Here is a 56,579-nt window from a genome sequence, read left to right as displayed (position 1 = left end):
AGAACGGCCACTACGAAAAATGAGGACCCGGTGACATCCAGCTCTGCTTTGACACTTCCCCGGATCGGATGGGCACGGAAGTACAGGTTGCGCTGGAAACGCCGGCGGCTGCTCTGGAGGTCGCTGCGCAGCCGACATCAGTTGACCCGCCAGAAGGATCAGACATCCCGAATCCAGCGGGGTGACATATTGGCCTTTGTCACCTTGCGCAATGAAATCATCCGCCTGCCCTGGTTCTTTCGTCACTATCGCGCCTTGGGCGTCGATCATTTTCTGATCGTCGACAACGGCAGCGACGATGGATCATCCGAGTATCTGCAAGATCAACCGGATGTCTCGGTGTGGAGAACCCATTCCAGCTATCGTGGATCGCGGTTTGGCCTGGACTGGCTGACCTGGTTGCAGATGCGCTATGGCCACCGCCACTGGTGCCTGATGGTGGATGCGGATGAACTGCTGGTCTATGCCCACTGCGACACCCGGTCCCTGCATGACCTGACAACCTGGCTGGACCTGCACGGGAAGATCGGGTTCGGGACGCTGATGCTGGACCTCTATCCCAAGGGCCCCTTGGGTGATGCGGCTTATGACCCGGACACCGACCCCACAAATCTGCTGTGCTGGTTCGATGCAGGACCGTATCGCGCGCAGCGGCAAAGCCCGATGGGCAATCTGTGGGTGCAGGGTGGCGCGCGGGAACGTATTTTCTTTACGCAAACCCGGCAAAGATCACCCACGCTGAACAAGATCCCGCTGATGCGCTGGTCGCGGCGCTATGCCTATGTGAACTCATGCCATTCTGCCCTGCCGCGCTGCCTGAACGAAACCTATGATGGCCCGGGCGGCGATACCCCGTCGGGCGTGTTGCTGCACACGAAGTTCCTGCCGGACGTTATCGAGAAATCCACTACCGAGAAGCAGCGACGCCAACATTTTCATGATCCGGACCAATTCGGGCCATACTACGATGGGATAATCGACCAGCCGGACATGTGGACCCCACAATCGGTGCGCTACACCGGGTGGAGCCAGCTGGAACAGTTGGGTCTGATGAACGGCGGAGGCTGGGATTGAAAACGAAAACAAGGGCATCAACCGCACGTTTACAGTTTGCGGGTTTTAAAGACGTTGCGTCAGAAGATGCAAAGATGGCATAAACCGGTAATGCCATGTCGTGCCAACTGTCACGGCTGGTTCGGGGAAAGCTCGCGTTATAAAAAGGTTGGGCAGTCACGTGAGCCTGTTTGAGTCCTACAAAATGAGATTGCGGCGCAAGCGCCGTATTCTGCGCTGCCTCAAACGACGCCGCGAGCTCAAGCCAGTCAGCAACAACACACAGGCCATACGGCGTGATGATATCCTGCTGATGAGTGTTGTGCGGAACGAGAAAATTCGCCTGCCCTTCTTTCTTGAATATTATCGCAAATTGGGCATCAACCATTTTCTGTTTGTCGACAACAACAGCGATGATGGCAGTTTTGAATTTTTAAAAGAACAGGCTGACGTTTCGGTCTGGCGGACGACGACCAGCTACAAACGGGCAAGCTATGGTCTGGACTGGTCGAACTATCTGCTGCGCAAATACGCGCACGATCACTGGGTGCTGAGCGTCGATCCGGACGAATTCTTCATCTATCCGTTCTGCGACACCCGTCCAATCCGAGCCTTGACGGACTGGCTGGATGGCAGTGCCGTGCGCAGTTTTGGCACGATGCTGATCGACATGTACCCCGAAGGTCCGGTGGACGCCGACCCCTATGCCGAAGGTCAGAACCCGTTCGAAATCGCGCGCTGGTTCGATCCCGGGAATTACATGATCACCAAGAACCCCGAGTACAAGAACCTTTGGATTCAAGGGGGTCCACGGGCGCGCGTGTTCTTTCAGGACAACCCCTCCAAAGCACCGGCGCTGAACAAGATTCCGCTGGTAAAATGGAACCGGCGCTATGTTTATGTCAGCTCGACCCATTCGCTTTTGCCGCGCGGGCTTAACCAGGTTTACGACGAATGGGGCGGCGAAAAGGCCAGCGGGTCACTGCTTCATGCCAAGTTGATCAATACTCTTGGGGAAAAAGCCCGCGAGGAATTGCTGCGTGGCCAGCATTACCGGGGCTCGGGCGAATACAAGGCATATGCAACCCGGCTTGAGGACAAGCCTGTTTTCTGGTGCGAATGGTCCGAGGCCTACATCAACTGGCGACAGCTTGAGATCCTGGGCCTCATGTCGAAAGGAAACTGGGCATGAGCGGTCTGGGTATTGTCATGTTGGTTCATACTTCGCTGGACCGCGCCGAGCAGGTCGCACGCCACTGGACAGCAGCAGGGTGCCCGGTGGTCATCCATGTGGATCGCAAGGTGCCAGACACTGTTTTTTCCCGGTTTGTTGCGTCCTGTTCGAACAATCCATCGATCGTGTTTTCTGACCGACATCGCTGCGATTGGGGTGGCTGGGGTATCGTTGCCGCCTCGCAAAGCGCGTCCGAGTTGATGCTGGAGCGTTTCCCCGAAGTTCGGCATGTATTTCTTGCCTCGGGGGCCTGCCTGCCCTTGCGACCGGTTCAGGAACTGATCGATTACCTGTCAGACCGGCCGCGTGTCGATTTCATCGAAAGCGCGACGACATCCGATGTCAGCTGGACCATCGGCGGGCTGGATCATGAACGGTTCACCCTGCGGTTTCCGTTTTCGTGGCGCAAGCATCGCAAACTATTCGACGCATATGTAAAACTTCAGCGTCTGATGGGCTTTCGCAGGAAAATCCCCGACGGACTGGTTCCGCATATGGGAAGCCAGTGGTGGTGCCTGACCCGCCAAACGCTGTCGGCAATCCTTCAAGACCCCAGGCGCAAGCTGTATGACAAGTATTTCCGTCATGTCTGGATTCCGGATGAAAGCTATTTCCAGACGCTGGCGCGCTTGTATTCCACGCATATTGAAAGCAGGTCCCTGACGCTGTCCAAATTCGATTACCAGGGCCGCCCGCACATCTTCTATGACGATCATCTGCAATTGCTGCGCCGATCGGATTGTTTTGTCGCCCGTAAAATCTGGCCCCGCGCAGAGCGATTGTACCAGGCATTCCTGACAGATCAGGCCGGGGCGATGAAACCGGCAGAGCCCAATCCGGGCAAGATCGATCGCGTATTTTCCAAAGCGGTGGAACGGCGAACCCGCGGGCGCGACGGGCTGTATATGCAAAGCCGGTTTCCCCGCCATGGCAGTGAAAACGGTCTGACATCGTCACAATATTCCGTATTCCAAGGCTTTTCGGAACTGTTCGAGGATTTCGAACCTTGGTTAGCCGCAACCACCGGGGCCAGAGTCCACGGGCATCTATTCGGGCCGGAACGCGCCGAATTTTCGCAAGGAGAAGCCATAACAAATGGCGCCCTCAGCGACAGTGCGGCGCTGCGGGACTATAACCCGACCGCCTTTTTGTCGAACCTGATCTGGAATACGCGCGGTGAACGCCAGTGTTTCCAGTTCAGCCCGCGGGACACTCAGGAAATCAACTGGTTTCTGGCGCGGGACAAAAACGCTCAGATTTCGGTCATCACCGGCGCTTGGGCGATCCCACTGTTCCGGTCCAATATGAACTTCTCGGAAATCCGAAGTGAGGCGGCGCGCCTGCAACAAATTGAAACCAAGCAGCTGGAGGTGCTGACATCGGTCTGGACCAAGGCGCGGATGCGCAGTTGGACGCTGGCCGACTTCATTGAATCTCCGATGGATGCCTTGCAGGGCATTCTAGAAGAAATCGGCATGCAGCAGACCAGCCATCTGACCGAAGTGCCAACCATGGTCGAACTGTCCGGATTCGGGAAGTTCCTGCAAAACCTCAAGAATCAGGGAATGCACCCATATCTGATGGGTGATTTCCCGGCGGACGATGTGTTCGGTCGCCAGGAAAAGCCATACCGAAAACCGTATCTGGTGCAGTGATTGCCCATGTCAGCCCATTTTGATTACTTCGTGATTCTGGCCGCCATGCGCACAGGTTCGAACCTGCTTGAGGCCAACCTGAACGCGCTGGAAGGGGTCACCTGTCACGGAGAGGCGTTCAATCCGCATTTTGCGGGCAGCCTGAAATCCGATCGTCTGCTTGGCCTTTCGCTGGAAGACCGGGATGCGGACCCCATGCGATTGCTCAAGGCGATCAAATCAGCACCGGGTGACATCAATGGCTTTCGATATTTCGAAGACCATGACCCACGTATCCTGAAACCCATGCTGAACGATCCGCGCTGTGCCAAGATCATTCTGACCCGCAACCCATTGGACAGCTACCTGTCGCTGAAAATAGCACAGAAAACGCAGCAGTGGCTGCTGAAGAATGTGAAACGCCGCGTCGACGCGCAGGTTGACTTCGACGCCGACGAATTTTCGGATTACCTGAACCAGCTGCAAGACCATCAGCTTATGGTGCAACGGCACCTGCAAAAGACAGGCCAAACCGGGTTCTTCATTCACTATGACGACCTGACCGAGCTGGAGGTCATAAACGGGCTGGCTGCATGGCTGGGGGTTGAGGGGCGGCTGACCCGACTGGATGATACCCTGAAACCGCAAAACCCGGCGCCGGCTTTGTCCAAGGTCACTAATCCTGATGAACTGAAACAAGCCCTGTGCGATCAGGATCGGTTCGGATTGCATCGGTCAACAAGCTTTGAGCCGCAGCGCGGCGCGGCTGTACCGCTTTATGTTGCCGCTGCAAGGTCTCCTTTGATGTATTTGCCCATTCGGGGCGGGATAGAGCCTCTTATCGTGCAATGGCTGGCTGATCTGGACGGATGTCAGACCGACAAGCTGATCACGGATCGAAATCGCAAACAGGTCCGGTCATGGAAGCAGGGCCATCCCGGTCATCGGCAATTTACCGTCCTGCGTCACCCTCTGGCCCGGGCACATACGGCGTTTTGCAGTCATATTCTGAACACGGGGCCGGGCAGCTATAAGATGGTGCGGAATTATCTTCGCAACCGGCTCAAGCTGCCGATCCCGGGGCAAGTGAGGGACAACAATTATTCTGTCGAACAGCACCGCGAAGCGTTTTCGGGCTTTCTGAACTTTCTGCGCCTCAACCTCAACGGGCAGACACCGGTCCGTGTGGACGGCACGTGGTGCAGCCAGACCAGGACGTTGGAAGGGATCGCATCCTTCACTCTGCCGGATCTGATTCTGAGAGAGGAGGATCTGATGACCGATCTGCCGAATCTGGCGCGCAGCATGGGGCATTCAAACCCGCCTCAGCCTGGCTCCTGCGCACCGGATGAACCCTACGCTTTGCAGCTGATCTGCGACAAAAACCTCGAAGCGCTGGCGGTTGACGCCTATCAGCGCGACTATGAAGCATTCGGGTTCAGTGACTGGGCGCCAAAAACGGCCTAAGGGCGCAGGGTTATCAGCGTACCTTTGTTAACCATCGCGTAAATCTCTTCGATTTCGTCATTCTTGACCGCGATGCATCCAGCTGTCCAATCCCGCTTCTTTTTTGCGCGTCTCCGCTCAGAACGCAGATTGGGTTCACCGTGGATGAAGATATCCCCACCCGGATCAACGCCCGCAGCCTTGGCTTTGGCGACATCCTGCGAGTTTGGATAAGAAATGCCCAGCGATAGGTGGTACCGGCTTCTGGGGTTGCGACGGTCGATCAGATAGGTGCCCTCGGGCGTTCTACCGTCACCGCGCTGGTTCTTCGTTCCATTCGGGGCAAACCCCAAATCGACGTCATATTCCTTAAGGATCTTTTCGTTGTGCAACAAGTAAAGTTTGCGCGTGCCCTTGTTGACCACCAAAGAGGTCACCTCGGGTCCGTTGTAAGTCAGAAATCTTGGGCCGCTAGAGGCACAAGCCGAAAGGCTCAGCGTTGCCAACGCGCCTAAACCGAATACTCGACGATCCATGTTTCACTGCCTGCTCTGCTTTTTTTCGATCATTATGCCAAAAATTGGAAAAACTGAAATCACATTTTAATGTTCGACTTCTCGGCCAGTCTACGTTCGATGCTTTCCAGCCGTTCCAGAACCTCGTCGCGATAGGCATCGGTTTTAACCTCATCCTCGGCATGATGGGCATCCTGCATCGAATTGACGATCAGACCCACCAACAGGTTCACCACCGCAAAGGTCGTGACCATGATGAAGGGAACAAAGAAGACCCAGGCATAGGGATAGACCTCCATCACCGGGCGCACGATGCCCATCGACCAGCTTTCCAACGTCATGATCTGGAACAGCGTATAAGCAGACAGGCCCAGATCGCCGAACCAATCCGGGAACGATTCCGAAAACAGCTTGGTCGAGATTACCGAACCGATATAGAACAGAATTGCCATCAGCAGAAACACGCTGGCCATGCCCGGAAGGGCCGAGATGAACCCTTCGACCACGCGACGCAGACGAGGCGCCACGGAAATCACGCGCAACACCCGCAGAATTCGCAGGGCGCGCAGCACCGACAGACCCCCGGCGCTGGGAACCAGGGCAATTCCAACGATCAGGAAATCGAATATGTTCCAGCCATTTGTGAAGAACCTTCGCCCGGTGGCAATCAGTTTCATGGAAATTTCAGCCACAAAGATCGCCAGGCAAAGCCTGTCCAGCGCCACGATCAAAGGACCTGCCAGTTCCATCAGGGTCGGCGATGTCTCCATCCCCAAAAGAATGGCATTGAAAATGATCACGGCCGTTATGAACCGCCCGAAAACGGGCGCTTCGATAATATTCAGCAAACGCTGTTTGGACCCCATGTGTCAGCTTCCCCAGTAAGATCAAGATGCGGCGTTCAGAACAAACCGCGCAGCGAGTTCCGTATGTGACGACCACCGAAATTGGTCAACGACCTGTACCCATTCAAGGGTGTAACCCGCATTAACCAGCGTTTTTGCATCGCGCGCAAAGGTGACGGGATTGCACGAGACATAAGCGATCACCGGGCGTTGCGCCTGTGCTATCTCGTTTACCTGCGCTTCGGCACCGGCGCGAGGCGGGTCCAGAACAATGGCGTCGAAAGATTTCAGCTCGTCCGGCATCAGCGGGCGGCGAAACAGGTCGCGGGCCTCGGTCGTGACGCGTTTCAGCCCCTGTGCCCTGCGCCAGCCCTGATCCAACGCCTCGATCATAGCGGCCTCGCCTTCAACCGCGTGAACTTCGGCGCTTTCCGCCAACGGCAAAGAGAACGTTCCGCTGCCTGCAAACAGGTCAGCGATACGTTTCGCACCCCGTGTAGCCTCGGAAACTGCCTTTGACAGAGCCTTTTCTCCGTCCTTTGTTGCTTGCAAGAAAGCTCCGGGGGGTGGCGTGACTCCGGCTGCTCCAAAGCGCTGAACCGGCGCATGCCGCATGGCAATAACCTCATCATCCCAACTGAGCCGGGCCAGCCCATGTTTCTCAGTCGCCTGCGCCAACGCCAGTTCCAAGGGGCCGTCCAGCGGCTTGCCACCTGTTACGGCCACATCCAGACCAGCTTCGGACAGTGTGAGCGTGACAGCCAGAACGCCCTTGCGGCTTGCGCCCAGGGTGGCCAGCGCCTCGGCCACGGGAATGGCCACGATCAAGGCCGGGTCAAGCAAGCGGCAATCGGGTATCTCGGTGATCGTGCCGGATGCACGACCGTGAAACCCCGCCAATGTGCCCTTTTTCGTGCGCCTTACGGCAATCGTAGCCCGCCGACGTGACCGTTCGGGCGATGTGTGTATCGGGCGCAGGGGTGCTTCGAGATCCTGCGCCGTCAGCGCCTTGCGGACGACTTGCAGTTTCCAGTCGGCCACAAATGCATCGGATGCGTGCTGCAACTGGCAGCCACCACACGCTTTGTAGTGGCGGCAAGGGGCTTTGACACGGTGTTCGGACGGTGTCTCGACCCGGATATCGGTCAATTGCTGGCCAACAAGGGTGCCGCTGACGATCTCGCCGGGAAGGGTACGAGGGGCGTAAACAGGGCCATCGGCAATACCGTCGCCCTGATGTCCAAGCCGTGTGATTATGAATTGCTGCGTCATAAGAGGCCTGATAGCCGGGCTTTCGCAGCAAAAAAACCCTTATTCCGCAGCTTCTGCCTGAATGAACCCGCCCGACTGGCGGTGCCAGAACCGCGCATACAGCCCACCCAGGTCCAGCAGCGCCTCATGCGTTCCGGTTTCGGCGATCCTGCCCTCGTCCAAAACAACAATCCGGTCCATTTCGCTGAGTGTCGACAGCCGGTGCGCAATGGCCAGCACCGTTTTACCCTGCATCACCCGATGCAGCGCGGTCTGAATCGAAGCTTCAACCTCGGAATCCAGCGCCGATGTCGCCTCGTCGAGAACCAGAATTGGAGCATCTTTCAGAATGGCGCGCGCCAGAGCGATCCGTTGTCGCTGCCCGCCGCTGAGTTTCACGCCCCGTTCACCCAGATGAGCATCATAGCCTTTTCGACCATGAGCATCTTCAAGACTCAGGATGAAATCATGCGCTTCGGCCTTTTTTGCGGCTTCAATCATCTCGGCCTCTGAGGCGTCCGGCCGGCCATACAGAATGTTCTCACGAGCAGACCGGTTGAACATCGCCGTTTCCTGCGTGACCATACCTATCTGTCGGCGCAGGCTGTCCTGCGTCACCTGTGACACGTCCTGGCCGTCGATACGAATGGCGCCACTTTCCCAGTCATAGAGCCTGAGCAACAGTGAGACGAGCGTGGATTTCCCCGCCCCGGATGCACCGACGATGCCCAGCTTTTCGCTCGGGTTGACGGTCAGGCTCAAGTCCGTGACGCCACCGATATCGCGCCCGTAAGCAAAGCTGACGCCTTCGAAGGAAATCGACCCTTCGGTCACGTCTAGGTCCTTCGCCCCGCACATATCTTCGACCCGGTCACGCTTGGCCAGCGTTTTCATCCCGTTTTCGATTTCACCGACATTGGCATACAGCCCCATCAAGGTGAAACTGACCCAACCGGTCATCTGAGCAATACGGATCGAAACCGCCCCGGCAGCCACGATATCCCCGGCGGTCGCCATACCGCCCTGCCACAGCCACAAGGTCGCGCCCAGCAGCAAGACAGGCAGGACACCGGCCAGTGTCATGAGGATGAACCGGAAACTCGCCGACAACTTGCCGAAATCCAGCGATTTTTCACGCAGATCCACCATCGATTCACGCGCCGCCTGATCTTCGAATTCCGAGTGGGCGAAAAGCTTCACGGTTTTGATGTTGGTGATCGTATCGACCACCTGCCCGGACACCATCGCCCGCGCCCCGGCCCGCGCGGCGGAACGTTTGCGGATGCGCGGCAGATACCAGCGCACCAGCATGAAATACACAGCCAGCCATGCCGCGAAGGGCAGCATCACCAAAGGATGAATAGACCCTAACAAAAGCAAAGACCCCACCAGAGACGCCAGGGCAAACACAATCGCGCTGATCGTTTCCGACACGACCGAAGCCATGGCGTTCGATGTCTGCATCTGCTTTTGCGCGATCCGACCGGCAAAATCATCGTCGAAATAGGTCACCGACTGACCCAAGGTCCAACGGTTCAACTTGGCCAGAACCAAAGGTGTGATGTTTGGCATGACAATATAATTGTTCGACAAGGATGACAGGCCAAACAGGATCGGGCGAAGCAACATGAAGAAGGCGACCGCACCGAGGATCATCCACATATTAGCAGCGGTCAGAAAATTCTCGGGTCCGCTGGCGGTCGCCACATCAATCACGCGGCCCAGTATCCATGCCGTGACCGCCTCCATCGCGCCTGCAATGGCCGAGAAGAACGCCGCAACAAACAGCATCGGCCACGCCCCGGAAAGGCTCCAGCGGATGAACGCCCCCAACGTCTGCGGTGGGGGCGTTTCGGTGTTCCTGAACGGATAAATGAGGTCGGCAATCCTCATTCAGCGGCCTCCGGGTTCATGAAGCCACCAGATTGCCGCGCCCAGAATTGGGCGTAAAGGCCACCTTGCGCCAGAAGATCAGAATGCGTGCCTTCCTCGACGATACGGCCTGCATCCATCACCAGAATGCGATCCATCTGCGCGATGGTACTAAGCCTGTGGGCAATGGCGATCACGGTTTTTCCTTGCATCATGCCGTAGAGAGTTTCCTGAATTGACGCTTCGACCTCGGAATCTAGGGCGGATGTCGCCTCATCCAACAACAAGATCGGTGCATCCTTCAGGATCACCCGCGCCAGCGTCACACGCTGCCGCTGGCCACCTGACAGCTTCACCCCCCGTTCACCGACATGCGCGTCGTACCCGGTGCGACCCTGCGGATCCTGCAAATCGAGGATGAACTCATGTGCTTCGGCCTGTTTGGCGGCGGCGATCATCTGTGCCTCGGACGCATCCGGACGGCCATAGAGGATGTTGTCGCGCACCGACCGGTGCAGCAACGCGCTATCTTGCTGAACCATGCCGATATGGCTCCGCAGACTGTCCTGCGTGACATCCGCAATGTTTTGATCGTCAATCAGAATTGCGCCACGCTCAACGTCGTAAAACCGCAAAAGCAGCTTTACTAGGGTCGATTTTCCCGCGCCAGACCGCCCGATCAAACCAATCTTTTCGCCGGGCCGGACGGTCAGGTCGATATGGTCCAAACCGCCGGCCTCGCGACCATAGTGATGCGAGAGGTCGCGGATCTGGATCTCACCCTTGCTGAGTTGCAGTGGCTTCGCAGTCGGTGCATCAAGCAAATCGATGGGCTGGGCAATGGTCTCCATCCCCTCGGACACGATACCAAGTTGGCGGAAAAAGCTGGTCAGGGCCCACATGATCCATCCGGTCATGGCATTCAGGCGCAGAGTCAGGGCCGTAGCCGCCGCAACAACACCGACCGAAGCGCTGCCTTGCATCCACAAGGCAATCGCCCAGCCCACAACACCCACGATCAGCATACCGTTCAAAGTGACCAGAACGGCATCCATAATAGTGAAAATCCGCATTTCAATCTGAAATGTCCGACGGGTTTCCTCGATCGCCTCGCGGGCATAGTCCAGCTCTTGCGGGCCATGGGCAAACATTTTGACCGAATGGATGTTGGTATAGCTGTCCACCACCCGCCCCGTGACCGTCGAACGCGCATCCGAGGCCGCTTTTGACGCCGGACCAACACGCTGAACGGTCCAGCGCACCAGCATGGCGTAGAATCCGAACCAGATCAGCAGCGGGATCAACAAACGCGGATCCGCCGCATACAGCAGGATCGCCGCACCGATCAAATAGGCCAGCGAAAAGGAAATCGCGTCAAAAACCTGAAAGACCACTTCACCCGCCGCCGGAGGTGTCTGCATGATCCGGTTTGCAATCCGCCCGGCAAAGTCGTTTTCGAACCAGCCAACCGACTGACGCAACACGTGTTTGTGCGCACGCCAACGGATCAGCGTACCGAAGTTCGGCAAAATCGTATTGTTCAGCAGAAGTACGTCGACCAAATGCAGAAGCGGACGCAACAGCAACACAAAGGCTGCCATCAGCAGCAATTCCGTTCCGTGATTTTGCCAGACCTCTGCCGGCGTGCCGCCCAACAGATCCACGACGCGACCCATGTAGTAGATCAGCCCGATTTCAACACCCGCGACGATTATGGAAACCAGCGCCGCCCAGAAAAATACCCGAATAAAGGGCCGCGAATAATCCAGCATGAAGGGCCACAACCGCGTCGGCGGAGTGTCAGCCTCACGGTAGGCAACAAAAGGGTCAACAAGGTTTTCGAAATAGCGAAACATGGATAGTGCTCCGATTGAGCAGGAAAATAGACGTGCGAAGAAAGATGGCGCCTGAACACCACCCTTTACGGGGCAGGTGTCCCGGCTTTAGCCGAACCAGATCCCGTAATACATTCGCATTCCTCCATCCATGTGACAGGCGCACCTAAGCACAAAGGATCCGAGATGTCATCCCCTTTTGAGACTTCGCGCTATTGTGCCAGCAACTCTTCGCGTGACAGCGCAAAACCGGATGCGATCCAGCGTTTTTCCAGCTCGGCCAGCTTCTTGCCCAGCGCCGGGCCGGTGAAGTTGGGGATCAGATCTCTGGCCTGAACAGGGAAACGCGCTGCTGCGCCTGCATGCAGATCGCGACGCAAATCTTCGGACCAGGGTTGTTCCAGAAAGGCGCAGCGCAAAAGCGTCTCGTGCAATCCCCCTTCATCGCCATAGCGGTATCCCAGTTCAGCAATACTGGTTGTGGACTGTGCTTCTTCACGCATCCTGATCAGGCGTTGCAACTGCGAACGGCTCAACCGCAATGTCGCGGCATCATCGGGCGAGGCAATGGCTGCCAGACGACGCACCGGATCGGGATCGGCACCAGCCGCCTGTTCCAGCGCGATCAAAGGGGCCAAAGACCGATCGTCCGCCCCCGGCAGCACACGGGCCAAAACACCGGTACTGCGCATGGTCGCAACGGCAGTGGCCGGATCAGGTGACGCCAGCAATTTCAGCAGCTCTGCCCCGATCCGCTCGCGCGACAATGACTCCAGCCCGTCAAGATTGGCGCCGATGGCGGCCAGGGCATCGGGGTCGAAACCGCCATCCGGATCCCCGTACCAGGCGTGAAAACGGAAGTAGCGAAGCGAGCGGAGATAGTCTTCTCGAATGCGGTTCTCGGCGGTTCCGATGAACCGCACCAACCGGGCCTCGAGGTCGGGAAGACCACCCAGAGGGTCCAGCACGGTGCCATCAGGTTGGGCGTAGAGCGCGTTCATAGTGAAATCCCGTCGCGCCGCGTCTTCTTCGACGTGATCGGAATATGCCACGACCGCGCGGCGGCCATCGGTTTCCACGTCACGGCGGAAGGTGGTGACCTCGTGCGGGATGCCCGCGCTGACCACTGTGATCGTTCCATGCTCGATGCCGGTCGGAATGGCCCTGAGTCCGGCGGCCTGCGCCAGCTCGACGATCTGCCCGGGCTTTGCGTCGGTGGCAATGTCGATATCCGACACTGGTGCGCCAAGCAGCGCGTTGCGCACGCATCCACCCACGAAAAGCGCCTGAGCCCCGGATGAGGTCAGGGCCGAACAGACCTTTTGGGTCGCTGGTTCACTGATCCAGGCTTCGTCAATCAGCATCATTCATTCACCCGTGCAGCAAGCCCGCGCAATATGCGGGCGGTCGCGCCCCAAATGTAATAGGGGCCGTACGGAACTGCGTAGTATCTGCGTCTCTGGCCGCGCCATCGGCGCGACTCGACCAGATAATTCTCAGGATTCAAAAGATGGGCAAGGGGGGTCGAGAAAACTTCGTCCACTTCGCCGGGTTCAGGCACGGGTTGGAACCTGTCCCGCAAAACTGCGACAACCGGTGTCACAGTGAACGAGGTCACGGTCTCATGCGTCGGCAAAAATCCCAGGATCTCGGGCATTTCCGGGGGCAGGCCGATCTCTTCCTCAGCTTCCCGCAGCGCCGCAGCCGTAACATCAGCATCGGTTTCGTCCTGTTTGCCACCGGGAAAGGCGATCTGGCCCGGGTGATGCTTCAACGCGGATGAGCGTTTGGTCAGGATGACCTGCGGTGTGTCATCAGCCAGCGAAATGGCCACCAGAACACCGGCGGGTCGCAACCGTCGTCCGGGCGGCAGAACGGTATCCGGGTTCAGGTCAAAGTCGCTGGACCCGTGACCGGGGCGGCGCAGGGTCGCCCGGATCTTTTCAACCAGGTCATGCACCTTTGGGGTCTTCGGCATCGAACCCGACAGTTGCCGGGTCCAACACATAATGAGCCCCGCAGAACTGACAATCCGCGGTGACTTCGCCCTCGGGCGTGGTCATCTTTTTGATATCCTTGGCCGAATAGATCGACAGGCTCTGTCGCACACGATCCTCGGAACAGGTACAGCCAAATTGCACAGATTGCGCATCATAGACACGCGGCTGTTCCTCGTGAAACAGGCGAACCAGAAGGTCGGTCGGCGCAACAGAGGGGCCGATCATCTCCAATTCCTCGACGGTATCCAGCAGGATATTGACGCGACCCCAGTTTTCACCTTCTTCGCCGTCGACCAGATCGGCAGCGGTCAGAATGTCACCGGTTCCTTCGCCCGACGCGGCAAAGGGCGACGCTTTGGGCATGTGTTGCAGCATGATGCCGCCTGCACGCCAATGCTCGCCCACGCCCGGCTCGGTCGATTTGCCGAAGCTCAGCGAAAACCGCGTCGGCAGCTGTTCGGATTGTGCAAAATACGCCTCGGCGCACGCACTCAGTGATCCACCGGCCAGCGGGGTAATGCCCTGATACGGCTGCGTGCCCTCACCCTGATCGATCATGATGGCAAAATACCCTTCGCCCACCTGATCGAACGGTGCGGAATTGGAAAGCCGGTCCCGGTCAAAACTGGCATAAGCCCGAATCTGGGCGGGCTGGCCCTCTTTCTGCGGCGCATAATAGTCGGTTGCGATCATGCGCACCGCCCCTTTGGACTGTACCTGCAACGACAGTTTCCAGCGCAACGCAACCGTTTGGCCGATCAACGCGGTCAGCAAGGCCATCTCGGCCACAAGCGCCTCGACCTGCTCGGGATAGTCATGCTGTTTCAGGATACCTTCCAGCACGCCATCCAGACGGGCCACGCGGCCGCGCATGTCGGATGCATCAAGTTGAAAGGGCAGGACAGTATCGTCCCACGCGATTTTTGTTCCAAGAGACATGGGGTTTCCTTACACGCCACGGGTTGGCATACCGGCACCATATAGGTCGTACAGATCGGGTTGAAAGGGGCCATACATGATCAGGCGGTTCGGTGAAACCCCCGAGACGGGGCGGAAATACACCCGAAGGGTTGGCGTATATGCCCTTTTGCCACGTGGCGGCCAATTGCTGTTGACCTGTCAGACCGAACCGGGCCCGGATCTGCAATTGCCGGGTGGAGGCATCGATCCGGGCGAATCACCGATTTCGGCCTTGCATCGCGAAGTCTATGAAGAAACCGGGTGGCACGTTGCCAACCCGCGTCGCATCGGCGCTTTTCGTCGGTTCACCTATATGCCCGAATACGATCTGTGGGCCGAAAAGGTCTGCCTGATCTACCGCGCCCGTCCCGTACGCCGCAAAGGCCCGCCGAGCGAGGCATTCCACGAAGCACTGTGGATGGAAGCCGCCGATGCCGTTGAATTGCTGGGCAATGACGGTGACCGGCACTTTGCGGAAATGCATCTCAGTTCGCTTTAAGGCCCGTTATATTCAAAGAAAACGGCGGATACGTCATCCCCAATGCCATCTTTGGGCGAAATCTCCTGGGTCAATCGCCAGAACATGTCGTCCAGAAACTCCGACCCGCCCTTTTCAGAAATGCACTGCTGGGCCATCTGTCGCAAACCGTCTTCCTCTAGCAAACCGCCTTCGGCAAGCTGACATTCGGTAAACCCGTCCGAATACACCAACAGTTTGTCGCCGGGTTTCATGTGAATCTCGATTTGCTGAAAACTCGCATCTTCGATCAGCCCGATCGGCAACCCGCCATCACCCAGAAATTCAGTGCTGCCATCCTGCCGCAGCAGAAGCGGATGCGGATGCCCGGCCTGCACCATCTTGAGATGCCCGTTTCGAAGATCCACAATGGCGTAGACCATCGTGAAATATTCCTCGATCCCCTCATCCGCCATCAATCGGGAATTGAGCATGCTTGCGACGTCTTCCGGAGGCAGCAGTGCATAGAATTTGTTGAACCTCTTTTCCATTGCGACATTTTGATCGAAATGCTTGCTGGAAAGATAACCGCCCAGACGCGCCGTCATCATGGCCGAGGTGATGCCATGCCCGGATACATCTATGCTGTAGAACCCCAGCCGATTGACCCCGGGCGAGAACATGCCAACAAGGTCTCCTCCGATATGGCCGCAGGGTTTCAACAACAGGCTGACCCGGGATTTTCCAAAGCTCCGCGTAAATTCCGGAACCAGCGATTCCTGGATTTTTCGGGCCTGCATGAGGTCCTTGTCGATCGCGTCATGCGCCAGCCTGAGTTCTTCCAGCGCGGATTCGATCAGGCGGTTTTTCTGTGAAAGCTCGCGCTGCATGTCCAGAATGCGCGCGCCTGCGGATATGCGCGCCCGCAACTCATCCGCCTCCAGGGGTTTGATCAGAAAATCGTCTGCCCCGGCATCCAGTCCGCGCGCAACCTCCTGCTTTTCACTTTTGGAAGTCAGAAGGATGAAATAACAATATTGATCGGTATCCAGGGCGCGAAACGCGTTGCAGAATTCAAGCCCGCTCATCCCCGGCATGACCCAATCGCTGAGAACAAGATCAGGCGGATCGTCCAGACAATGCGCCAGGGCCGCATCGCCCGTATCGGCCTCGACCACCTCAAAGCCCCACTTTCTGAGCGATGCGACCAGGATGCGCCGCTGCAAACGGCTGTCATCAACAACCAGCACCTTACGGATCGCGCCGAAATCCAGATCTGATCTGGTTTCCTCAAGACTCGCCCTTGGCACCATTTACCCTCTGACCTGATGCGTTCATTCACACAGGGCGATCCTAGTGGCGACGGTTTTAACATCCGGTGAAGACCGAAGGCCGCAATCCCGCTTGGCTGTTAACCCGGTTTTTACTGGTGTTGCCTATTCCTGAAACCGCATGTTCAACGGCAGGTGACGCAGTATGATCCACTGGGGCAGAGTCCGACAATTGCGGGACGAGGTTGGCCCGGATGAGTTTGATGAGGTGGTCGACATCTTTCTGGAGGAAGTGCAGGAGGTCATCGCCCGCCTGCATCAGGATACAAGCCGGTCCGAGCTGGAACAGAACCTGCATTTCCTGAAGGGCAGCGCGCTCAGTCTTGGATTCGACCAGTTCTCGAAACTCTGTCAGGACGGCGAACGGCAGGCGGCCGCGGGTCAGGGCGAGGATGTCGATCTGCCCGCTATTCTGGCCGTATTTGACAGCTCGAAACAGAAATTCGAGGCTGAGCTGCGCCAGAATCTGGATTAAATCACGAACTGCGCCAGCGTTTCGTCTTCGGTTATATCCGTGTAGGTGAACCCTGCCTCATCCAGATGCGCGAACAGACGCATGAAGTTTTCAGGCTTGCGGGTTTCAATCCCGATCAAAACCGAACCGAAATTGCGCGCCGATTTTTTCATGTATTCAAAGCGGGCGATATCGTCCTCGGGGCCGAGAATACCCAGAAACTCCTTCAACGCGCCGGGGCGCTGCGGCAGGCGCAGGATGAAATACTTCTTCACCCCGGAATAGCGTTGGGCGCGTTCTTTGACCTCGGGCAGGCGTTCGAAATCGAAATTGCCTCCGGATGTCACACAGACCACGGTCTTGCCCCGTACAAAGCTTTGAATATCGCCCACCGCTTCGATCGCCAGCGCGCCGGCGGGCTCCAGAACAATGCCTTCGACATTCAGCATCTCGATCATGGTGGTGCAGATTCGGTCCTCGGACAGAACCAGCACATCCGACAGATGGCGTGATTTCAACAATTCGAACGGTTTCTCGCCAATTCGGCCGACCGCAGCGCCATCGACGAAGGTATCCACATGATCCAGCGAAACAGGGTGCCCCGCAGCCAAAGCAGCGCGCAAACAGGCACCTCCGGCCGGTTCGACAAACAGACAATGGCTGCGATCCCCGAACCATGTGGCCACGCCAGAGGACATGCCACCGCCGCCAACCGGCAGAACGATATGATCCGGCACACTGCCCAATTGCTCTTCGATCTCGACCGCCAGTGAGGCCTGGCCTTCGATTACATCAGCGTCGTCAAAAGGAGACAGGAAATATCCGCCCTGTTGCGTGCACCAGGCTTGAGCGGCCGCCAGAGTATCATCGAAATAGTCGCCGGTCAGATGGATCTCGATATTGTCGCCGCCGAAAATGCGGGTCTTTTGAATTTTCTGCTGCGGCGTCGTTACCGGCATGAAGATCACGCCGCGCACGTCCAGATGCTTACACATGAACGCCACGCCCTGCGCGTGGTTGCCAGCACTGGCACAGACAAACAGGTCCTGCCCCTGCTGCTTGCGCATGGCATTGAACGCACCACGGATCTTGTAAGACCGCACCGGGCTGAGGTCCTCACGCTTGAGCCAGATATCGGCGCCGTAGCGGTCAGACAGATGGGCATTCCGCTGCAATGGCGTCGCCGGAAACACAGAGCGCATCGCCTGTTCGGCGGCGCGGGCGCGGGTCATGAAATCAGTCATGCGGCATTCCCTGCCCCATCATCGCGATAAGGGCAAGGAATACATATGTGTACGCCGCTCAGGACAGTTCGCGCTTTTCGATGAAGACGCCGTACATTGTGGTAAAGATACTGACGTTGATCATCGGAAGGATGAGCGTGCCGAAGAACACGGTCAGTAAAACGCCCAGCACCGGTATTATTGCCAAGGCGGCGAAAGCCAGCTGCACCAACACCTGGAACAGGAATGCAACGAGGAGCAGCAACAAGATTGCACCACTGACCCCGGATGTGTTGTTCCATGCCTCACCGAGCGATATGGGATTTCCTATCGCCGCCGCGGGCAGAATAATTGACAGGCGATAGAAGCATACGACCAGAAAAACGGAGTATGCAATCATCAGAATGATCGAAAGCCCTGCAAAACCTTCGCCTAATGCAGCAGCGACCAGACCCATGGGGATATACGCGATCACCATAAAAATCCCCAACATCAGGAAGCGACCGAAATAGGCAAGAATCCTGTCGAAACGGAATGTCGGAAGTATTCCCGTGGGGTACTCTTCCATCAGGATGAAGCGGTGCCATGACACCGCGATCCAGAACATGGTGACGAACATTACCGCCAGCAAAACGACCACAAAAACAAAGGCTGAACCTGCGGTTACACCCGGTGGCAGATCGACTGCGTTTTCATCCAGCGCCTCAAGCGGAATACCAAGCGCCATGAACACGCCCACGATGATGATTGTCGCAATTAGGGCAGGGCCAACCGTAATCTGCAGCACCTGCTTGATGTTTCCAAATACCATCCGCACCGAATGCACAAATATTTGCCATCCCAACATTTGAAACCGCCCCTTCAACCAATGCTTGTTATTCTCTGCACCCGTTTCACCTCAATTCAGGTACTGCGTCAATCCTCACAACTTGCCCCCACGTCGAAAACCCGCTAGGGGCCAATCGTCTTACGCATAAGGGGAAGTCAGATGTCCGCGCCCAAGAAAGTTGTTCTGGCCTATTCCGGTGGCCTTGATACCTCGATCATCCTGAAATGGTTGCAGACCGAATATGGCTGTGAGGTCGTCACCTTCACCGCCGATCTGGGACAGGGCGAAGAGCTGGAGCCCGCTCGCAAAAAGGCCGAGCTGCTCGGGATCAAGCCCGAGAACATCTATATCGAGGATATCCGCGAGGAATTCGTGCGCGACTTCGTCTTCCCGATGTTCCGCGCCAATGCGCAGTACGAAGGTCTGTACCTGCTGGGCACGTCCATCGCGCGCCCCCTGATTTCGAAACGTCTGGTCGAAATCGCCGAAGCCACCGGTGCCGATGCGGTCGCCCACGGTGCCACCGGCAAGGGCAATGACCAGGTACGGTTCGAACTGGCGGCCTATGCGCTGAACCCCAATATCAAAGTGATCGCACCCTGGCGCGAGTGGGACCTGACCAGCCGCACCAAGCTGCTGGAATTTGCGGAACAGAACCAGATCCCGATCGCCAAGGACAAGCGCGGCGAGGCCCCCTTCTCGGTCGATGCCAACCTGCTGCACACCTCGTCCGAAGGAAAGGTTCTGGAAGACCCAGCCGATATGGCGCCCGACTATGTCTATCAGCGCACCGTCCACCCCGAGGACGCGCCCGATCAGCCGGAATTCATCGAGATCGGCTTTGAAAAAGGCGACGCGGTCAGTATCAATGGCGAGGCGATGAGCCCCGCGACCATCCTGACCAAGCTGAACGAATATGGCGGCAAGCACGGCATTGGCCGACTGGACCTTGTTGAAGGTCGCTTTGTTGGCATGAAGTCGCGCGGCATCTATGAAACACCCGGCGGCACCATCCTGCTTGAGGCGCATCGCGGCATCGAATCCATCACCATGGACCGGGGCGCGATGCATCTGAAGGATCAGTTGATGCCGCAATATGCGGAACTGATCTACAACGGCTTCTGGTACTCGCCTGAACGTGAAATGCTGCAAGCCGCCATCGACAAGAGCCAGGAACACGTCACCGGCACCGTGCGGGTGAAGCTGTACAAAGGTCTGGCCTCGACCGTGGGCCGCTGGTCGGATCATTCGCTGTATTCCGAGGCGCATGTGACCTTCGAAGAAGACGCGGGTGCCTATGATCAGAAAGACGCCGCGGGCTTCATCCAACTGAACGCGCTGCGGTTGAAACTGCTGGCCGCGCGCGACAAGCGGTTGTCCAAGTGACCGAAGATGACGGTCTGAACGACGAACTGGAAATGTTCATCGAAGCGCAGGATACGGTCTGGGCCGATGTCCTGCGCGAACTGGAACGGGGGCAGAAGACCAGCCATTGGATGTGGTTCGTTTTTCCGCAACTGGCCGAGCTGGGCCAATCGCATATGGCGCAGCTTTACGGCATCGAAGATCTGGATGAAGCCAAGCGCTATCTGAACCACCCGGTACTGCGCCACCGTCTGACGCAAGCGGCCTCGTTGATGTTGCTGCATCAGGGGCGCGACGCCAGCGACATTCTGGGCGGGGTTGACGCGAAAAAGCTTCGCTCTTCGATGACATTGTTTTCCTCGGTGGCAGATGCTCCGGCCGAGTTCCAGGCCGTTCTTGACGCTTTCTACGATGGCGAGCCGTGCGCGCGAACCGTTCAGAGCCTTGGCGCATCGTGATCGGAAGTTCCAGTCGGGTCAGCCTTGCCTGTTCGATACCTGACGTTTTACGCATTCGGTAACTGCGAAAGGAACCCGGATGCTTCAGCATATCGCCGACGAAATTCAAAAAGGCCTGAACGGCAAAACCTTTGACGGCTCATTGAAATTCGATTGTGGCGAGGACGGCGTGATTGTTCTGGCCGACAGTCAGGCATCGACACGGGACCAGGAAACGGATTGCACGATCCGCATCTCGCAGGACAACCTGACCAAGCTTCTGACCGGAAAACTGAACCCGATGACAGGTGTCGCTTTGGGTAAGCTCAAAATCTCGGGCAATATGGGCGTTGCGATGAAACTGGGGCAGCTGCTGGGTTAAGCCGAAGGCAGGTTCACCGCGGAATTCCACCTCGCCGGGGCGCCCTGTCCCTCCGCCAAGACGGCCTGCGCAAGCTGTTCCACTGACATCCGCCGCCGATAAACTTGCCTCACCAGACCGTGACATCAGATGTCAGGCAATTGAATGTCATTCGGGTTCGGGTCACCTTGGTGCCGAAAGGAGACCCGACATGTCACGAACCGCTTTTCTGGAAGCCTTCAAACCGGCCATTCTTTTCACCCTGATCACGTTGGCTGCGATGTTGCGCGCTCTGCCCGCCCCCGCGGCAGGGGCCGAAACGCTGACAGTTGCAGGGGGCTGTTTCTGGTGTGTTGAGTCCGATTTTGAATCGGTACCGGGCGTTGTCGGGGCTGTGTCGGGCTATACCGGCGGCAATTCGGCCAACCCCACCTATGATCAGGTCTCCAAAGGTGGCACTGGCCATTATGAAGCGGTTCAGATCACTTTCGATCCGGCCCGGGTGTCACGTGAAACGCTGCTGAACATGTTCTTCCGCTCGGTTGACCCAACGGATGCCGGTGGTCAGTTCTGCGACCGGGGCGACAGCTATCGAACCGCAATTTTCGTCTCTAACCCGGGCGAAAAGGCGTTGGCGGAACAGGCGAAGAAAGACGCAGAGCAGGCATTGGGCCAAAAGGTGGTCACCCCGATCCTGAACGCGGGCACGTTTTACCCTGCCGAGGCCTATCATCAGGATTACTACAAAGGGAACAAGCTGATCTTTACCCGCTTTGGGCCGAAACGTCAGCAAAACGCCTATAAAGCATATCGCAAAGCCTGTGGCCGTGACGCGCGTGTTAAACAGCTTTGGGGTTCAGATGCGCCTTTCGCCGGCTCTTAATCGAAGGACGCGTCGCGCACTTCTCTCAGATCGGGAATGACATCCGCAGTCCCGTGCCGCGTGACCATCAGGGAAGCGGCGCGGTTCGCTTGCAGAATGGCCTGTTCCATCGGCATTCCCCGATCCATTCCAGCCAGTACGTAGCCGGTAAAAGTATCACCTGCCCCGGTGGTATCCACGGCCTGCACCTTGTGGGCCGAAAATTCCACCGGGTCATTGCCCTGCTGCAAATACCGGGCACCTTTTGAGCCCAGCGTGACAATGACATGCCGCACGGGCAGGTCAGCCGCACCCATCCCGGTTTCCTGCCGCAATTGTTCGGCCTCGATCTCGTTCAGGATCAGGAAATCCAGATAGGGCAGAACCGCCTGAACCGCCTGTGCCTGAAACGGTGCAGCGGCATAACACACGGTCAATCCAAGTTTGCGCCCGAATTGCGCAGCTTCGACCTGTGCGTTGGTTTCATTCTGCAAGATCAGCAGATCACCGGTGCTTGCCGATGACAGCGCCTGCCCCAGATGGCTGATATCCAAAGCATGGTTGGCCCCCGGATAGAGGATGATCAGGTTCTCACCCTCGGCGTCCACCGCAATGATCGCGTGCCCGGTCGGCAGATCCACCTCAGAGATATAGCGTGTGTCCACACCATATTCCGTCAGTCGATCCTTCGCCCAGCGCCCATCATGCCCGACGGCACCGATATGGCTGACGCGTGATCCGGCCCGCGCAGCCGCCACTGACATATTGGCACCTTTCCCGCCAAGAAACCGGTCCAGCCCGTGGGCGGCCAGAGTTTCCCCTGGCGCAGGCAGATGCGGCAGGTCATAAACCATATCCGCGTTGATCGAGCCGAGGTTCCAGATTGTCATGGGTTACCCGATGTCGCACGAGGCCAGAATGGCCATGTTCAGAATATCGTTCGCGGTCGAGACGGTCGAGCAAATCTGAATCGGCTTGTCGACGCCCGACAGGATCGGCCCGATCACGGTGGCACCGCCCATTTCCTGCATCAGCTTGGTCGAGATGCTGGCCGAGTGCCGTGCGGGAACGATCAGGATATTCGCCGGACCGGTCAGACGCGAGAACGGATAGGCCGCTTGCTGTTCGACGTTCAGGGCGACATCCACCGTCATTTCACCCTCGTATTCAAAGTCGACGCCGCGCTGATCCAGAACAGCCGGGGCGCGGTGCATCTTTTCAGCACGTTCTGACACCGGATAGCCAAAGGTTGAGAAGCTGACAAAAGCCACGCGCGGCTCCAGCCCCATATGCCGGGCAACTGCGGCCGAACGTTCGGCAATATTCGCCAGATCGTTTTCGTCGGGCCATTCATGTACCAAAGTGTCGCCAATCAGGACAATCCGACCTTTATGCAGCAAAGCTGTCACACCGGCGGCACCGTTGGCGGCATCGGCATCAAACACATGGTTGATCCGGTCGAGCACATGCGCGGATTTGCGGGTTGCGCCGGTGACCAGACCATCACCATGCCCATGGGCCAGCATCAGCGAGGAAAACACGTGCCGGTCCCGTGCGGCCAAACGGTGAATATCTTTACGGTCAAAGCCCTTACGCTGCAAACGCTCATAAAGGAAATTCGAATAGGTCTCGAGATGCGCGGTATTGGCCGCATTCACGACCTCGATTTCACGCACAGCGTCGCCCAGGCCCGTGGCTTCCAGTTTGGTCTTAACATCGTCTGGCCGACCAACCACAAGCGCCTTGCCGAAACCTGACCGCTGATACATGACCGCTGCACGCAGCACGCGGGGATCATCGCCCTCAGCAAAAATCATGCGGCTTTGCGCCTGTCGCGCCCGGGCGTTCAGCCCGCGCAGGATGCTGGCGGTCGGGTCCATCCGGGATTTCAGACTCAGCTCATACGCGTCCATGTCGATGATCGGACGGCGCGCGGCACCGGTGTCCATCCCCGCCCTGGCAACAGCGGGCGGGATACGGTGGATCAGGCGCGGGTCAAACGGCGTGGGGATGATATAGTCCCGCCCAAAGGTCAGCGACTTGCCATAGGCCATGGCGACCTCATCCGGCACATCCTCGCGCGCCAGATTTGCAAGTGCGTGGGCACAGGCGATCTTCATCTCATCATTGATGGCACGGGCATGAATGTCCAACGCACCGCGGAACAGGTAGGGGAAGCCTAGAACATTATTCACCTGGTTTGGATAGTCGCTGCGCCCGGTCGCTACGATGGCGTCCACACGGACCTCGTGCGCCTCTTCCGGGGTGATTTCCGGATCGGGGTTGGCCATGGCGAAGATCACCGGATTGTCAGCCATGCTTGCGACCATCTCCTGCGTCACAGCGCCCTTGACCGATACGCCCAGGAACACATCCGCGCCCTTCATCGCGTCTTCCAATGTGCGCAGGTCGGTTGTGATCGCATGCGCCGACTTCCACTGGTTCATGCCCTCAGTCCGGCCCTGATAGATCACGCCCTTGGTGTCGCAGACGATGCAGTTTTCATGGCGGGCGCCCATCGCCTTGAGCAATTCGATACAGGCGATTCCTGCCGCCCCGGCCCCGTTCAGAACGATCTTCACATCCTCGATCTTCTTGCCCGAGATATGCAGAGCGTTCAGCAGACCCGCCGCGCAGATCACCGCTGTTCCATGCTGGTCATCATGGAAGACCGGGATGTCCATCTCTTCCTTCAGGCGCTGTTCGATGATGAAACATTCGGGCGCCTTGATGTCTTCCAGGTTGATGCCGCCGAAGGTCGGCCCCATCAGTCGAACCGCGCGGCAGAACTCATCCGGGTCTTCGGTGTCCAGCTCGATATCGATCGAGTTCACGTCGGCGAACCGTTTGAACAAAACGGATTTCCCCTCCATCACCGGTTTCGAGCCCAGTGCACCAAGGTTGCCAAGACCCAGCACCGCCGTCCCGTTCGAGATCACAGCGACCAGATTGCCCTTGTTGGTATAGTCATACGCGGTTTCCGGCGCCTCGGCGATGGCTTCACATGGGACAGCCACACCGGGGCTGTAGGCCAATGACAGATCCCGCTGCGTGGTCATCGGGACGGTGGCCTGCACCTCCCACTTGCCGGGGGTCGGGTCGAGGTGAAAGGCCAGCGCCTCTTCTTTGGTGATCTTCGCTTTGGGCATCGGATATGTCGTTTCTTTACATCTGTTGGGCTTTTGCCTCATAGCGCAGGCAAAGGCGCGTCTCAACGACAATACGTTTTCACCTTTCGTCGCAGGGGCCGGGTTTGTAAGGTCGCGCCGGAATACGCCAGAGGGGAGCAGCCTTGTCCAACGTCACGCCGATGATGGCGCAATACCTGGAAATCAAAGAGGCCCACGCGGATGCCCTGCTGTTCTATCGCATGGGCGATTTCTACGAGATGTTCTTTGAGGATGCCGTGAACGCCGCCGAGGCGCTGGACATCGCCCTGACCAAACGCGGCAAACACAACGGAACTGACATTCCAATGTGTGGCGTGCCGGTTCACGCCGCCGAAGGGTATTTGCTGACACTGATCCGCAAAGGGTTCCGCGTCGCTGTCTGCGAACAGATGGAAAGCCCCGCTGAAGCGAAGAAAAGAGGCTCTAAATCAGTCGTAAAGCGCGATGTCGTGCGACTGGTGACACCCGGTACGCTGACCGAGGATGCCCTGCTGGAAGCCCGCCGTCACAATTTTCTGGCTACCTATTCCGAGGTGCGCGACGAGGCCGCGCTGGCTTGGGCAGATATCTCAACCGGGGCGTTTCACGTGATGCCATTGACCTCGGTCCGGCTGAGCCCCGAGCTGGCCCGGCTGGCCCCATCCGAGCTGATCGTGGCCGACGGGATGGAACAGCCTTTGCAGGAAACGGTACGAGATCTGGGAATTTCGCTGACACCAATTGGACGAGCCAGCTTCGACAGCACTGCGGCGGAAAAACGCATCTGCGGATTGTTTCATGTGAATGCTCTGGACGCGTTCGGGTCCTTCGGGCGCGCAGAAGTATCGGCGATGGGTGCCTTGATTGACTATTTGGAGATTACTCAAAAAGGCAAACTGCCCCTGCTGCAAACACCACTCAAGGAATCCGAGGACCGTGTTGTTCAAATCGACGCCGCCACGCGTCGCAATCTGGAACTGACTCGATCCCTGTCCGGCGGGCGCGCCGGATCGCTGTTATCCGTGGTGGATCGTACGGTCACGCCCGGCGGCGCACGGTTGCTGGAGCAGCGCCTGTCCAGCCCTTCGCGTACCCTCGATGTTATTCACGGACGGTTGGACGCGGTCAGTTTTGCCGCTGAAGACAGCCTGATCGCATCGGACCTGCGCGAGGCTCTGCGCAAAACTCCCGATCTGGACCGCGCCCTGTCGCGCCTGTCGCTGGACCGAGGCGGCCCGCGCGACTTGGCCGCCATCCGCAACGGGCTGGCGCAGGCGCAGGCAATTTCCGAAATCTGCGAAGGTCAGGACCTGCCGGTGCTGCTGGCGACTGCGGTGCAGAACCTTGTGGGCTTTGACGATCTGCTCGACCTGCTGGATCAGGCGCTGGTCGCCGACCCGCCGCTGCTGGCGCGCGATGGCGGCTTCATCGCGCCGGGTTTCGACCCCGAACTGGACGAGGCCCGCACCCTGCGGGACGAAGGCCGCTCGGTCATTGCCGGGTTTCAGCGGAAATATGCCGAACATACCGGCATCGCCTCGTTGAAGATCAAGCACAACAACGTGCTGGGCTATTTCATCGAAACTACGGCCACCCATGCCGAGAAGATGCTGAACCCACCATTTTCCGAGACCTATATCCATCGTCAGACCACCGCCAACCAGGTGCGGTTCACCACGGTTGAACTCAGCGAGATCGAAACCCGCATCCTGAACGCCGGCAATTTGGCATTGGAGATCGAGAAGCGGCTCTATCAAAGGCTTTCTGACAAGATTTTGGCGCAGGCTGCCCGCATCAATCAGGCCGCGCGCGGGCTGGCCGAGCTGGACCTAACCACCACGCTGGCCGATCTGGCGCGGGGCGAGAACTGGTGCCGCCCGCAGGTGGACGGATCGCGCGCCTTCGACATCGTCGCGGGCCGCCACCCTGTGGTCGAGCACGCGCTGCGCCAGCAATCGGGCGATGCCTTCATCGCCAATGACTGCGACCTCAGCGCCGAGGACGGCGCCGCCATCTGGTTACTTACCGGTCCGAACATGGCCGGTAAGTCGACCTTTCTGCGCCAGAATGCGCTGATCGCCCTGTTGGCCCAGATGGGCAGCTACGTCCCGGCCGAGCAGGCGCATATCGGCGTGGTCAGCCAGCTTTTCAGCCGCGTAGGCGCGTCCGACGATCTGGCGCGGGGCCGGTCGACCTTCATGGTCGAGATGGTGGAAACCGCCGCCATCCTCAACCAGGCTGATGACCGGGCGCTGGTGATCCTGGACGAAATCGGGCGTGGCACCGCCACCTATGACGGCCTGTCCATCGCCTGGGCCACGCTGGAACATCTGCACGCCGCCAACCGCTGCCGCGCGCTTTTCGCCACGCATTACCACGAGCTGACCGCGCTGGCCGGTAAACTGGAAGGCGTCGAAAACGCCACCGTCGCGGTCAAGGAATGGGACGGCGAGGTGATATTCCTGCACGAGGTCCACAAGGGCGCCGCCGACCGCTCCTATGGCGTGCAGGTCGCGCAATTGGCCGGGCTTCCCGCATCCGTGGTCGAACGCGCCCGCGTGGTTCTGGACCAGTTGGAGAAAACGGAACGCGAGGGCGGCAAGCAGAAGGCGCTGATCGACGATCTGCCGCTGTTTTCCGCCGCACCGCCCCCGCCGCAGCCGGTCCCGAAAGCGTCGCCAGTCACCGATATGCTGGACCAGATCCTGCCGGACGAACTGACCCCGCGCGAAGCCCTCGATCTGATCTACAAACTGAAAGAGGCGGCCAGATCCTGACCGCCCCTTCATCTTTTCCCAAATACTCTCGCCGAAGGCACGCGCCCTTGGGCGCGTTTCAGCTTGCCGGGGTTGACGACACGCCCACCTGTGCCGGGCGCAGCAGACGATCGTGCAACATGAACCCTTCGGCGGACACCTGAATGATGTCTCCTGCCTTGGTTCCGGGGACAGGCGCCTCGAACATGGCCTCATGCACGTTCGGATCAAACCGGTCGCCCACTTCGGGTGTGATCACTTCGATTCCGTGCTTCTGGAACACGTCCTTCAAAGCGCGCATGGTCAATTCGACGCCTTCCAGCAGACCAGCAGCCACTTCTTTCTGCTCATCCGTCGCAGCTTCCAGGGCGCGCTTCATGTTGTCATAGACGGGCAGCATATCACGGGCCAGCTTGGATCCGCCATACTGTTCCGCATCTCGGCGCGCCTTGTCGCTGCGCTTGCGCATGTTTTCGGCATCCGCCAGCGCGCGCATGAACTTGTCTTTATAGTCATCCCGTTCGGCCCGCAGTGCGTCCAGTTCCAGTTCTTCTTCGCTGATATCCATCAGCTCTTCGGCCAGCTCTTCGGCCTCGGCGGTTGCGATATCGTCCAGAAAATCTTCGTTCTTCGGCTCTGCCATCTTTTACCCTCTAGCTCCGGTCGGATATCAGCTTGCCGACCAGTTGCGCCGTATAATCCACGATCGGTACGATCCGCCCATAATTCAGACGTGTGGGTCCGATAACCCCCACCGCACCGATTATCTTTCGATCAGCGTTCATATAAGGAGACACCACCAAAGAGGAACCCGAAAGTGAGAAAAGTTTGTTCTCAGACCCGATAAAAATGCGCACACCCTCGCCTTCTTCGGTCAATTCAAGGAATTCGGCGATGTCTCGCTTGCGCTCAAGGTCATCGAACAGGGTGCGGATGCGGTCAAGTTCCTCGGCCTGACCGGGTTCGTTCAACAGATTCGCGCGCCCGCGCACGATCAAACGGGCCGAGTCGCTTCCGTCTCCGTCCCAAACGGCCATTCCGCTTTCGACCATCTCACGGGCCAGAGCGTCGATTTCCTGCTTGCGCGCATCGATCTGCGTCTGCATTTGCCGCCGCACTTCGCTGAGTGTCCGCCCCTCGATGAGTGCATTCAGGAAATTCGCGGCTTCGCGCATGGAACTGGGCGTTTGCCCAGGTGGCGGCGTGAACAGCCGGTTTTCCACATGACCGTCCGAGAAAACCAAAACCACCAAAGCCCGATCATGGCCCAGAGAAACAAATTCGATATGTTTGATTTCCGTTTCATACTTGGGCGTCAAAACCAGCGAGGCCCCTTGTGTCACGTTTGACAAGGCAGAGCCGACACGGTCCAGCATTCCACCAACATCACCCGTGTTAGAGCCTAATGTCTGCTCCAGTTTCTGCCGGTCATCGGCACCCAGGTCGCCGACCTCAAGCAATCCGTCCACAAACATTCGCAGGCCTTGCTGCGTCGGAATTCGGCCGGCGCTGACATGGGGGCTATCCAGAAGGCCCAGAAACTCCAGATCCTGCATCACATTGCGGACAGTTGCAGCACTGACTTTTTCTGACAACGTACGCGTCAAAGTACGGCTGCCGACGGGCTCTCCGCTTTCCAGATAGCTCTCGACAATCAGCCGGAACACTTCGCGTGACCGGTCGTTCATCTCGTCCAGAATCTTGCTCGCTTCGCTCATCCGTGTTCCCCTGCTCGTTCGTCATTAAATAGCAGGCAAATGAAAGGTCAATCGGGGTTGCATCGTAACGCTGCGGGGCGTTATCCCCAACCCAGCAAACAAAGGAATTCCGATGCGACCCTCTGGAAGAGATTTAAGTGAAATGCGCGCCGTTTCAATCGAGACGGGAGTCACGAAACATGCCGAAGGTTCCTGCCTGATCAAAATGGGCGACACGCATGTTCTGTGCACCGCTACGATCGAAGATCGCGTGCCGCCGTTTATCAAGGGCTCGGGCCTGGGATGGGTCACAGCCGAATACGGCATGCTGCCCCGTGCCACCAATACGCGGATGCGGCGCGAGGCGGCCGCGGGCAAACAAGGGGGCCGCACGGTCGAAATCCAGCGCCTGATCGGCCGCGCCCTGCGCGCCGGCGTCGATCGGGTTGCTCTGGGCGAGCGTCAGATCACCGTGGACTGTGATGTGATCCAGGCCGATGGCGGCACCCGCTGCGCGTCAATCACCGGCGGCTGGGTCGCGCTGCGTCTGGCGGTTAACAAGCTGATGAAGACCGGCGACGTGATCTCGGACCCGCTGGTTGATCCGGTCGCGGCCGTGTCCTGTGGCATTTATGCAGGTCAGCCGGTGCTGGACCTTGATTACCCCGAAGACAGCGAAGCGGGCGTAGATGGCAACTTCATCATGACCGGATCCGGCAAACTGATCGAAGTGCAGATGAGCGCCGAAGGCTCGGTTTTCAGCCGCGCCCAAATGGATCAACTGATGGATCTGGCGGAAAAAGGCGTGTCCGAACTTGCGGCCGCGCAAAAGGCCGCCACCGCATGACCCGCAAGTTCGACGGCGACAGGTTGTTGGTCGCCACCCACAACAAAGGCAAGCTTGAGGAGATGGCCCATCTGCTCGAGCCCTTTGGCGTGACGGTCGTGGGCGCGGCCGAGATGGACCTGCCCGAGCCGGAAGAGACCGAGGACACATTTGTCGGCAATGCCCGGATCAAGGCCCACGCCGCCGCACAGGCCACCGGACTGCCCGCCCTGTCGGACGATTCCGGGATCACCATCGATGCGCTGGACGGCGCGCCGGGCGTGTACACCGCCGACTGGGCCGAAACCGGAAATGGCCGCGATTTCCTGATGGCCATGACCCGCGCCCATGACGAGCTTGAAGCAAAAAACGCACCGCATCCCCGCACGGCCCAATTCCGCTGCACATTGGTTCTGGCCTGGCCCGACGAGCACGACGAAGTGTTCGAAGGCGTCGCGCCCGGTCATCTGGTCTGGCCGATCCGCGGCAAGGATGGGTTCGGCTATGACCCGATGTTTGTCCCCGACGGCTACGACATTACCTTTGCCGAGATGGATCGCTGGGAAAAGAACAAGATCAGCCATCGCGGTCGCGCGGTGGAAATGTTCGTGAAAGGCTGCTTTGGCGGATGATTGGCGCAACGGGGGCTTTGGCCTGTATGTGCATTGGCCCTTTTGCGAGGCCAAATGCCCCTATTGCGACTTCAATAGCCATGTTTCCAAAAACATTGACCAAAAACAATGGCTTAGCGCCTATCTGTCCGAACTCAAGCGATCTGCTGCCGAAACGCCCGACCGGGTTCTGAACACGATCTTCTTTGGCGGCGGCACCCCGTCACTGATGGCGCCCGAGACCGTGGCCGCCGTGATCGACACCGCCCGCGCCCTGTGGCGGCCCGCCAATGACATGGAAATCACGCTCGAGGCCAATCCCGGTTCGGTCGAGGCCGGGCGGTTCGCCGCCTATCGCGATGCGGGCGTGAACCGGGTTTCGATGGGCATTCAGGCAATGAATGACGAAGACCTGAGGCGGCTGGGTCGCATCCACACCGCGGCAGAGGCCCGCGCCGCCTTTGACATCGCCCGCAACTGTTTCAACCGGGTCAGCTTTGACCTGATCTATGCGCGCCAACACCAGACACTGGACGCCTGGCAAGAGGAACTGACCCAAGCGCTATCGATGGCCATCGACCACCTGTCGCTCTATCAATTGACGATCGAAGACGGGACGGCCTTTGGCGATCGATACGCCGTCGGTAAGTTACGCGGCTTGCCCGAAGATGACAGTGCCGCCGACATGTATCTGGCCACACAGGAAATCTGCGAAGCACATGGCTTGCCGGCCTATGAAGTTTCGAACCATGCCCGACCGGGCGCAGAATCGCAGCACAACCTGATTTACTGGCGGTATGGCGACTATGTGGGCATCGGCCCCGGCGCCCATGGGAGGATTACCCTGAATGGTCGGAAATACGCGACCGAAACCTATCTGAACCCCCAGCGTTGGCTTGATGCCGCGAATCAAGGCAATGGTGAAAAGAACCGCAGCGCATTGCCCCTTGAAGATCAGGCAAATGAATACCTTATGATGGGTATGAGAATTTCTGAGGGACTAGATATGGACAGGTGGCAAGCCTTGTCTGGCCGCTCTCTTCCTTCTGAAGCCATAGATCATCTGACCGACATCAACATGGTTCGGCGCAGCAACGGGCGCCTCATCGCCACATCAGACGGGCGCGCCGTATTGAACGCAGTCATCCGGGAGCTGTTGGACTGAGCATGCAGTATCTTTGGGCCGGACTGGGATTGCTTTGTGTTGCTATGGCGGCTGTTGGAGTTGTCCTGCCCCTTCTTCCAACGGTGCCTTTTCTTCTGCTTGCCGCGTTTTTCTTCGCCCGCTCATCCTCGCGGCTGCACAATTGGCTTGTGACCCATAACCTTTTTGGGCCACTGATTCTTGATTGGCAAAGTTCCGGTGCCATTCGACCAGCCGCAAAAAAGGCGGCAACCGTCTCGATCGCCGCCGTTTTTGGACTCTCTGTTTTGTTGTCAGCACCGCTTTTCGTGTTGATCATTCAGGCGGTTGTGCTGGGCGGTGTCATGATCTTTATCTGGTCACGGCCTAACGGCTGAGCTTGGCGCACAAGTCGTCCAGCTGATCCAGGTTTTCGTAGGTCAGAACAACTTGTCCCGTTTCCGTTCCGGCCTTGTGATTGATTGAAACTTTCATCGCCAGGATCGCGGACAGGTCTTTTTCCAACGCACGTGTGTCTGCATCCTTTCCAGCATCCAGATTTCTGGAGCGCGGCGCAGAACGCTCGGCAGTGCCTTGCTGCTGTTTTTTGACCAGAGCCTCGGTTGCGCGCACCGACAAGCCATCCTTGACGATCTGTTTCGCAAGTTCCGACGGATTTTCCGCCGTAATCAGCGCCCTGGCGTGGCCCGCAGATAATTTTCCTTCAATAACAAGGGTTTGAACATCCAACGGCAAGGACAGAAGCCGCAAAAGATTTGCGATGTGGCTGCGGCTTTTACCCAGGGCCTCGGCGAGCTTTTCCTGTGTGTGACCAAACCGGTCCATCAACTGCTTGTAGCCGGCGGCCTCTTCCACCGCGTTCAGATCCGCGCGTTGGATGTTTTCGATAATCGCAACTTCCAACACTTCCGTATCATCGAATTCACGCACAATCACCGGGATATCATGCAGCTGCGCCATCTGTGCCGCGCGCCAACGGCGTTCCCCCGCGACGATTTCGTATTCATCGGACCCCGTCGAGCGAACGATCAACGGCTGAATAATACCTTTTTCTTTCACCGACGCTGCCAGCTCGTCCAACTGCTCGGGCATGAATGTCCGGCGCGGCTGGTTGGGGTTGGCTTTCAGCTTTTCAATCGGGACTTTCAGATCCGGTCTGCGTGCATCCGTTGAAATCCGGCCTTCTGATTCAGGATTCACATCCGCCATAAGGGCAGACAACCCCCGCCCCAAACCTCTGGACTTTGCTTTCTTGGCGCTCATGTCGCCCTCCTCGTTCCCGCTCAGGCAGCGGTCTTATTGTTCTTGTGCAAGATCTCACGAGCAAGATGCCGATAGGCCATGGCCCCAAGCGATCCCGAGTCATATTGCAAAACAGGCAGCGCATATGACGGCGCTTCGCTGACCCGCACATTTCTGGGTATCTTCGTTTTAAAGACCATCTCACCCAGATTGTCACGCGCGTCCTTTTCAACCTGACGGGACAAGTTGTTGCGGTTGTCATACATGGTCAACACAATACCTTCGATTCTCAGATCTGGATTCGCCGTTTGGCGGACCTCTCGAATCGTCAGCATCAGCTGTGAAAGCCCTTCAAGAGCAAAGAACTCGCTCTGCAGCGGAACAAGCACCGAATGCGAAGCAACCATTGCATTCACGGTCAACAAGTTTAAGGATGGCGGGCAGTCAATAAGCACGAAATCCAGTTCAAACGCATCTATGGCTGGCTGCCTCAAAGCATCATGCAAAAGATAGCTGCGTTTTTCGTTGGAGATCAGTTCAATATCGGCGGAACTCAGATCAACGGTCGCCGGAACAACGAAAAGACCTTCGATTTCAGTCTCCTGAACGACGGCTTCCAATGGCGCGTCGTCGAGGATCAAATCATAAGTTGTCCAGTCTCGATCTTCGACACCCAAACCTGTCGAAGCGTTCCCCTGCGGGTCAAGGTCAACCACCAGCACCCGACACCCGGATTCGGCCAATCCTGCTGCAAGGTTGATCGCTGTGGTTGTTTTTCCGACCCCGCCCTTCTGATTGGCAACAGCAATTATCCGAGGCCCTGAAGGTCGAGACAAATCAACCACGTGATACTCCATTTATCTTAAGGATAACGGCTTGAGGTTCAGTTAAACTTGTAATCGCCTCAGCCTCGAAATTCCATTCCTCACGTGCGTCTTCCAGCTCTTTTTTCCAATTTGCGCCTTTGGGCAACAACGCTGTCCCGTTGGTGTGTAAATGCCTGTCACAAAAGGACAACAGGGTGCGCAAGTCAGCCAGTGCTCGGGCAGAAATTATGCTTGCAGCCAAAGGATCAACCGATTCAATCCTTTTTGAGATCACCGTGCATTTTATGCCGCATTCCCGCGCAACGCTGCGCAAGAAAGCCGATTTCCGCTGGTCGCTCTCGATCATATTGAATGCGGCGCCTAAGTTTTCTTCCGCAGCGATGATGGCGCAGACCATACCAGGGAATCCGCCTCCGCTTCCCAGGTCTGCCCAGGTGTCAAACCTGTCCGCGCACCGATAGACTTGCACCGAATCAAGAATATGCCGATCCCAGATATGCTCCAAACTGTTCTTAGACACGAGGTTGATCTTAGGATTCCAACGCTTCACCAGATCAACATAGGTCACGAGGCGATCGAATGTTTCACGTGAAACATTCAGGTCTTCAAACTTCGAATAATCAACCATCATGCCTGACGAGCTCTTTGATCCCGGCGCAGTTTTGCCAGAACGAGCGTCAGCGCTGCCGGAGTGACGCCCTCGACACGGCTTGCCTGAGCGATATTGGCGGGTTTCGCCTGCGATAGCTTCTGTTTCATCTCTGAAGACAGGCCGTCCAAGGCAAAATAGTCGAACTCATTCGGGATAACATAGGATTCATCCCGCTTCATTGCTTCGACATCCCGCTTTTGTCTGGCAATGTAGTTGGCATACAAGGCGTCCCTCTCGATTTGAAGCCTGATCTTTGGGTCAACGTCCTGCAGATCAGGAACGAGAGGCAACAAATCTTCAAATGAGGTATCGGGAAACGCCAGAATTGCCATCCCATCCCTTCGGTTTCCGTCCTGATTAACGTTTATACCGGCAGCGAGAACTTCCTTGGGCGTATAAGTGCGTTCCGTCAGCTTTGACTTCACACTCTCAAGTTGGTTCATTTTATCTTCGAACTGAACCTTGCGCCCTTCTCCGACGCACCCCAATTCCAAACCAAGCGGAGTCAGCCGTTGATCAGCATTGTCGGCACGCAGAGATAGCCGGAACTCCGCGCGTGACGTGAACATGCGGTAAGGTTCGGCAACTCCTCGAGTTGTTAAATCGTCGATCATTACGCCAATATAACTGTCGGATCGTGTAAAATGGATAGGCTCCCGCCCTTGGGTCTCTAACGCCGCGTTGAGTCCGGCCACCATGCCCTGAGCCGCAGCTTCCTCATATCCTGTGGTCCCATTTATCTGGCCCGCTAGATATAGTCCGGGAACAGCCGGCAAGGATAAAGAAGCACTCAGGACGCGCGGATCAACATAGTCGTATTCGATTGCATATCCCGGTTGCAGAATCTCTGCATTTTTCAAGCCTTTGATCGACCGCACGTAGTCCAGCTGAACATCCTGGGGCAGAGATGTCGATATGCCGTTCGGATAGATTGTGTGGTCGTTGACCCCTTCGGGTTCAAGGAAGATTTGATGCGATTCCTTGTCGGCGAAGCGTACGATCTTGTCTTCGATCGAAGGGCAGTAACGCGGGCCTACCCCATCGATGTGACCGCCATACATGGCAGATTTCGAAAGATTCGCCGCAATGATCTCATGAGTTCGCGCATTTGTATGCGTAATTCCACAAGAAATCTGGGGCGCGACAACGGATTTCGACATGAAAGAAAACAGGGTTGGTTCATCGTCGCCGTCCTGCCTTTCAAGATCGGACCAATCAATGCTCCGCCCGTCCAGACGCGGTGGTGTTCCGGTTTTCAATCGCCCCATGGGAAGATCGTATCCATCCAACCGCTCAGCCAGTTTGATGGAAGGCCGATCCCCCATTCTCCCTCCTGGGCGAGACACGTCACCGATATGGATGACGCCCCTTAGAAACGTACCGGACGTCAAAATAACGGCGCGCGCGGAAAGTTCTGATCCATCGGAAAGAACAACACCTGCAACCTTTTCGCCGTTCATCAGGAAATCGACAACCTCGCCGACAACGACGGACAGGTTATCCTGCTTCTCCGTTACCTGTTGCATGGCAAGACGATAAAGGGCGCGATCCGCCTGCGCTCTCGGCCCCTGAACGGCGGGCCCCTTTCGACGGTTCAATAATCGAAACTGAATGCCCGCCTGATCCGCCACCCGACCCATGACGCCATCCAAAGCGTCAATCTCACGCACAAGATGGCCTTTCCCCAAACCGCCAATCGCTGGATTGCAGGACATGACGCCAATGTCCGTTGCGGACAGCGTCACCAGCGCAGTTGTAGCACCCATTCTGGCTGATGCATGAGCGGCCTCGGTTCCGGCGTGACCTGCGCCGATGACGATGACATCAAACTTCGAATGTTTCACGTGAAACACTCCTTATTTTCCCAAACAGAAGCTGGAGAAGATTTCATCCAGCAGAGTTTCCACGTCAATTCTGCCCACCAAGGATTCAAGGGCGCGTATGGCGGTTCTCAGCTCCTCTGCCGCTATATCATACAGGTCTGGGCCTGATTCCAGAACCGAGATTGCAGATGTGAGTGAGTCCAATGCTCTGGTAATTGCAATGCGGTGACGTTCCCGAGTTGCAATACCATGGGTAGTGGTTCGTTGGCGCAAAACACACGATATCTGGTCTACTAACGCATCTATTCCCTGGCCAGATTTCCCTGAAACACCCTTCTCCCCGATCCCTCTAAGATCTGCTTTGGGCAAAACATGTATATCATCTTCCCGCATCTCCACCCCCAGGTCCTTCGGTGTTTCAGACAGGAAAACGCGAAGGTCGGCGGCCTCCGCTCTGCTGCGCGCAAGCTCGATACCCAAGTTTTCGACATGATCTTCGGTCTCTCGCAGGCCTGCCGTATCCAGCAAGGTCACCGGTAAACCAGCCAGATCCATTCGAACTTCGATCACATCGCGCGTGGTCCCGGCATATTCCGAAGTAATGGCCGCCTCACGGCCTGCCAAAGCATTCAAAAGAGTGGATTTTCCCGCATTTGGAAGGCCGACGATCGCAACCTCGAACCCTGTACGAATTCGCTCGGCAATCTTGACGCCATCTGCTTCGCGATGAAGGTCCGACATGACGCCTTGGATCAGCTCGCGCACTTCCGGCGTCACATCGGTTGGAACTTCTTCATCAGCAAAATCGATGACAGCCTCCAACAGGGACGCAGCCCGTATCAAATCCCGACGCCACCGTTCAGCCAACGTGCCCAGCTCGCCCGCCAGAATGGTCTGAGCCTGCTTACGTTGTGCTTCCGTTTCTGCATCGATTAGATCGGCCAGGCCTTCGACCTGAGTCAGGTCCATCTTGCCGTTTTCCAGCGCCCGTCGTGTGAACTCACCCGGTTCAGCGATGCGCAATCCTTCCGTATCCGACAGGCAACGCAGAACGGCGTTGACAGAGGCGGTGCTTCCATGAATCTGAAGCTCGGCCACGTCCTCACCGGTAAAACTGGCCGGGGCCTGGAAGGTCAAGACCAATCCGTCGTCCAAACGTGCTCCGCCATGATCGGTCAGAGTGCGCAGGACCATGCCACGCTTTGGCAGCGCACCGCCCGTCAGGCGCGCCGCAGCTGAATGAGAGTCCGGACCCGAGAGGCGGATGACCGCCACCCCGGCTTTGCCCTGCGCGCTGGCCAAGGCGAATATCGTATCCATTCGAAGGCCTCGCTAGAGTTAAAGACCAGTGTCAGGTGTTCATGGAATCGAAGAATTCGCTGTTTGTCTTTGTCTGCTTTAACTTGGACAACAAGAACTCGATTGCGTCGGTCGTGCCCATCGGGTTGAGGATACGCCGCAAAACGAAGGTCTTGGCCAGATCGCCCTTGTCGACCAAAAGATCCTCTTTCCGCGTGCCGGATTTGAGGATGTCGATGGCCGGGAACACACGCTTGTCCGCGATCTTGCGATCCAGAACGATTTCCGAGTTACCAGTACCTTTGAATTCTTCAAAGATGACCTCGTCCATCCGGCTGCCGGTATCAATCAGTGCGGTTGCGATGATCGTCAGCGAGCCACCCTCTTCAATATTCCGCGCCGCGCCAAAGAAACGCTTGGGCCGTTGCAGGGCGTTTGCGTCCACACCACCGGTCAGAACTTTACCCGAGGATGGGACCACTGTGTTAAATGCCCTACCAAGTCTTGTGATCGAATCAAGAAGAATAACAACATCTCGTTTATGTTCGACCAAACGCTTGGCTTTTTCGATGACCATTTCCGACACAGCCACGTGGCGCGTCGCGGGTTCATCAAAGGTCGAGGATACCACCTCGCCCTTCACTGAACGCTGCATGTCGGTGACTTCTTCCGGGCGTTCGTCGATCAGCAGGACGATCAGGTAGCATTCCGGGTGGTTGCGCTCGATCGAGTGCGCGATGTTTTGCAGGATCACCGTCTTACCGGTGCGCGGCGGCGCCACGATCAACGACCGCTGGCCCTTGCCGATCGGCGCGACTAGGTCGATCACCCGTGCAGACTTGTCCTTGATGGTCGGATCCTCGATCTCCATCTTCAGCCGCTCATCCGGATAAAGCGGCGTCAGGTTGTCGAACAGGATCTTGTGCCTGGCCTTTTCCGGGTCTTCGAAGTTGATCTTGGTCACCTTCGTCAGAGCGAAATAGCGCTCATTCTCATCCGGGGCTTTGATCTCGCCTTCCACGGTATCCCCTGTCCGCAATGAGTGCTGGCGGATCATCTCGGGTGAGACGTAGATGTCATCCGGGCCGGGCAGATAGTTCGCCTCGGGCGAGCGCAGGAAGCCGAAACCGTCCTGAAGCACTTCAAGCACGCCATCGCCACCAACGGTCCAGCCTTCATCTGCGCGTTCACGCAGGATCTGGAACATCATCTCGCCCTTGCGCATGGTCGAGGCGTTTTCGATCTCCAGTTCTTCGGCCATCGCCAGAAGGTCTTTGGGGCTTTTGGCTTTCAGATCAGCAAGATTCAGGGATTCGGTTGTCATGATATATACCTTCACCGCTGACAGCGCGGCACGAAGTGGAATTTCAGTATGGAAGATACGCCGCCCGGACGGGCGTGTTGACCCCTACATAAGCGCAGTGCGGGGCGGAGTCAAACATGCCCTCAGAACTTCAGAACAACCGCCAGAACGATGGCAACCATCAAAACGGTCGGGACCTCGTTCATCATGCGAAACTGCCGCCCACTGAGCGTGTTTCGCCCTTCCAGAAAATCCTTGCGTCGCGCCATCAGCCAGTGATGAAACCAGGTCATGCCGATCACGGCAGCGCCCTTGACCCAAGGCCAGCTCCAGTCCCATCCCACGATGCCCGGCGTGAACACCATGATCAAACCACAAACCCACGCAACGATCATCGCGGGTCTCATGATCACACGCAGCAGCTTTTCTTCCATTTCAAAGAAAATGTCCTGTGCGCCTTCGACGGCCTGCGCCTTTTCGACGTGATAGACGAACAACCTGGGCAGGTAGAACAGGCCGGCCATCCACGAAATCACCGCCATGATATGGAGTGACTTCACCCATGGGTACAAAGTGAACAGAAGATCGGTCATTTCAGCTCCGGGCGTTGTTCGGGACCCTCCCTAATAAAAAAATAAGAAAAGAAAAAGGATGATGGTTTTGTAGGGTGAGTAAAATCCGTGGATTACTTTTTTACACAAGTGTTTTCCCCAGGTGGACAGAGCACGGAATTTTTCAGGTGATTCTGTTGGTGGATATTTCTATCATTTAAAATCAATAGTTTAATAACAGTATTCCTCGTTCCGCTTGGGGATAACTGGTAGGAGAATTTGGGATATCGGGGTTTTCCAGAGAAACCGACTTATCCTTGTCCGGACGGGATGAGATTTGAGCGACTCTGGTATCTCTGGCGCGAAATCCCCGGGGTTGCGTGTCAACCGGAAAACCATACAAAGCACCCCTGAACTCTCAATGATTTGCGCACGGGGTTTTCCACATGTCTGTCCCCATTCTTCTTGCTTCCGGGTCCGCCATTCGCGCGCAGCTGCTTGAAAATGCAGGCGTACCGTTTGTGGTTCAAACCGCGCGCGTGGATGAAGAGACGGCCAAACGCGCCCTGCTGGCTGAAAACGCATCACCACGGGACATTGCCGATACACTCGCAGAAATGAAGGCGCGGAAGGTCAGTGACAAAAATCCCGGTGCCATGGTTCTGGGATGTGATCAGGTTCTGGATTTTGACGGTCAACTGATGTCAAAGCCGGAAACCCCCGAACAGGCGTTGGCCCAGCTGAAAGCCATGCGAGGCAAGCGTCACATGCTTTTGTCCGCAGCGGTGATCTATCAGAATGCTCAGCCGGTCTGGCGGCATGTGGGGCAGGTACAATTGCGGATGCGGGCCAGTTCCGACGCCTATCTGAAAGATTACGTCGCGCGAAACTGGGACAGTATCCGCCACGCCGTCGGAGCTTACAAGCTGGAGGAAGAAGGTGTCCGCCTGTTCGCCACCATTGACGGCGACTATTTTAACGTTTTGGGTATGCCCCTGTTGGAGCTGCTCAACTTTCTGGCTGTCAAAGGGGTAATCGATCAATGACGGACTATCGGGTTCCTTTGGCCGGTGTGATTGGACATCCCATTGGTCACTCACGATCCCCCAAACTGCATGGTCATTGGCTTAAGACATACGGTCTTGCCGGTCATTACATCCCGATGGATGTGGCACCCGCCGACCTGGAAACTGTGCTGCGCACCCTGCCCAGGGCGGGTTTTGTCGGCGCCAATGTGACCGTTCCCCACAAGGAAGCCGCCTTGAAGATCGCGGATCATGCGTCTGACCGCGCAACAGTGATAGGTGCGGCGAACACTCTGGTGTTTCGTGAAGATGGCTCGATCCACGCGGATAACACTGACGGGTACGGGTTCATGGAGAATCTTCGCACTGGTGCTCCGGACTGGAATGCAAAGGACGGGCCGGCTGTTGTCTTCGGGGCCGGAGGGGCCGCGCGCGCCGTGTTGCAGGCATTATCTGACGCGGGTGTTCCGGAAATCCTGCTGACCAACCGAACCCGCGCCCGTGCGGATCATCTGAAAGAGGAATTCGGTCAACGTATCCGCGTGGTGGATTGGGTTCAGGCCGGAAATGTCATCGAAAACGCAGAACTCGTGGTGAACACCACCTCGTTGGGCATGCAGGGCCAACCGGAATTGCGGGTTCCGCTTGATGGGTTGCAGCCCGGTGCCGTGGTGACAGATCTGGTTTATGCGCCATTGAAAACCCGCCTGTTGCAAACCGCTGAACAGGCAGGATGCACCGCAGTCGATGGGCTGGGCATGTTGCTGCATCAGGCAGTGCCCGGTTTCGAACGCTGGTTCGGCGTGCGCCCCGAAGTTGATGCTGATGCACGTGCGGCGGCCTTGGCATGAGTTTTGCGCTTGGCCTGACCGGTTCTATCGGCATGGGGAAAAGCACAACGGCGCAGATGTTCGTCGAAAAAGGTTGTGCCTTGTGGGATGCGGACGCGGCGGTGCATCGCCTGTATTCCAGGGGGGGCGCGGCCGTTGGCCCCATGGAACGATTGTTTCCGTCGGCCATTCAGGACGGTGCGGTCAACCGGGAGTCGCTAAAACAGATAATTGCCGCCGATCCTGCTGCGCTGAAGGCCATCGAAGCCATCGTCCACCCTCTGGTCGCTGCTGACCGCGCAGCATTTCGTGAAGCCGCGACAAACGACATCCTGGTGTTCGACATTCCGCTTTTGTTTGAAACGGGCGGTGACGCGGCGATGGACGCGGTGGCTTGTGTTTCGATCCCGGCCGACGAGCAAAAGCGGCGTGTCATGGAACGGGGCACAATGACCGAGGCGCAGTTCGAGCAAATCCGCGCCAAGCAGATGCCGAATGAAGAAAAATGCGCGCGGTCGGATTACGTCATCGTGACCGACACGCTGGACCACGCCCGCGCGCAGGTGCAGGATGTGGTCAGGCAGATACGGGCGGGGATGGCAGATGCGTGAAATTGTACTCGACACCGAAACCACGGGTTTCGATCCCGAAAGCGGTGATCGGATCGTGGAAATCGGCGCCGTTGAACTGTGGAACCACGTCGCAACGGGTGAGACGTATCACGTCTACATCAACCCCGAACGTTCGATGCCGGAAGAGGCATTTGGCGTGCATGGCATCGGCCCGGACCTGTTGGAAAACCCACGCCCGCCCGAAAAGGGTGAAGTGACGCTGAAAGACAAACCGGTTTTTGCCAAGATCGGTCACGCTTTTCGCGAATTCGTCGGCGATGCGCGGCTGGTGATCCACAATGCATCTTTCGACATGAAGTTCCTGAATGCCGAACTGAAATGGATGGGTGCCCCGCTCATCCCGATGGAACAGGCGCTGGATACGCTGGCGATTGCGCGCAAACGGTTTCCCGGCTCTCCGGCCTCACTGGATGCGCTTTGCCGTCGCTTCAATATCGACAACTCGAACCGTGTGCTGCACGGCGCGTTGCTCGACTCTGAAATCCTGGCCGAGGTTTATCTTGAGCTGATCGGAGGACGACAGCCCGATTTTGGACTGTCAACATCTGCATCATCCGTGGCAGGCGGCAGCGATGATTGGCGACCGGCACCACGAGCAACGCCACTGCCGTCTCGTATTACCGAGGATGAACGCGCGGCACATGATGCATTCATAGAAAAACTGGGCGACAATGCCCTGTGGACCCGCACCTGAACCCGTCAGGCACGGGCCAAACCCTCAGGCGTCTGTCTTCTGGGACTGTTCGGCCTGACGACGCATCAATTCGTTGCGGTACAGGGCGACGAAATCGATATTGTCCAGATTCACCGGTGGGAAACCGCCGTCGCGAGTGATGTCGCTGACGATGCGGCGCAGGAACGGGAATAGCATCCGCGGGCATTCGATCATCAGGAACGGGTGCAGCTGGTCTTCCGGCACACCTTCCACGTGGAACAGGCCGCAATAGTCCAGTTCACACAGGAACAGAACGTCTTCCAGGCCTTTGGCTTTGGATGTCAGGTTCAGCTTGATCGACACTTCGAACTGGTGGTCAGCCGGGCGCTTCTTGGCGTCCAGATTCACCTGAACCGCGATTTCGGGCTGTACGTCACCGGAAACACCCTTCTGGGCCATCACGTTCTCAAAGGACATGTCGCGGATGAACTGCCCCAGAACGCGCATCTGAACTTGCAGGGCGGCTTTGGCCGCAGTGTTTTCTGCAGCTTTTTCTTCGGTCATGGATCTACTCCAAAAATGAAATTCGCCACTGCTTATCAAGTTGGACGCGGCACCTCAATGCCGGTGGGGGCCTTCCACCCATTTAGACGGCTTTGACGGATCATTTTTCGGGCGGACCTCGGTAAAGTCACCATCTATGATGTCACCCTGATCGAACGGGTTTCCACGAGATTGAAAACCGGGGCCTTGACCCATCTGAAACTGGGTAACGGTGACTTTCGATCTGAGATACCTGAAAACCGCAACCCGCACGCCGGGAACAAGCAACGCAAATCCAATGGCATCAGTGAAGAATCCCGGTGTAAGCAACAAAGCGCCCGACAACAGGATCATCGCACCATGGGCCAGCGGCTCGGTCGGGTCGTCCAGTTCGGCAAACGACCGTTGCAGGTTTCCCAACGCCATGCGACCTTGTGTCCGCACCAAAACAGTGCCCAAAACCGCCGTTAGCACTACGATGGCAAGGGTTGGCCACAAGCCGATCAACCCGCCAACCTGAATAAACAGCGCGATCTCGATGATGGGCACCAACAAAAATGCCAAGAACAGATACATTTGCGTTATCCTTTCCCTTAGGCCGGGCTGTGGACTTGCCACCTACGGTCACCTACATAGTGGCATGAGGCCGCGTATACAAAGCCGCGGTTCTGAAAAGAGGATGAAATGAACGAACCCATGATCCAGTTGCTGGTCCTGGCCGGAATTGCCGTTTTCCTGATCCTGCGCCTCAAGAGCGTGTTGGGCACGCGTGAAGGTTTTGAGAAACCGCCTGTGCAGCAGCAGCCTGAAGCGCATAAGTCGCGCCGCGATTTCGAAGTGATCGAAGGCGGCCCGGATCATGACATCACAGACCATGTCCCGGAAGACAGCGAGCTGGCACAGACGCTGGCGGCGATGAAACGCGTTGAACCCGGTTTTTCCGTCACCGAGTTTGTTCAGGGTGCCCGCGGTGCCTATGAAATGATCGTGATGGGGTTTGAGAAGGGCAACCTGGACGAGATCCAGCCATTCCTGTCGGAAGAAGTTTTTGAATCCTTCGTTGCGGGCGTCGCCGCACGAGAAGATCAGGGCCTGACGATCGAGGCCGAGTTCATCGGTGTCCGAGAGACGACCCTGACGGATGTGAAATTCGACAAGGATACCAATCAGGCCGAGATCACCATGAAATTCGTGGGTGAACTGACTTCGGTCGTGCGGGATCGCGGTGGCGATATCGTCGAAGGCAGCCCCAACACCGTGAAACGCCAAAAGGACAGCTGGACCTTTGCCCGTGTGATGGGCAAGGACGATCCGAACTGGCTGCTTGTTGCCACGGACGCATGATTGCCACGCTCCGGTCGCTTTTACTGGTGGGTGCAATGACCACTGCCAGCGCTGCCGGGGCCGAGGCAACGCGATCCATTCTGTCGTTCGATGATCTGCGTGGCTGGGCCGAGGATGACCACGGTGCAGCCCTGTCCGTTTTTCTGAACACCTGCGGGGATCTGAAGGATCCCGATTGGCGGGCCCTGTGCGGTGTGGCAAGAACCTATGATGCCGAAGCGGCACGGTCGTTTTTTGAGCTCTTTTTTCGCCCTGTTCTGGTCGAAAATGGTGAGGATGCCCTGTTCACGGGGTATTTCGAACCCGAACTTGATGGTGCGCGTACCCGGACGGATCGTTTCAAGTATCCCATCTACAAAATGCCGCCCGAGGCCCGCGCTGAGGGGCCCTGGCTGAGCCGACGAGAAATCCTGACCGGTGATGTCATGCAGGGCCGCGGGCTTGAGATTGCCTGGGTCGATGACCCCGTAGAGTTGTTTTTTCTGCAAATCCAGGGTTCGGGCCGCGTTCGATTGCCGGATGGCGGCGCTTTGCGCGTCGGGTATGGCGGTGCGAACGGGCATCCCTACAGGTCAATTGGCGTGGAACTGGTGCGGCGCGGCATTCTTGGCGCGCATGAGGTCAGCGCGCAGATGATCCGCGCCTGGGTGCGCAAGAACCCCGAGGCCGGCGCGGAACTGCTTCTCCACAACCCATCATACGTGTTTTTCCGCGAAGTTTCACGTGTCGCGCCCGAGCTTGGGCCGTTGGGCGCCATGAACCGATCTGTCACCACGATGCGCAGCATTGCGGTTGACCCGGCCTATACCCCGTTGGGCGCGCCGGTTTGGGTGGAAAAAGACGGCAAGAAACCGATCCGCCGCCTGATGATCGCGCAGGATACAGGTGCGGCCATCAAAGGCGCGCAGCGGGCCGATATCTTTTTCGGAACGGGGGACGAAGCCGGTCATGCCGCGGGTAAGCTGAAGGATCCGGGTCGGATGGTGCTGTTGCTGCCCATCCAGCGTGCCTATGCCCTGTTGCCGAATGAATTCTGATGACCCGGCGCAAACTGACAAGCGAAGAGATCGAGCTGTGGCGCAAGGTCGCCAAACAGGCCGAGAGGCTGCACCCCGAGATTCCGCAGACGATCCATCCGACCTCTTTGCCGAAACCCAAGCCCAAGAAAACGCCGAAACCCCGTTTTCAGGCATTCGAACTTGGACAGGCCCATCAGTCGAAACCGAAACCGAACGACCTGAAGCCTTCGGTGACGGATACGTTGCGCAATGCACCGGTTCAGATGGACAACAAGGCCTTTGGCCGGATGAAGCGCGGCAAGCTGAAACCCGAAGGCAAGCTGGATCTGCACGGTATGCGGGTGGCTTCGGCCCACCCGGCGCTGATCCGATTCATCCTGAGCGCGCAAGCACAGGGTAAGCGTCTGGTTCTGGTCGTGACCGGCAAAGGCAAGGATCGGGACGAGCCCGGTCCGATTCCGACGCCGCGCGGTGTTCTGCGAAATCAGGTTCCTCATTGGTTGTCGATCCCACCGCTGGCGCAGGCGGTGATGCAGGTCACGCCGGCTCATATAAGCCACGGCGGAGACGGGGCGTATTACGTGTATCTCAGGCGCGTGCGCTAAAGGTCGTGACGGGCGCGGGAAATACCGACCCAAACAAGGCTGCATACCAGCACGAAGAACAGGCCAATCCAGAAAAACTGAACACTCAGCGGGATACCAAGGTCAATCAGAACGCCGGTCAGACCGGGACCGATGGCAGACCCCAGTACCATGACAGCCGCAGCCAACGCCTTGATGGCCCCGATATGCCGGGTCCCATAGAATTCTGCCCAGAACGCGCTGGGCAACGTGCTGTTCGCTCCGACCGTCAGGCCAAGAAACACCAACCCGATCGTCGCGCCGCTGATTGATTCAGTCATGCTCAGAACCACAAACCCAACCGCCATCGGAAGCTGATAGAATGGCATGATGCGCGCAGTGCCCCACTTGTCCAATGCCCAGCCCGCAGCAAACATCGACAGCAGTGATACTCCGGTAAAGACCGGGAACAGAGCGACCAGTTGGATATGCTGCCAGCCTTTGACCTCGGCGAAATAGACCTGATGGAAGAAAAACGCGGTGATGAATGCCGATGGCGCAAGCACGGCGGGCACCATGAACCAGAACAAGGGGTCAAACAGCGCGTCGCGACGGCTCCAGTGGCGACCCTGCATCCCAATGGCAGAGGATTCGCTGGCAAGGCTTTGCGGTGTTCGTTCCTCGCGCAACAGCCGCAACAGAACGGGAATTCCCAAGGCGGTCATCCCCGCCGCGACGACCCACAGCCAACGCCAGTCCAGGTAAACCATGGCTGTAACAAAGATCAGGGGCAGCAGGGCCTCACCGATGGCATAGCCGATGGATGCAATGGAAAGCGCCTTGCCCCGCGTGACCGTAAACCACCGCGCCATGGCGACCACGGCCAGATGTGTGCTCATCCCCTGACCCAGCAGGCGCAGCAGAAAAATCACCACTGGCAACAGGAGCAGCCAGGTATTCAGCGCCATGGCAAGGGCGGCTAGGGCCAACCCAGCCAGAACCGCCGGACCCAGCACCCGGACGCGAAGGATATCCGTCAGCCCTCCGGCCCAGATCATCACGATGGCCGACAGGGTTGTGCCCAATGTGTATAGCCCACCCCACGCACCGTGGCCGAGGCCGAATTCCGCGCGGATTTCACCGGCAAAGATCGAGATGAAGAATGTTTGCCCGAAGCTGGATAAAAACGTCAGAAGAACGCCGGCGCCAAGCCAGGTGGCATTGTCCAGAAGATACCGACGCAGCTTGAACCGCGTCACGGAGTGGTAACCTGTGCCTGCCCGGTTTCCGTCAGAACAATTTCAGTGGCTCCGTCTGGATTGCGCTCGCTGGGAGGTACCAGAATATCAATGGCCGGTCGGTCTTCCCGCCCGAAGGTATTGTTGACACGCCGCAATGAGTTGAGGATCGACAACAAAGCCGGAGAGGTCGCGGCAACGAAATGCGAGGATGCCGCGTCACTGTTGAAAGCAGTCGTGTCGATCACGCTGATCGGGAATTCCTCGAGCGAGTCAACCGAACTGATGTTCCCCAACCGCTGGCCCTCATCCGTGCCACGCAAGCGGCCCGAGATGTTCAGAATCTTGTCCTTTTGGGACACCATTACGATGAACGGATCGGGGGGGTTGTCGATACGTTTCATCTGCGATCGAAACAGATCAAGATCAAGATCAGGCGAGATCAGAACGACCCCTTCGATGTTTCGCTTGGCCCAGCCGGGTTCCTGCAATTCGGTTTGCCGTATCATCTCCATCGTCAACGCACCGCCCATGGAATGTGCGACCAGAATAACGCGTTTGACACCCATGGCTTTCAGTTCGCGGATGGTCTGTTCCAACCCGTCGCGGGCGAACAGCATACTGTCCAGATCATAGGCATATCCATAGCCCGTCGCGCGGCTGGGCCAGGAATACACCAGCGTTGATCCGGGGAGGCCGATGTCATGTGTCAGCTGCGCCGCGCGGAAGATCGTTTCGGTCTGGGTCGAATTGTAGCCGTGCACAAAGATCGTGACATCATCCTGTCCTCGCAGGTGTTTGCGCAGCCCCTGCGGTCCATCCAACTCGGTTACGTCCGCCAGAACGAATTCTTTCCGCGGATTCGGGTTCGCGTAGGAGAAGCGGAGCGTACCCGGCGTATGCGTGGGTGGGATAGAAACCGTCGTTTCCAGAAACCTGAGCGTTTCACCGCGTCGGAATCCATAGGAGCCATCGGCCTCACGCGCGCGGGTCGTGCTTGCGAAGATGGTTTCAGGTGTTCCGATGTTCACGGCACCGGGCACGACCTCGGACACCGTCCGGTCGACACAGGCGCTGAGCGAAAGGCATATGAACAGAATGACGAAATATCGCAGCACGGGCCAGACCTCGGGGTGACTTGTGCACACGCTATCCTATTCCTGCGCGACGTCCAGCATGGCAAGACCAAAACAACGGCAAAAAACGGCTGGCCGCGTTACAAAACGTAACGGCTCAGATCAGAGGACTTGGTCAATTCACCAAGATTGTCGCTGACGAACTGTGCATCAACGGTGATCTCCGAACCGGCTTTGTCCGGTGCAGCGAAGGACAGTTCTTCGAAAACCCGCTCCATGACCGTGTAAAGCCGCCGCGCGCCGATGTTTTCGATGCTCTGGTTCACGTCAGCTGCAATCTTCGCCAATGCCGCGATGCCGTCCTCGGTAAAACTGACGGTCACGTCTTCGGTGCCCATCAACGCCGTGTATTGCAAGGTCAGGGCATTGTCGGTTTCGGTCAGGATGCGCACGAAGTCTTCTTCGGTCAGGGCGCGCAGTTCGACACGGATCGGCAGGCGCCCCTGCAATTCCGGCAACAGATCCGACGGTTTGGCGATGTGAAACGCACCCGAGGCGATGAACAGGATATGGTCGGTTTTGACCGGACCGTGCTTGGTGCTGACGGTGGTTCCCTCGATCAAGGGCAGAAGGTCGCGCTGCACGCCTTCCCGGCTGACATCGCCGCCGCGTGCGTCAGAGCGGGCGCAAACCTTGTCGATCTCATCCAGAAATACGATGCCATTCTGTTCGACGGAGTCCAGCGCGGTGCGGGTGACGGTTTCATCATCCAGCAGCTTGTCGGCCTCTTCCCCGATCAGCGCATCATAGCTTTCGGCGACGGTCATGCGTTTCTTGACGGTCCGTCCGCCAAAGGCCTTGCCGAAGATGTCGCCCAGATTCATCATGCCCATCTGACCACCCGGCTGCCCCGGAATGTCGAACATCGGCATCGGGTTCGTGGTGTCGGACAGTTCCAGCTCGATCACCGTGTCGTCCAGTTCGCCGGCTTTCAGCTTTTTGCGGAACATCTCGCGCGTGCCTTCGCGCGCATCCGCGCCAGCAATGGCTTCGATCACGCGGTCTTCGGCGGCCTGATGCGCTTTGGCCTTGACGTCTTCGCGCATGAACTCGCGGGTTTGCAGGATGGCCGCATCCGCCAGATCGCGCACGATCTGTTCTACGTCTCGGCCGACATATCCGACTTCGGTGAACTTGGTGGCCTCGACCTTGATAAACGGCGCGCGGGCCAGTTTGGCCAGACGGCGGCTGATTTCGGTCTTGCCGACGCCGGTAGGGCCGATCATCAGGATGTTCTTGGGATATACTTCCTCCCGGATGTCGTCCGGCAATTGCTTGCGGCGCCAGCGATTGCGCAGGGCGACGGCAACGGCACGCTTGGCGTCCTTCTGCCCGATGATGAAGCGATCCAGTTCCGAGACAATCTCGCGCGGGGTCAGGTCGGTCATGTTTAATTCTATCCGTTTGTTTCGCAACGGAACCTAATCATAAGACACGAAAACACAAGCTGATCACGGAAAACTCACACCAACTCACACGTAGCACACGGAAATTGGCGGCGATGTGAATCGTCACGGGACGGTGTGTGCCCCATAGTCTTGCGTGACGGGCAGGTCGCCCGCGACATTCATATGGAGATACCTTATCATGATGACTCGTCGTTCGCTTTTTGCGAAAGCTGCCGCCACGGGCGCTGCTCTTGCTTTGGTTGGCACCCGGGCTGCTTTGGCCGGAGGTGCCAAAAAGAAAGGCACGTTTGAAGGCAGGTCGAACCACATCACCAGCGGATCGGTGAAGCTGGTCAAGGACGGCGGGCGTTACATCGTCGAGTTGGGCGATGATTTCTCTCTGGACGGCGGCCCTGACCCACGGGTGGCCTTCGGGAAAGATGGGACCTATGCGCCCGACACCAAGCTGGGCGCGCTGTTGAACTTGACCGGCAGCCAATCCTATGCCGTTCCGCCGACCATGGATGTTTCTGGCTACAATGAGGTGTACATCTGGTGCGAGGTCGCGGGTGTGCCGCTGGGTGTTGCGTCGCTGAAGTAATTCTTTCGGTCAGCGGCCGGCTCCTCCGGTTGCTGACGCACCGTTAGGTAACAAAGTCGTCGTCTGTTACACTTGTCCCAAGGCATTGGAGCCGGGGACGAATTTAATGACGAAAATTGCCAAGATTACCCTTCTGTTTGTGGTGTTTGTGGATCTGATCGGACAGGGGCTGGTCTTTCCTATCATCAACTCGCTGATCATGGAAACGAAATCCGGGTTTCTGCCCGAAAACACGCCCGAGGGGCGCAGGCATTTCTATTACGGCCTCGTGATCGGGTGCTTTTTCCTGTCGTGGTTTTTGGGCGTTGTCTATGTCTCGAAAGTATCGGATTCGATCGGGCGCAAGAACGCTTTGCTGGTGTGCCTGGGCGGTGCTCTGGCCGGTTATGCCCTGACCATTGCCGCGCTTTATCTCAACAACCTTCTTCTGCTGATCGTCGGGCGTTCGATCACCGGATTCACTGCGGGCAACCAACCCATTGCGCAAGCGGCGATGATCGACGGCAGTACCGACGCGACAGACCGGGACCGGAACATGGGCTATATCGTGACGGGCGTCAGCTTTGGTCTTGTGGGCGGGCCGATCATCGGCGCGGTCTTGTCTGACGCCGCCCTGCTGGGCGGCTTCGCCACGCTGAGAACGCCCTTTTTCGGCGCATTTGTCCTTGTGCTGATTGCAATTTTTCTGGTCCTGTTTTTCTTCCAGGATACCCGAACGGATCGCGCGCCCTTTGTTTTCCGTCCCCGTGACATAACAGACAGCCTGATGGCGGTGCGTGGTCATCCGATGGTGTTGAAGATCCTGCCGGTCTATTCGTTCTTCATGATCGCCAATGTCACCTTCTACGTCTTTGTCGACAATTTCCTGACCAGCGCCTTCGGATACGGAGTCATCGGCGGCAGCGTGGCGATGGTCGTCATCGGTGTGGCGCTGGCCTTCTCCAGCACGTTTTTGGTGAAACCCGCGCAGGAGAAATTCAGCAAACATGCGATAATCCGCACATCGCTCATCGTCATGGTGATTTGCGGCTTCGCGTTCGCCTTCAGCCCAAGCGGCGTGTTCAGTTATGTGCCGGTCTTTTTCTTCTATTTCCTGTTCGGAATCGCCTACCCCACCATGCTTGGGCTGTTCTCTTCCAGCGTCAGCGAAGCGGATCAGGGCTGGGTCATGGGTGTGACCACTGCCGTGTTCTGCCTTGCGGGCGGGATCATGTCGCTGATCGGGGGCGGATTGATGAGCATCGATATCCGCGTGCCCTATTACATCGTCATCATCGCAGCGATCATTGGCCTGATCGGCATGCATCGCCGCTGGAAAGGCAAGGAGATCTCGGCGCTGTTAGCCTGAGATCGTCTCAACCGTCAGCTTGCCATTGGTATAGACACAGATATCGGCCGCGATGGCCATTGCCTGACGCGCGACCTCTTCCGCCGACTTGTCACTGTCCATCATCGCGCGGGCAGCGGCCAGGGCAAAATTGCCCCCGGATCCGATGGCAGCCACGTTGTGTTCAGGTTCCAGCACGTCACCCGCCCCGGTGATCACGAACATGTCCTTGCCGTCCGTGACGATCAGCATCGCTTCGAGCTTTTGCAGGTATTTGTCGGTGCGCCAGTCTTTGGCCAATTCCACAGAAGCACGGGCAAGTTGGCCCGGTGTCGCCTCGAGCTTGGCCTCCAGCCGTTCCAGCAACGTGAAGGCGTCGGCCGTCGACCCGGCAAAGCCGGCGACAACTTCGGACCCTCCGGGAGACAGGCGACGCACCTTGCGGGCCGTGCCCTTGATCACGGTTTGACCAAGGCTGACCTGCCCATCACCGGCTATGACGATCTGACCGTCTTTCTTGACGCCAATGATCGTTGTGCCGTGCCAACCGGGAAAGTCGTTGTCTGCCATGATCGTCTCCGTTTTCGCTGGCGGTATATATGGGCTGGGTCGCAGGTTGGCGCAACCCGTTCTTCAGTTGCTTAAAAGATATGCAAAAAACGCATTCCGGGGTTACCGGACCAGCAATTGTGAGTCCGGGCATGCAGGACTACATGAGGCTCGCAACCGACAACGGGTCGGCTGTTTCTTCACAAAGGACCGCGCACATGGCAACCACAGCTAACATTCATGCGCCGCTCGGAGCAGCTACCATCCTGCACGTAGTGGACGCGTTCACCAATGTCGTCAACACCGTTGTCGAATGGAAAGAATCCCGTAAAACCCGCAAACTCCTGTCGGAACTCAGCGACGCCCAGCTTGACGATATCGGCCTGAGCCGCGCAGACATCGCCGATTTCTGATGTTCCCGCAGATCGCCAATTCATGACAGCCGCACGGATTTCCGAGCGGCTTTTTCTTTTTTTAGCCCTGAACGTATTTTCCGGAAAGATCAGGCAGAAAAGCCTCGATCGCCGCAGTTGCAACCACGTGCCGCGTTCCCGCTTCTTCGTCGACAACGTCAAGCCCACCTTTGACTGCGCGAACCTCGGCCCTGCCCCGCGGCAGATCCGAGGCAACCAGATCGCAATCCACCTGTTCAGGATCCTGCACGCCGATCGTGACGCTGACGCGCATTTCGGAATGGTCGATCCCCAGTTTTGAAAACAACGTAATAGATGAATGGTGCAAAGCGTCCTGCACCGCGCGGCGGGCTGCTTTGGTATAGTCCCGGCCATACAGGTCGTTACCTGTTCCCATCTCCAGAATGATGCGTTTTTCACTCATTGTGTGGGCTCCATGTCGAAGGAAACGATCAGGGCAGCGTTGGCGATGACCGTGTGCCCGTCACTGTGGGGCTTTGCGATGTCCAGCCCGCCTTTGGTGACAGTGATATTCGGATGACCATAGGGAAAGACAGCTTTCAACGCTTCGGTGTCCACCTGATCCGGCTGCTGAACCCCAATTTCGGCATCAATGATCATCGCCTCTTTCGGAAACCCGAACAGTTCCGCCATGTTGACCGAGTTGTGCCAAAGCGCATCCTTGATCGCCCGCAGTGACGCCTGGGTATAGTCCATCCGGCGCAGGGATGTGCCCATCCCGAATTCCACAAGGACCCGCGTTTTTGCCATTGGTGTCTCCGATGTCTTCAATAGAAAAGGCGCCCCGATCAGAGGCGCCTTCGAGATAATCTGTTAGGACCAGATTAGATGGATTCGTCGATCCAGCTTTGCAGGGCGGCTTTGGGCGCCGCGCCCGCGCGGTTGGAAACGACCTGACCGTCCTTGAAGATGAACAGCGCGGGGATGCCACGCACGCCCATGGCGGCGGCTGAGTTCGGGTTGCTGTCCACATCGACCTTGGCGATTTTGACCTTGTCGCCATACTCGGCCGCCAGCTCTTCCAGCGCAGGGCCGATTTGCTTGCAGGGGCCGCACCATTCGGCCCAGAAATCCACGACCACGGGAACGGTCGAATTCTTGACTTCGGCGTCAAAGGTGTCGTCGGTTACGGCTACGGTCGACATATTCTGTCTCCTGAATGGGGTAAACTTGGGAACAGAACGTATGTGCCGCATCGGGTAAGGTCAAGATATCCGGGTGCGGGCCAAAGCATCTGTCACAAGATCGTGTGGCAACCACATCAGCCGCGCCGTGCGGGTCCACAGAATGGCGGTACGAATGCTGCGATCCGGATAGATCTGCGCCAGCGCCTGCGCGTATGCCCCCATCTGTCGCAACAGGCCTTCGGGGCAGTCTTCCGCGCGGTCTGGAACGGTGGCATTTGATTTGAAATCAATCACATGCACTTCCGATTCCGATAGGATTAGACGGTCAACAACCCCATGCATCCGCTGCCCGTTCAGAGCGGCTGTAATGGGCACTTCGGCCAACGTGTCAGGCGCGAAGACGGGCTGCAAACCTTCCGCTGTCAGCACAGTTACGGCTTCGCTCAATATCTCTTGCCGGTCCGTTTCGTGCATATCGGGCAGCAACCGCGTGCAAAGCTCTGGCCAAAGGCCTTTCTCGGCGACGGGAAGGTGTTCCAGCAACAGGTGCAGGCGGGTTCCGCGCAGTTTGGCCGCATCTTCATCCAGGCCGGCATCGCCGGGCAACGCTTTAGGGCCACCCAGATCCGAAGGGCTGAGCGTGACGGCAGGCGCAACCGGATCCGGTGCCGGATGTTGGAACATGTCCGGCAATTCGACCTGCTGAACGACAGTGTTCGGTTGATCGATCAAGGGCAGCGCGTCCCAATCCCCGTGGGAGAGGCGGCGGATATCGGTACCCGGCACCTGAGCGGCCCCGGCCCGATCCATCGCCGCCTCGACCATCTGATACCAGCTGTTGCCGTCTTTCCCCAAATCACCTGCCGCCGCCACGATCAGCCACTTTTCCGCTCGTGTCAGAGCCACATATAGCAGCCGAAGCCGTTCGTTTTCCTCACGGTTGCGCGCCTCTTCCCGCGCCTGCGAGATCAGGTTTGGTGATGCGTCCGCCGACACTTTCCACAGAGGTGTCCCGCCGGCCAGCATGATCTCTGCGTCACGCGGAGGCTGGCGCTTGCCGGTATCCGGCAGGATGACGATCGGCGCCTCCAACCCTTTTGAACCATGAACGGTCATCACCCGGATTCTGTTGCCGACGCCGCTCATCTGTCGTTTGATCTCCAGATCGTCGGTCTGCATCCAGACCAGAAATCCCGTTAGGCTGGGGATATCCGTTCGCTCATAGGCCAGCGCCTGCGATAACAGCGCGTTGATACCGTCTTCGGCTTCCGCCCCCAACCGCCCCAACAGCTTGCGCCGTCCGTCATGGCGGGTCAGGATACGTTCGATCAGATCATAGGGGCGCAGAAAGTCGATCTGGCTGCGCAGATCATTCAGCACAGACAGTGTTTCCGGAAACTCTTCCGCGCGGTTGCGCAGTGCGGCCCAAAGGAACTGTTCCTTTCGACGGTGCGCCAGATCGAAAAGCTGCTGTTCGGACCATCCGAACAAGGGGGATTTGAGAACCGTCGCCAGAGACAGGCTGTCTTCGGGCGTGGCCAGAAAGCTGAGCAGGGCCGCAAGATCCTTGACTGCCAGTTCAGCGCCCACTTTCAGCCGATCTGCTCCGGCGATGGGCAGGTGCAGCGCCTTGCAGGCACGGATGATCTCGGCAAACAGGTCCGAGCGGCGTTGCACGAGGATCAGAAAATCCCCCGGCTGCACTTTTCGACGAACGAATTGGCCGGATTTGCCATCTTCCGGGATCGTCTCGCCCCGTTCGATCATGTCTTTGATCGACTGTGCAACTCTCTCGGCCAGAATGACGGTGTGATGCCGTGCGCCCGGACGATCGACCGGATCGGTCCAATCCCCGTCTTCGGCATCCGCAACTTTTTCGACAACGGGCCAAAGATCAACACGACCCGGCAGATCGGCCTTGAAAGCACGGTGCTGACTGTCCTTGTGAAACCCCGCATCAGAGCGGTTATCAAATAGGATATCGACCACGGTCAGGATCGCGCTGGAGGATCGGAACGAGTATTCCAACGTCGAATCCCACAGTTTAGAGCCTGATTCAGCCAGTTTCCGGCCAAACTCTTCCTGCATTCTGTCAAAGGCCTGTGGATCGGCGCCCTGAAAGGAATAGATCGATTGTTTCTTGTCGCCGACGACGAAGATCGTGCGCTCGACCCCGGATCGGGCCCCTTCCCCGCTGGTGAATTCCTGCGCCAGTTTCTCGATCACGTCCCATTGATCGGGGCTGGTGTCCTGCGCTTCGTCCACAAGAATATGATCGATGCCACCGTCCAGTCGGTACAGCACCCATTCGGCCACTGCCGGAT

58 protein-coding genes (2 of these 58 cut by a window edge) are annotated in these 56,579 nt (G+C 57.7%); 26 read left to right on the top strand and 32 right to left on the bottom strand.

From position 1 onward, the window contains the following. The 5 genes from galE to I9185_RS11695 form a co-directional block, all read left to right on the top strand. On the top strand, positions 1–23 hold the final stretch of the coding sequence (galE, locus tag I9185_RS11715) for a UDP-glucose 4-epimerase GalE (RefSeq protein ID WP_210093147.1). 961 nt of this gene lie to the left of the window's left edge; 23 of the gene's 984 nt are visible here — the last part of the coding sequence; the start codon falls outside the window, past its left edge; it ends in the stop codon at positions 21–23. A gap of 7 nt (positions 24–30) precedes the next feature. Further along, positions 31–1,074 carry a glycosyltransferase family 2 protein gene (locus tag I9185_RS11710; RefSeq protein ID WP_210093146.1) on the top strand — a complete coding sequence of 348 codons (1,044 nt, stop codon included), beginning with the start codon at positions 31–33 and terminating at the stop codon, positions 1,072–1,074. Positions 1,075–1,258: 184 nt separating this feature from the next. Beyond that, positions 1,259–2,245, top strand: a complete 987-nt coding sequence (locus I9185_RS11705) for a glycosyltransferase family 2 protein (RefSeq protein ID WP_210093145.1) — start codon at positions 1,259–1,261, stop codon at positions 2,243–2,245. After that, entirely contained in the window at positions 2,242–3,942 is a 1,701-nt protein-coding gene (locus I9185_RS11700; RefSeq protein WP_209834354.1) for a beta-1,6-N-acetylglucosaminyltransferase, read from the top strand. Before I9185_RS11705 ends, I9185_RS11700 begins: the two co-directional genes overlap by 4 nt. A gap of 6 nt (positions 3,943–3,948) precedes the next feature. Continuing rightward, a complete protein-coding gene (locus I9185_RS11695; protein WP_210093144.1) occupies positions 3,949–5,388 on the top strand; it encodes a nodulation protein NodH in 1,440 nt (479 codons plus the stop codon). Here I9185_RS11695 and I9185_RS11690 read toward each other — a convergent pair. From I9185_RS11690 to I9185_RS11655, 8 genes are all read right to left on the bottom strand, one after another. Then, positions 5,385–5,903: a L,D-transpeptidase family protein gene (locus I9185_RS11690; protein ID WP_171230125.1), complete on the bottom strand. Its 519-nt coding sequence runs from the start codon at positions 5,901–5,903 to the stop codon at positions 5,385–5,387. The genes I9185_RS11695 and I9185_RS11690 overlap by 4 nt on opposite strands. Before the next feature lie 59 nt (positions 5,904–5,962). Then, on the bottom strand, positions 5,963–6,748 hold the full coding sequence (locus I9185_RS11685) for an ion transporter (RefSeq protein WP_210093143.1): 786 nt from the start codon (positions 6,746–6,748) through the stop codon (positions 5,963–5,965). A gap of 21 nt (positions 6,749–6,769) precedes the next feature. After that, a complete protein-coding gene (locus I9185_RS11680; protein WP_210093142.1) occupies positions 6,770–7,999 on the bottom strand; it encodes a class I SAM-dependent RNA methyltransferase in 1,230 nt (409 codons plus the stop codon). 39 nt (positions 8,000–8,038) lie between these two features. Beyond that, positions 8,039–9,871, bottom strand: coding sequence for an ABC transporter ATP-binding protein (locus I9185_RS11675; RefSeq protein ID WP_210093141.1), 1,833 nt, complete (start codon positions 9,869–9,871; stop codon positions 8,039–8,041). Further along, positions 9,868–11,706, bottom strand: a complete 1,839-nt coding sequence (locus I9185_RS11670; RefSeq protein WP_171724017.1) for an ABC transporter ATP-binding protein — start codon at positions 11,704–11,706, stop codon at positions 9,868–9,870. The genes I9185_RS11675 and I9185_RS11670 overlap by 4 nt, the downstream gene beginning before the upstream one ends. A 191-nt stretch (positions 11,707–11,897) precedes the next feature. Beyond that, positions 11,898–13,052, bottom strand: a complete 1,155-nt coding sequence (locus tag I9185_RS11665; RefSeq protein WP_210093140.1) for a CCA tRNA nucleotidyltransferase — start codon at positions 13,050–13,052, stop codon at positions 11,898–11,900. After that, the gene (locus I9185_RS11660) at positions 13,049–13,645 is read right to left on the bottom strand and encodes a CoA pyrophosphatase (protein ID WP_348539741.1); all 597 of its coding nucleotides are present in this window, start codon (positions 13,643–13,645) and stop codon (positions 13,049–13,051) included. Before I9185_RS11660 ends, I9185_RS11665 begins: the two co-directional genes overlap by 4 nt. Further along, the gene (locus I9185_RS11655) at positions 13,638–14,624 is read right to left on the bottom strand and encodes an Hsp33 family molecular chaperone HslO (RefSeq protein WP_210093138.1); all 987 of its coding nucleotides are present in this window, start codon (positions 14,622–14,624) and stop codon (positions 13,638–13,640) included. Before I9185_RS11655 ends, I9185_RS11660 begins: the two co-directional genes overlap by 8 nt. Before the next feature lie 76 nt (positions 14,625–14,700). Between I9185_RS11655 and I9185_RS11650 the strand changes: the two genes are divergently transcribed. Further along, entirely contained in the window at positions 14,701–15,144 is a 444-nt protein-coding gene (locus tag I9185_RS11650; RefSeq protein WP_152459593.1) for an NUDIX hydrolase, read from the top strand. On the opposite strand, the gene I9185_RS11645 is transcribed toward I9185_RS11650, so the two are convergent. Further along, entirely contained in the window at positions 15,141–16,415 is a 1,275-nt protein-coding gene (locus tag I9185_RS11645; protein WP_171635382.1) for a SpoIIE family protein phosphatase, read from the bottom strand. The two genes, I9185_RS11650 and I9185_RS11645, sit on opposite strands and share 4 nt — an antisense overlap. 163 nt (positions 16,416–16,578) lie before the next feature. On the opposite strand from I9185_RS11645, the gene I9185_RS11640 reads away from it, so the two are divergent. Beyond that, complete coding sequence (locus I9185_RS11640; protein ID WP_170345824.1) at positions 16,579–16,908, top strand: Hpt domain-containing protein; 330 nt, start codon at positions 16,579–16,581, stop codon at positions 16,906–16,908. On the opposite strand, the gene ilvA is transcribed toward I9185_RS11640, so the two are convergent. Both ilvA and I9185_RS11630 read right to left on the bottom strand, forming a co-directional pair. Further along, positions 16,905–18,131, bottom strand: coding sequence for a threonine ammonia-lyase IlvA (gene ilvA / locus I9185_RS11635; protein WP_210093137.1), 1,227 nt, complete (start codon positions 18,129–18,131; stop codon positions 16,905–16,907). The genes I9185_RS11640 and ilvA overlap by 4 nt on opposite strands. Positions 18,132–18,189: 58 nt before the next feature. After that, the gene (locus tag I9185_RS11630; protein WP_348539740.1) at positions 18,190–18,849 is read right to left on the bottom strand and encodes a hypothetical protein; all 660 of its coding nucleotides are present in this window, start codon (positions 18,847–18,849) and stop codon (positions 18,190–18,192) included. A 249-nt stretch (positions 18,850–19,098) separates the two neighbouring features. Here I9185_RS11630 and I9185_RS11625 point away from each other — a divergent pair, with 249 nt between their 5' ends. The 4 genes from I9185_RS11625 (at position 19,099) to msrA (ending at position 21,985) form a co-directional block, all read left to right on the top strand. Beyond that, a complete protein-coding gene (locus tag I9185_RS11625; RefSeq protein ID WP_210093135.1) occupies positions 19,099–20,325 on the top strand; it encodes an argininosuccinate synthase in 1,227 nt (408 codons plus the stop codon). A gap of 32 nt (positions 20,326–20,357) precedes the next feature. After that, positions 20,358–20,762: a DUF1810 domain-containing protein gene (locus tag I9185_RS11620; protein ID WP_210093252.1), complete on the top strand. Its 405-nt coding sequence runs from the start codon at positions 20,358–20,360 to the stop codon at positions 20,760–20,762. A 79-nt stretch (positions 20,763–20,841) separates the two neighbouring features. Continuing rightward, the gene (locus tag I9185_RS11615) at positions 20,842–21,123 is read left to right on the top strand and encodes an SCP2 sterol-binding domain-containing protein (protein WP_210093134.1); all 282 of its coding nucleotides are present in this window, start codon (positions 20,842–20,844) and stop codon (positions 21,121–21,123) included. Between the two features lie 190 nt (positions 21,124–21,313). Then, positions 21,314–21,985, top strand: coding sequence for a peptide-methionine (S)-S-oxide reductase MsrA (gene msrA, locus I9185_RS11610; RefSeq protein ID WP_210093133.1), 672 nt, complete (start codon positions 21,314–21,316; stop codon positions 21,983–21,985). Here msrA and I9185_RS11605 read toward each other — a convergent pair. After that, positions 21,982–22,854 carry a ribokinase gene (locus I9185_RS11605; protein WP_210093132.1) on the bottom strand — a complete coding sequence of 291 codons (873 nt, stop codon included), beginning with the start codon at positions 22,852–22,854 and terminating at the stop codon, positions 21,982–21,984. The genes msrA and I9185_RS11605 overlap by 4 nt on opposite strands. A gap of 3 nt (positions 22,855–22,857) precedes the next feature. Further along, positions 22,858–25,113: an NADP-dependent malic enzyme gene (locus tag I9185_RS11600; protein ID WP_210093131.1), complete on the bottom strand. Its 2,256-nt coding sequence runs from the start codon at positions 25,111–25,113 to the stop codon at positions 22,858–22,860. Between the two features lie 161 nt (positions 25,114–25,274). Here I9185_RS11600 and mutS point away from each other — a divergent pair, with 161 nt between their 5' ends. Next, complete coding sequence (mutS, locus tag I9185_RS11595; RefSeq protein ID WP_210093251.1) at positions 25,275–27,890, top strand: DNA mismatch repair protein MutS; 2,616 nt, start codon at positions 25,275–25,277, stop codon at positions 27,888–27,890. A 58-nt stretch (positions 27,891–27,948) separates the two neighbouring features. Here the strand turns inward: mutS and I9185_RS11590 are convergent, their stop codons facing one another. Together I9185_RS11590 and hrcA are read right to left on the bottom strand one after the other, a co-directional pair. After that, entirely contained in the window at positions 27,949–28,512 is a 564-nt protein-coding gene (locus tag I9185_RS11590; protein WP_171116719.1) for a nucleotide exchange factor GrpE, read from the bottom strand. A gap of 10 nt (positions 28,513–28,522) precedes the next feature. Then, on the bottom strand, positions 28,523–29,587 hold the full coding sequence (gene hrcA / locus I9185_RS11585; RefSeq protein WP_210093130.1) for a heat-inducible transcriptional repressor HrcA: 1,065 nt from the start codon (positions 29,585–29,587) through the stop codon (positions 28,523–28,525). Between the two features lie 112 nt (positions 29,588–29,699). Between hrcA and rph the strand changes: the two genes are divergently transcribed. The 4 genes from rph to I9185_RS11565 are packed head-to-tail and all read left to right on the top strand — an operon-like array spanning position 29,700 to position 32,524. Next, positions 29,700–30,413: a ribonuclease PH gene (gene rph / locus I9185_RS11580; RefSeq protein ID WP_171233535.1), complete on the top strand. Its 714-nt coding sequence runs from the start codon at positions 29,700–29,702 to the stop codon at positions 30,411–30,413. Beyond that, on the top strand, positions 30,410–31,024 hold the full coding sequence (gene rdgB, locus I9185_RS11575; protein ID WP_210093129.1) for an RdgB/HAM1 family non-canonical purine NTP pyrophosphatase: 615 nt from the start codon (positions 30,410–30,412) through the stop codon (positions 31,022–31,024). The genes rph and rdgB overlap by 4 nt, the downstream gene beginning before the upstream one ends. Continuing rightward, positions 31,014–32,168, top strand: a complete 1,155-nt coding sequence (hemW, locus tag I9185_RS11570) for a radical SAM family heme chaperone HemW (protein ID WP_210093128.1) — start codon at positions 31,014–31,016, stop codon at positions 32,166–32,168. Before rdgB ends, hemW begins: the two co-directional genes overlap by 11 nt. Positions 32,169–32,170: 2 nt before the next feature. Further along, the gene (locus tag I9185_RS11565; protein WP_152459608.1) at positions 32,171–32,524 is read left to right on the top strand and encodes a YbaN family protein; all 354 of its coding nucleotides are present in this window, start codon (positions 32,171–32,173) and stop codon (positions 32,522–32,524) included. Here I9185_RS11565 and I9185_RS11560 read toward each other — a convergent pair. The 7 genes from I9185_RS11560 to I9185_RS11530 form a co-directional block, all read right to left on the bottom strand. Continuing rightward, positions 32,514–33,410, bottom strand: a complete 897-nt coding sequence (locus tag I9185_RS11560; RefSeq protein WP_171635364.1) for a ParB/RepB/Spo0J family partition protein — start codon at positions 33,408–33,410, stop codon at positions 32,514–32,516. The two genes, I9185_RS11565 and I9185_RS11560, sit on opposite strands and share 11 nt — an antisense overlap. A 20-nt stretch (positions 33,411–33,430) precedes the next feature. After that, positions 33,431–34,234 (bottom strand): AAA family ATPase, encoded by an 804-nt coding sequence (locus tag I9185_RS11555; RefSeq protein WP_152459610.1) that lies wholly within the window; start codon positions 34,232–34,234, stop codon positions 33,431–33,433. Then, positions 34,227–34,847, bottom strand: coding sequence for a 16S rRNA (guanine(527)-N(7))-methyltransferase RsmG (rsmG, locus tag I9185_RS11550; RefSeq protein ID WP_209834375.1), 621 nt, complete (start codon positions 34,845–34,847; stop codon positions 34,227–34,229). Before rsmG ends, I9185_RS11555 begins: the two co-directional genes overlap by 8 nt. Then, positions 34,844–36,712: a tRNA uridine-5-carboxymethylaminomethyl(34) synthesis enzyme MnmG gene (mnmG, locus tag I9185_RS11545; protein ID WP_210093127.1), complete on the bottom strand. Its 1,869-nt coding sequence runs from the start codon at positions 36,710–36,712 to the stop codon at positions 34,844–34,846. The genes rsmG and mnmG overlap by 4 nt, the downstream gene beginning before the upstream one ends. 12 nt (positions 36,713–36,724) lie before the next feature. Next, positions 36,725–38,011 (bottom strand): tRNA uridine-5-carboxymethylaminomethyl(34) synthesis GTPase MnmE, encoded by a 1,287-nt coding sequence (gene mnmE / locus I9185_RS11540; protein WP_171724003.1) that lies wholly within the window; start codon positions 38,009–38,011, stop codon positions 36,725–36,727. A 31-nt stretch (positions 38,012–38,042) separates the two neighbouring features. After that, positions 38,043–39,314, bottom strand: a complete 1,272-nt coding sequence (rho, locus tag I9185_RS11535; protein ID WP_171635359.1) for a transcription termination factor Rho — start codon at positions 39,312–39,314, stop codon at positions 38,043–38,045. 122 nt (positions 39,315–39,436) lie between these two features. Continuing rightward, positions 39,437–39,886: a CopD family protein gene (locus I9185_RS11530; protein WP_171171524.1), complete on the bottom strand. Its 450-nt coding sequence runs from the start codon at positions 39,884–39,886 to the stop codon at positions 39,437–39,439. A gap of 404 nt (positions 39,887–40,290) precedes the next feature. Between I9185_RS11530 and I9185_RS11525 the strand changes: the two genes are divergently transcribed. From I9185_RS11525 to dnaQ, 4 genes are read left to right on the top strand one after another with little or no spacing between them, the layout of a single operon-like run. Beyond that, positions 40,291–40,890 (top strand): nucleoside triphosphate pyrophosphatase, encoded by a 600-nt coding sequence (locus I9185_RS11525; protein ID WP_210093126.1) that lies wholly within the window; start codon positions 40,291–40,293, stop codon positions 40,888–40,890. Beyond that, on the top strand, positions 40,887–41,720 hold the full coding sequence (locus I9185_RS11520) for a shikimate dehydrogenase (RefSeq protein WP_171635358.1): 834 nt from the start codon (positions 40,887–40,889) through the stop codon (positions 41,718–41,720). The genes I9185_RS11525 and I9185_RS11520 overlap by 4 nt, the downstream gene beginning before the upstream one ends. Next, positions 41,717–42,310, top strand: a complete 594-nt coding sequence (coaE, locus tag I9185_RS11515) for a dephospho-CoA kinase (protein ID WP_209834383.1) — start codon at positions 41,717–41,719, stop codon at positions 42,308–42,310. The genes I9185_RS11520 and coaE overlap by 4 nt, the downstream gene beginning before the upstream one ends. Beyond that, entirely contained in the window at positions 42,303–43,025 is a 723-nt protein-coding gene (gene dnaQ / locus I9185_RS11510) for a DNA polymerase III subunit epsilon (protein ID WP_171724000.1), read from the top strand. Before coaE ends, dnaQ begins: the two co-directional genes overlap by 8 nt. A 24-nt stretch (positions 43,026–43,049) precedes the next feature. On the opposite strand, the gene secB is transcribed toward dnaQ, so the two are convergent. After that, positions 43,050–43,550 carry a protein-export chaperone SecB gene (gene secB, locus I9185_RS11505; RefSeq protein ID WP_210093125.1) on the bottom strand — a complete coding sequence of 167 codons (501 nt, stop codon included), beginning with the start codon at positions 43,548–43,550 and terminating at the stop codon, positions 43,050–43,052. Between the two features lie 54 nt (positions 43,551–43,604). After that, on the bottom strand, positions 43,605–44,105 hold the full coding sequence (locus I9185_RS11500; protein WP_152459621.1) for an FxsA family protein: 501 nt from the start codon (positions 44,103–44,105) through the stop codon (positions 43,605–43,607). Between the two features lie 108 nt (positions 44,106–44,213). Here I9185_RS11500 and I9185_RS11495 point away from each other — a divergent pair, with 108 nt between their 5' ends. Genes I9185_RS11495 through I9185_RS11485 form a run of 3 tightly spaced genes read left to right on the top strand, consistent with a single transcriptional unit; the run spans position 44,214 to position 46,497 of the window. Further along, entirely contained in the window at positions 44,214–44,873 is a 660-nt protein-coding gene (locus I9185_RS11495) for a Tim44/TimA family putative adaptor protein (protein ID WP_152459622.1), read from the top strand. Further along, positions 44,870–45,910 (top strand): murein transglycosylase A, encoded by a 1,041-nt coding sequence (locus I9185_RS11490; RefSeq protein ID WP_210093124.1) that lies wholly within the window; start codon positions 44,870–44,872, stop codon positions 45,908–45,910. Before I9185_RS11495 ends, I9185_RS11490 begins: the two co-directional genes overlap by 4 nt. Then, positions 45,910–46,497 (top strand): Smr/MutS family protein, encoded by a 588-nt coding sequence (locus I9185_RS11485; RefSeq protein ID WP_210093123.1) that lies wholly within the window; start codon positions 45,910–45,912, stop codon positions 46,495–46,497. Before I9185_RS11490 ends, I9185_RS11485 begins: the two co-directional genes overlap by 1 nt. On the opposite strand, the gene I9185_RS11480 is transcribed toward I9185_RS11485, so the two are convergent. The 3 genes from I9185_RS11480 to hslU form a co-directional block, all read right to left on the bottom strand. Beyond that, positions 46,494–47,714, bottom strand: a complete 1,221-nt coding sequence (locus I9185_RS11480) for an MFS transporter (protein ID WP_210093122.1) — start codon at positions 47,712–47,714, stop codon at positions 46,494–46,496. The genes I9185_RS11485 and I9185_RS11480 overlap by 4 nt on opposite strands. Beyond that, positions 47,711–48,841 (bottom strand): alpha/beta fold hydrolase, encoded by a 1,131-nt coding sequence (locus tag I9185_RS11475; protein WP_348539739.1) that lies wholly within the window; start codon positions 48,839–48,841, stop codon positions 47,711–47,713. Before I9185_RS11475 ends, I9185_RS11480 begins: the two co-directional genes overlap by 4 nt. 68 nt (positions 48,842–48,909) lie before the next feature. Continuing rightward, positions 48,910–50,217, bottom strand: coding sequence for an ATP-dependent protease ATPase subunit HslU (gene hslU, locus I9185_RS11470; protein ID WP_171723995.1), 1,308 nt, complete (start codon positions 50,215–50,217; stop codon positions 48,910–48,912). A gap of 199 nt (positions 50,218–50,416) precedes the next feature. Here hslU and I9185_RS11465 point away from each other — a divergent pair, with 199 nt between their 5' ends. Continuing rightward, entirely contained in the window at positions 50,417–50,818 is a 402-nt protein-coding gene (locus I9185_RS11465; RefSeq protein WP_171635342.1) for a DM13 domain-containing protein, read from the top strand. A 106-nt stretch (positions 50,819–50,924) separates the two neighbouring features. Continuing rightward, positions 50,925–52,166 (top strand): MFS transporter, encoded by a 1,242-nt coding sequence (locus tag I9185_RS11460; protein ID WP_210093121.1) that lies wholly within the window; start codon positions 50,925–50,927, stop codon positions 52,164–52,166. Here the strand turns inward: I9185_RS11460 and hslV are convergent. Beyond that, positions 52,158–52,715: an ATP-dependent protease subunit HslV gene (gene hslV / locus I9185_RS11455; RefSeq protein WP_171635337.1), complete on the bottom strand. Its 558-nt coding sequence runs from the start codon at positions 52,713–52,715 to the stop codon at positions 52,158–52,160. The two genes, I9185_RS11460 and hslV, sit on opposite strands and share 9 nt — an antisense overlap. Positions 52,716–52,912: 197 nt before the next feature. Here hslV and I9185_RS11450 point away from each other — a divergent pair, with 197 nt between their 5' ends. Beyond that, a complete protein-coding gene (locus I9185_RS11450; protein WP_171635335.1) occupies positions 52,913–53,107 on the top strand; it encodes a DUF1127 domain-containing protein in 195 nt (64 codons plus the stop codon). Positions 53,108–53,168: 61 nt separating this feature from the next. Here I9185_RS11450 and I9185_RS11445 read toward each other — a convergent pair whose 3' ends face one another. From I9185_RS11445 to addA, 4 genes are all read right to left on the bottom strand, one after another. Beyond that, the gene (locus I9185_RS11445; RefSeq protein WP_210093120.1) at positions 53,169–53,531 is read right to left on the bottom strand and encodes a Lin0512 family protein; all 363 of its coding nucleotides are present in this window, start codon (positions 53,529–53,531) and stop codon (positions 53,169–53,171) included. Beyond that, positions 53,528–53,878 (bottom strand): Lin0512 family protein, encoded by a 351-nt coding sequence (locus I9185_RS11440; RefSeq protein WP_210093119.1) that lies wholly within the window; start codon positions 53,876–53,878, stop codon positions 53,528–53,530. The genes I9185_RS11445 and I9185_RS11440 overlap by 4 nt, the downstream gene beginning before the upstream one ends. 74 nt (positions 53,879–53,952) lie before the next feature. After that, a complete protein-coding gene (trxA, locus tag I9185_RS11435; protein WP_348539528.1) occupies positions 53,953–54,324 on the bottom strand; it encodes a thioredoxin in 372 nt (123 codons plus the stop codon). A 9-nt stretch (positions 54,325–54,333) separates the two neighbouring features. Then, positions 54,334–56,579, bottom strand: the 3' portion of a protein-coding gene (gene addA, locus I9185_RS11430; protein WP_210093118.1) for a double-strand break repair helicase AddA. It continues 1,111 nt past the right edge of the window; 2,246 of the gene's 3,357 nt are visible here — the last part of the coding sequence; its start codon lies off the right edge, out of view; it ends in the stop codon at positions 54,334–54,336.

Source organism: Ruegeria sp. HKCCSP346 (assembly GCF_017872595.1).
GTDB lineage: Bacteria > Pseudomonadota > Alphaproteobacteria > Rhodobacterales > Rhodobacteraceae > Ruegeria.
Note: the sequence above shows the minus strand (reverse complement) of the source record. Positions and strands in the feature narration are given on the sequence as shown.

Excerpts from the sequence above, each read along its gene's own strand:
- dnaQ (WP_171724000.1), top strand. The coding sequence starts at position 42,303 with ATGCGTGAAATTGTACTCGACACCGAAACCACGGGTTTCGATCCCGAA.
- I9185_RS11655 (WP_210093138.1), bottom strand. The coding sequence starts at position 14,624 with ATGTCTCTTGGAACAAAAATCGCGTGGGACGATACTGTCCTGCCCTTT.
- I9185_RS11650 (WP_152459593.1), top strand. The coding sequence starts at position 14,701 with ATGATCAGGCGGTTCGGTGAAACCCCCGAGACGGGGCGGAAATACACC.
- I9185_RS11675 (WP_210093141.1), bottom strand. The coding sequence starts at position 9,871 with ATGAGGATTGCCGACCTCATTTATCCGTTCAGGAACACCGAAACGCCC.
- I9185_RS11485 (WP_210093123.1), top strand. The coding sequence starts at position 45,910 with ATGACCCGGCGCAAACTGACAAGCGAAGAGATCGAGCTGTGGCGCAAG.
- I9185_RS11495 (WP_152459622.1), top strand. The coding sequence starts at position 44,214 with ATGAACGAACCCATGATCCAGTTGCTGGTCCTGGCCGGAATTGCCGTT.
- hslU (WP_171723995.1), bottom strand. The coding sequence starts at position 50,217 with ATGACCGACCTGACCCCGCGCGAGATTGTCTCGGAACTGGATCGCTTC.
- mnmE (WP_171724003.1), bottom strand. The coding sequence starts at position 38,011 with ATGGATACGATATTCGCCTTGGCCAGCGCGCAGGGCAAAGCCGGGGTG.
- I9185_RS11600 (WP_210093131.1), bottom strand. The coding sequence starts at position 25,113 with ATGCCCAAAGCGAAGATCACCAAAGAAGAGGCGCTGGCCTTTCACCTC.
- I9185_RS11690 (WP_171230125.1), bottom strand. The coding sequence starts at position 5,903 with ATGGATCGTCGAGTATTCGGTTTAGGCGCGTTGGCAACGCTGAGCCTT.
- secB (WP_210093125.1), bottom strand. The coding sequence starts at position 43,550 with ATGACCGAAGAAAAAGCTGCAGAAAACACTGCGGCCAAAGCCGCCCTG.
- I9185_RS11640 (WP_170345824.1), top strand. The coding sequence starts at position 16,579 with ATGATCCACTGGGGCAGAGTCCGACAATTGCGGGACGAGGTTGGCCCG.
- I9185_RS11695 (WP_210093144.1), top strand. The coding sequence starts at position 3,949 with ATGTCAGCCCATTTTGATTACTTCGTGATTCTGGCCGCCATGCGCACA.
- I9185_RS11525 (WP_210093126.1), top strand. The coding sequence starts at position 40,291 with ATGTCTGTCCCCATTCTTCTTGCTTCCGGGTCCGCCATTCGCGCGCAG.
- I9185_RS11620 (WP_210093252.1), top strand. The coding sequence starts at position 20,358 with ATGTTCATCGAAGCGCAGGATACGGTCTGGGCCGATGTCCTGCGCGAA.
- coaE (WP_209834383.1), top strand. The coding sequence starts at position 41,717 with ATGAGTTTTGCGCTTGGCCTGACCGGTTCTATCGGCATGGGGAAAAGC.
- I9185_RS11645 (WP_171635382.1), bottom strand. The coding sequence starts at position 16,415 with ATGGTGCCAAGGGCGAGTCTTGAGGAAACCAGATCAGATCTGGATTTC.
- I9185_RS11700 (WP_209834354.1), top strand. The coding sequence starts at position 2,242 with ATGAGCGGTCTGGGTATTGTCATGTTGGTTCATACTTCGCTGGACCGC.
- I9185_RS11440 (WP_210093119.1), bottom strand. The coding sequence starts at position 53,878 with ATGGCAAAAACGCGGGTCCTTGTGGAATTCGGGATGGGCACATCCCTG.
- I9185_RS11530 (WP_171171524.1), bottom strand. The coding sequence starts at position 39,886 with ATGACCGATCTTCTGTTCACTTTGTACCCATGGGTGAAGTCACTCCAT.
- msrA (WP_210093133.1), top strand. The coding sequence starts at position 21,314 with ATGTCACGAACCGCTTTTCTGGAAGCCTTCAAACCGGCCATTCTTTTC.
- I9185_RS11560 (WP_171635364.1), bottom strand. The coding sequence starts at position 33,410 with ATGAGCGCCAAGAAAGCAAAGTCCAGAGGTTTGGGGCGGGGGTTGTCT.
- I9185_RS11565 (WP_152459608.1), top strand. The coding sequence starts at position 32,171 with ATGCAGTATCTTTGGGCCGGACTGGGATTGCTTTGTGTTGCTATGGCG.
- I9185_RS11460 (WP_210093121.1), top strand. The coding sequence starts at position 50,925 with ATGACGAAAATTGCCAAGATTACCCTTCTGTTTGTGGTGTTTGTGGAT.
- I9185_RS11665 (WP_210093140.1), bottom strand. The coding sequence starts at position 13,052 with ATGATGCTGATTGACGAAGCCTGGATCAGTGAACCAGCGACCCAAAAG.
- rsmG (WP_209834375.1), bottom strand. The coding sequence starts at position 34,847 with ATGATGGTTGATTATTCGAAGTTTGAAGACCTGAATGTTTCACGTGAA.
- hslV (WP_171635337.1), bottom strand. The coding sequence starts at position 52,715 with ATGGCAGACAACGACTTTCCCGGTTGGCACGGCACAACGATCATTGGC.
- I9185_RS11605 (WP_210093132.1), bottom strand. The coding sequence starts at position 22,854 with ATGACAATCTGGAACCTCGGCTCGATCAACGCGGATATGGTTTATGAC.
- I9185_RS11445 (WP_210093120.1), bottom strand. The coding sequence starts at position 53,531 with ATGAGTGAAAAACGCATCATTCTGGAGATGGGAACAGGTAACGACCTG.
- rho (WP_171635359.1), bottom strand. The coding sequence starts at position 39,314 with ATGACAACCGAATCCCTGAATCTTGCTGATCTGAAAGCCAAAAGCCCC.
- rdgB (WP_210093129.1), top strand. The coding sequence starts at position 30,410 with ATGACCCGCAAGTTCGACGGCGACAGGTTGTTGGTCGCCACCCACAAC.
- rph (WP_171233535.1), top strand. The coding sequence starts at position 29,700 with ATGCGACCCTCTGGAAGAGATTTAAGTGAAATGCGCGCCGTTTCAATC.
- I9185_RS11670 (WP_171724017.1), bottom strand. The coding sequence starts at position 11,706 with ATGTTTCGCTATTTCGAAAACCTTGTTGACCCTTTTGTTGCCTACCGT.
- I9185_RS11465 (WP_171635342.1), top strand. The coding sequence starts at position 50,417 with ATGATGACTCGTCGTTCGCTTTTTGCGAAAGCTGCCGCCACGGGCGCT.
- hrcA (WP_210093130.1), bottom strand. The coding sequence starts at position 29,587 with ATGAGCGAAGCGAGCAAGATTCTGGACGAGATGAACGACCGGTCACGC.
- I9185_RS11490 (WP_210093124.1), top strand. The coding sequence starts at position 44,870 with ATGATTGCCACGCTCCGGTCGCTTTTACTGGTGGGTGCAATGACCACT.
- I9185_RS11590 (WP_171116719.1), bottom strand. The coding sequence starts at position 28,512 with ATGGCAGAGCCGAAGAACGAAGATTTTCTGGACGATATCGCAACCGCC.
- I9185_RS11500 (WP_152459621.1), bottom strand. The coding sequence starts at position 44,105 with ATGTATCTGTTCTTGGCATTTTTGTTGGTGCCCATCATCGAGATCGCG.
- I9185_RS11705 (WP_210093145.1), top strand. The coding sequence starts at position 1,259 with ATGAGATTGCGGCGCAAGCGCCGTATTCTGCGCTGCCTCAAACGACGC.
- trxA (WP_348539528.1), bottom strand. The coding sequence starts at position 54,324 with ATGCGGCACATACGTTCTGTTCCCAAGTTTACCCCATTCAGGAGACAG.
- ilvA (WP_210093137.1), bottom strand. The coding sequence starts at position 18,131 with ATGACTGATTTCATGACCCGCGCCCGCGCCGCCGAACAGGCGATGCGC.
- I9185_RS11680 (WP_210093142.1), bottom strand. The coding sequence starts at position 7,999 with ATGACGCAGCAATTCATAATCACACGGCTTGGACATCAGGGCGACGGT.
- mutS (WP_210093251.1), top strand. The coding sequence starts at position 25,275 with ATGATGGCGCAATACCTGGAAATCAAAGAGGCCCACGCGGATGCCCTG.
- I9185_RS11685 (WP_210093143.1), bottom strand. The coding sequence starts at position 6,748 with ATGGGGTCCAAACAGCGTTTGCTGAATATTATCGAAGCGCCCGTTTTC.
- I9185_RS11615 (WP_210093134.1), top strand. The coding sequence starts at position 20,842 with ATGCTTCAGCATATCGCCGACGAAATTCAAAAAGGCCTGAACGGCAAA.
- I9185_RS11625 (WP_210093135.1), top strand. The coding sequence starts at position 19,099 with ATGTCCGCGCCCAAGAAAGTTGTTCTGGCCTATTCCGGTGGCCTTGAT.
- I9185_RS11450 (WP_171635335.1), top strand. The coding sequence starts at position 52,913 with ATGGCAACCACAGCTAACATTCATGCGCCGCTCGGAGCAGCTACCATC.
- I9185_RS11520 (WP_171635358.1), top strand. The coding sequence starts at position 40,887 with ATGACGGACTATCGGGTTCCTTTGGCCGGTGTGATTGGACATCCCATT.